The organism is Longispora albida DSM 44784 (assembly GCF_000379825.1).
GTDB lineage: Bacteria > Actinomycetota > Actinomycetes > Mycobacteriales > Micromonosporaceae > Longispora > Longispora albida.
The window spans coordinates 1-57,671 of the sequence record NZ_KB903835.1; the positions used below are offsets into that span (position 1 = coordinate 1).

General features: G+C 66.6%; 43 protein-coding genes, 2 tRNA genes and 1 pseudogene (1 of these 46 running past the window's edge). 19 read left to right on the forward strand and 27 right to left on the reverse strand.

Features of this window, described 5'->3' with window-relative positions:
• Nucleotides 1-1,923: S8 family peptidase (locus A3G1_RS36370; protein WP_157641317.1), on the reverse strand; the 1,923-nt coding region annotated here is incomplete at its 3' end.
• A gap of 438 nt (nucleotides 1,924-2,361) precedes the next feature.
• Between A3G1_RS36370 and A3G1_RS40745 the strand changes: the two genes are divergently transcribed.
• The 3 genes from A3G1_RS40745 (at nucleotide 2,362) to A3G1_RS0123230 (ending at nucleotide 4,455) form a co-directional block, all read left to right on the forward strand.
• Nucleotides 2,362-2,458, forward strand: a tRNA-OTHER gene (locus A3G1_RS40745).
• A gap of 436 nt (nucleotides 2,459-2,894) precedes the next feature.
• A complete protein-coding gene (locus A3G1_RS40750) occupies nucleotides 2,895-3,695 on the forward strand; it encodes a hypothetical protein (RefSeq protein WP_157641318.1) in 801 nt (266 codons plus the stop codon).
• Nucleotides 3,696-4,188: 493 nt separating this feature from the next.
• The gene (locus tag A3G1_RS0123230) at nucleotides 4,189-4,455 is read left to right on the forward strand and encodes a hypothetical protein (protein ID WP_018351896.1); all 267 of its coding nucleotides are present in this window, start codon (nucleotides 4,189-4,191) and stop codon (nucleotides 4,453-4,455) included.
• Nucleotides 4,456-4,738: 283 nt separating this feature from the next.
• Here A3G1_RS0123230 and A3G1_RS0123235 read toward each other — a convergent pair whose 3' ends face one another.
• The 5 genes from A3G1_RS0123235 to A3G1_RS0123260 all read right to left on the reverse strand — a co-directional run bounded on the left by A3G1_RS0123235 (nucleotide 4,739) and on the right by A3G1_RS0123260 (nucleotide 10,215).
• Nucleotides 4,739-5,473, reverse strand: a complete 735-nt coding sequence (locus A3G1_RS0123235) for a hypothetical protein (RefSeq protein WP_157641319.1) — start codon at nucleotides 5,471-5,473, stop codon at nucleotides 4,739-4,741.
• A complete protein-coding gene (locus A3G1_RS0123240; protein WP_157641320.1) occupies nucleotides 5,470-7,656 on the reverse strand; it encodes a hypothetical protein in 2,187 nt (728 codons plus the stop codon). Before A3G1_RS0123240 ends, A3G1_RS0123235 begins: the two co-directional genes overlap by 4 nt.
• The gene (locus A3G1_RS38905; protein WP_018351900.1) at nucleotides 7,653-8,051 is read right to left on the reverse strand and encodes a hypothetical protein; all 399 of its coding nucleotides are present in this window, start codon (nucleotides 8,049-8,051) and stop codon (nucleotides 7,653-7,655) included. Before A3G1_RS38905 ends, A3G1_RS0123240 begins: the two co-directional genes overlap by 4 nt.
• 282 nt (nucleotides 8,052-8,333) lie before the next feature.
• Complete coding sequence (locus tag A3G1_RS40755; protein WP_157641321.1) at nucleotides 8,334-9,428, reverse strand: competence protein CoiA family protein; 1,095 nt, start codon at nucleotides 9,426-9,428, stop codon at nucleotides 8,334-8,336.
• A 550-nt stretch (nucleotides 9,429-9,978) separates the two neighbouring features.
• Nucleotides 9,979-10,215 carry a hypothetical protein gene (locus A3G1_RS0123260; RefSeq protein WP_157641322.1) on the reverse strand — a complete coding sequence of 79 codons (237 nt, stop codon included), beginning with the start codon at nucleotides 10,213-10,215 and terminating at the stop codon, nucleotides 9,979-9,981.
• Nucleotides 10,216-10,458: 243 nt separating this feature from the next.
• Here A3G1_RS0123260 and A3G1_RS39800 point away from each other — a divergent pair, with 243 nt between their 5' ends.
• The 4 genes from A3G1_RS39800 to A3G1_RS40765 all read left to right on the forward strand — a co-directional run bounded on the left by A3G1_RS39800 (nucleotide 10,459) and on the right by A3G1_RS40765 (nucleotide 15,191).
• Complete coding sequence (locus tag A3G1_RS39800) at nucleotides 10,459-11,907, forward strand: site-specific DNA-methyltransferase (protein WP_211216381.1); 1,449 nt, start codon at nucleotides 10,459-10,461, stop codon at nucleotides 11,905-11,907.
• Nucleotides 11,904-14,366, forward strand: coding sequence for a DEAD/DEAH box helicase (locus A3G1_RS0123275; protein ID WP_018351904.1), 2,463 nt, complete (start codon nucleotides 11,904-11,906; stop codon nucleotides 14,364-14,366). The genes A3G1_RS39800 and A3G1_RS0123275 overlap by 4 nt, the downstream gene beginning before the upstream one ends.
• Before the next feature lie 30 nt (nucleotides 14,367-14,396).
• Nucleotides 14,397-14,543, forward strand: a complete 147-nt coding sequence (locus A3G1_RS40760; protein ID WP_018351905.1) for a hypothetical protein — start codon at nucleotides 14,397-14,399, stop codon at nucleotides 14,541-14,543.
• A gap of 504 nt (nucleotides 14,544-15,047) precedes the next feature.
• On the forward strand, nucleotides 15,048-15,191 hold the full coding sequence (locus A3G1_RS40765) for a hypothetical protein (RefSeq protein ID WP_018351906.1): 144 nt from the start codon (nucleotides 15,048-15,050) through the stop codon (nucleotides 15,189-15,191).
• Between the two features lie 85 nt (nucleotides 15,192-15,276).
• On the opposite strand, the gene A3G1_RS0123290 is transcribed toward A3G1_RS40765, so the two are convergent.
• A complete protein-coding gene (locus A3G1_RS0123290; protein WP_157641323.1) occupies nucleotides 15,277-15,666 on the reverse strand; it encodes a hypothetical protein in 390 nt (129 codons plus the stop codon).
• Between the two features lie 667 nt (nucleotides 15,667-16,333).
• Between A3G1_RS0123290 and A3G1_RS0123295 the strand changes: the two genes are divergently transcribed.
• The 3 genes from A3G1_RS0123295 to A3G1_RS0123305 are packed head-to-tail and all read left to right on the forward strand — an operon-like array spanning nucleotide 16,334 to nucleotide 19,022.
• Nucleotides 16,334-16,888 carry an RNA polymerase sigma factor gene (locus A3G1_RS0123295; RefSeq protein WP_157641324.1) on the forward strand — a complete coding sequence of 185 codons (555 nt, stop codon included), beginning with the start codon at nucleotides 16,334-16,336 and terminating at the stop codon, nucleotides 16,886-16,888.
• The gene (locus tag A3G1_RS0123300; protein WP_018351909.1) at nucleotides 16,885-18,084 is read left to right on the forward strand and encodes a hypothetical protein; all 1,200 of its coding nucleotides are present in this window, start codon (nucleotides 16,885-16,887) and stop codon (nucleotides 18,082-18,084) included. Before A3G1_RS0123295 ends, A3G1_RS0123300 begins: the two co-directional genes overlap by 4 nt.
• A complete protein-coding gene (locus tag A3G1_RS0123305; RefSeq protein WP_169437606.1) occupies nucleotides 18,081-19,022 on the forward strand; it encodes a hypothetical protein in 942 nt (313 codons plus the stop codon). Before A3G1_RS0123300 ends, A3G1_RS0123305 begins: the two co-directional genes overlap by 4 nt.
• Nucleotides 19,023-19,188: 166 nt before the next feature.
• Here A3G1_RS0123305 and A3G1_RS0123310 read toward each other — a convergent pair whose 3' ends face one another.
• From A3G1_RS0123310 to A3G1_RS42130, 3 genes are all read right to left on the reverse strand, one after another.
• Nucleotides 19,189-19,683: a hypothetical protein gene (locus A3G1_RS0123310; protein WP_018351911.1), complete on the reverse strand. Its 495-nt coding sequence runs from the start codon at nucleotides 19,681-19,683 to the stop codon at nucleotides 19,189-19,191.
• Nucleotides 19,683-20,573 carry a hypothetical protein gene (locus tag A3G1_RS0123315; RefSeq protein WP_157641325.1) on the reverse strand — a complete coding sequence of 297 codons (891 nt, stop codon included), beginning with the start codon at nucleotides 20,571-20,573 and terminating at the stop codon, nucleotides 19,683-19,685. Before A3G1_RS0123315 ends, A3G1_RS0123310 begins: the two co-directional genes overlap by 1 nt.
• A gap of 68 nt (nucleotides 20,574-20,641) precedes the next feature.
• Nucleotides 20,642-26,971, reverse strand: a complete 6,330-nt coding sequence (locus tag A3G1_RS42130; RefSeq protein WP_157641326.1) for an RHS repeat domain-containing protein — start codon at nucleotides 26,969-26,971, stop codon at nucleotides 20,642-20,644.
• A 438-nt stretch (nucleotides 26,972-27,409) separates the two neighbouring features.
• On the opposite strand from A3G1_RS42130, the gene A3G1_RS0123325 reads away from it, so the two are divergent.
• A complete protein-coding gene (locus A3G1_RS0123325; protein ID WP_157641327.1) occupies nucleotides 27,410-30,628 on the forward strand; it encodes an FG-GAP repeat domain-containing protein in 3,219 nt (1,072 codons plus the stop codon).
• Between the two features lie 80 nt (nucleotides 30,629-30,708).
• On the opposite strand, the pseudogene A3G1_RS41885 reads toward A3G1_RS0123325, so the two are convergent.
• Nucleotides 30,709-31,042: pseudogene (locus A3G1_RS41885) on the reverse strand (transposase); the annotation flags it as partial.
• Nucleotides 31,043-31,606: 564 nt separating this feature from the next.
• Between A3G1_RS41885 and A3G1_RS38920 the strand changes: the two are divergent.
• Nucleotides 31,607-32,083 (forward strand): hypothetical protein, encoded by a 477-nt coding sequence (locus A3G1_RS38920; protein ID WP_157641329.1) that lies wholly within the window; start codon nucleotides 31,607-31,609, stop codon nucleotides 32,081-32,083.
• On the opposite strand, the gene A3G1_RS0123345 is transcribed toward A3G1_RS38920, so the two are convergent.
• From A3G1_RS0123345 to A3G1_RS36395, 5 genes are all read right to left on the reverse strand, one after another.
• Entirely contained in the window at nucleotides 32,066-33,115 is a 1,050-nt protein-coding gene (locus tag A3G1_RS0123345) for a hypothetical protein (RefSeq protein ID WP_018351917.1), read from the reverse strand. The two genes, A3G1_RS38920 and A3G1_RS0123345, sit on opposite strands and share 18 nt — an antisense overlap.
• Nucleotides 33,116-33,259: 144 nt before the next feature.
• Nucleotides 33,260-34,312, reverse strand: coding sequence for an ImmA/IrrE family metallo-endopeptidase (locus A3G1_RS0123350; RefSeq protein ID WP_157641330.1), 1,053 nt, complete (start codon nucleotides 34,310-34,312; stop codon nucleotides 33,260-33,262).
• Between the two features lie 287 nt (nucleotides 34,313-34,599).
• The gene (locus A3G1_RS40775; protein ID WP_157641331.1) at nucleotides 34,600-34,890 is read right to left on the reverse strand and encodes a hypothetical protein; all 291 of its coding nucleotides are present in this window, start codon (nucleotides 34,888-34,890) and stop codon (nucleotides 34,600-34,602) included.
• A 121-nt stretch (nucleotides 34,891-35,011) separates the two neighbouring features.
• The gene (locus tag A3G1_RS0123355; protein WP_018351919.1) at nucleotides 35,012-36,073 is read right to left on the reverse strand and encodes a hypothetical protein; all 1,062 of its coding nucleotides are present in this window, start codon (nucleotides 36,071-36,073) and stop codon (nucleotides 35,012-35,014) included.
• Nucleotides 36,070-36,618 carry an RNA polymerase sigma factor gene (locus A3G1_RS36395; RefSeq protein WP_157641332.1) on the reverse strand — a complete coding sequence of 183 codons (549 nt, stop codon included), beginning with the start codon at nucleotides 36,616-36,618 and terminating at the stop codon, nucleotides 36,070-36,072. The genes A3G1_RS0123355 and A3G1_RS36395 overlap by 4 nt, the downstream gene beginning before the upstream one ends.
• A 595-nt stretch (nucleotides 36,619-37,213) precedes the next feature.
• Between A3G1_RS36395 and A3G1_RS36400 the strand changes: the two genes are divergently transcribed.
• Nucleotides 37,214-37,753, forward strand: coding sequence for an RNA polymerase sigma factor (locus A3G1_RS36400; RefSeq protein ID WP_018351921.1), 540 nt, complete (start codon nucleotides 37,214-37,216; stop codon nucleotides 37,751-37,753).
• Nucleotides 37,750-38,697 carry a CU044_5270 family protein gene (locus A3G1_RS38925; RefSeq protein ID WP_018351922.1) on the forward strand — a complete coding sequence of 316 codons (948 nt, stop codon included), beginning with the start codon at nucleotides 37,750-37,752 and terminating at the stop codon, nucleotides 38,695-38,697. Before A3G1_RS36400 ends, A3G1_RS38925 begins: the two co-directional genes overlap by 4 nt.
• A 78-nt stretch (nucleotides 38,698-38,775) precedes the next feature.
• Here A3G1_RS38925 and A3G1_RS38930 read toward each other — a convergent pair whose 3' ends face one another.
• A complete protein-coding gene (locus A3G1_RS38930) occupies nucleotides 38,776-39,267 on the reverse strand; it encodes a hypothetical protein (protein WP_018351923.1) in 492 nt (163 codons plus the stop codon).
• A 352-nt stretch (nucleotides 39,268-39,619) separates the two neighbouring features.
• Between A3G1_RS38930 and A3G1_RS36410 the strand changes: the two genes are divergently transcribed.
• Both A3G1_RS36410 and A3G1_RS40780 read left to right on the forward strand, forming a co-directional pair.
• A complete protein-coding gene (locus A3G1_RS36410) occupies nucleotides 39,620-41,422 on the forward strand; it encodes a tyrosine-type recombinase/integrase (RefSeq protein ID WP_083937066.1) in 1,803 nt (600 codons plus the stop codon).
• 19 nt (nucleotides 41,423-41,441) lie between these two features.
• A tRNA-Lys gene (locus A3G1_RS40780) sits at nucleotides 41,442-41,507 on the forward strand.
• 327 nt (nucleotides 41,508-41,834) lie between these two features.
• Here the strand turns inward: A3G1_RS40780 and A3G1_RS39810 are convergent.
• The 7 genes from A3G1_RS39810 to A3G1_RS36420 form a co-directional block, all read right to left on the reverse strand.
• Complete coding sequence (locus A3G1_RS39810) at nucleotides 41,835-42,761, reverse strand: abortive infection family protein (RefSeq protein WP_157641334.1); 927 nt, start codon at nucleotides 42,759-42,761, stop codon at nucleotides 41,835-41,837.
• A gap of 98 nt (nucleotides 42,762-42,859) precedes the next feature.
• Nucleotides 42,860-44,140: a hypothetical protein gene (locus tag A3G1_RS40785; RefSeq protein WP_157641335.1), complete on the reverse strand. Its 1,281-nt coding sequence runs from the start codon at nucleotides 44,138-44,140 to the stop codon at nucleotides 42,860-42,862.
• Between the two features lie 719 nt (nucleotides 44,141-44,859).
• The gene (locus A3G1_RS40790; RefSeq protein WP_157641336.1) at nucleotides 44,860-45,141 is read right to left on the reverse strand and encodes a hypothetical protein; all 282 of its coding nucleotides are present in this window, start codon (nucleotides 45,139-45,141) and stop codon (nucleotides 44,860-44,862) included.
• Nucleotides 45,142-45,389: 248 nt separating this feature from the next.
• Nucleotides 45,390-47,042 (reverse strand): hypothetical protein, encoded by a 1,653-nt coding sequence (locus A3G1_RS0123400; RefSeq protein WP_018351929.1) that lies wholly within the window; start codon nucleotides 47,040-47,042, stop codon nucleotides 45,390-45,392.
• Between the two features lie 1,533 nt (nucleotides 47,043-48,575).
• On the reverse strand, nucleotides 48,576-49,592 hold the full coding sequence (locus A3G1_RS0123405) for a hypothetical protein (protein ID WP_018351930.1): 1,017 nt from the start codon (nucleotides 49,590-49,592) through the stop codon (nucleotides 48,576-48,578).
• A gap of 575 nt (nucleotides 49,593-50,167) precedes the next feature.
• Nucleotides 50,168-51,610, reverse strand: coding sequence for a hypothetical protein (locus A3G1_RS0123410; RefSeq protein WP_157641337.1), 1,443 nt, complete (start codon nucleotides 51,608-51,610; stop codon nucleotides 50,168-50,170).
• 45 nt (nucleotides 51,611-51,655) lie between these two features.
• Nucleotides 51,656-52,348 (reverse strand): HAD family hydrolase, encoded by a 693-nt coding sequence (locus A3G1_RS36420; RefSeq protein WP_018351932.1) that lies wholly within the window; start codon nucleotides 52,346-52,348, stop codon nucleotides 51,656-51,658.
• A 220-nt stretch (nucleotides 52,349-52,568) separates the two neighbouring features.
• Here A3G1_RS36420 and A3G1_RS40145 point away from each other — a divergent pair, with 220 nt between their 5' ends.
• Nucleotides 52,569-53,216 (forward strand): hypothetical protein, encoded by a 648-nt coding sequence (locus A3G1_RS40145; RefSeq protein ID WP_018351933.1) that lies wholly within the window; start codon nucleotides 52,569-52,571, stop codon nucleotides 53,214-53,216.
• Nucleotides 53,217-53,410: 194 nt separating this feature from the next.
• Here A3G1_RS40145 and A3G1_RS0123425 read toward each other — a convergent pair whose 3' ends face one another.
• The gene (locus A3G1_RS0123425; RefSeq protein WP_018351934.1) at nucleotides 53,411-54,265 is read right to left on the reverse strand and encodes a GNAT family N-acetyltransferase; all 855 of its coding nucleotides are present in this window, start codon (nucleotides 54,263-54,265) and stop codon (nucleotides 53,411-53,413) included.
• Nucleotides 54,266-54,472: 207 nt separating this feature from the next.
• Between A3G1_RS0123425 and A3G1_RS0123430 the strand changes: the two genes are divergently transcribed.
• Complete coding sequence (locus A3G1_RS0123430) at nucleotides 54,473-55,393, forward strand: endonuclease/exonuclease/phosphatase family protein (RefSeq protein WP_018351935.1); 921 nt, start codon at nucleotides 54,473-54,475, stop codon at nucleotides 55,391-55,393.
• Nucleotides 55,390-56,199: a hypothetical protein gene (locus A3G1_RS0123435; protein WP_157641338.1), complete on the forward strand. Its 810-nt coding sequence runs from the start codon at nucleotides 55,390-55,392 to the stop codon at nucleotides 56,197-56,199. The genes A3G1_RS0123430 and A3G1_RS0123435 overlap by 4 nt, the downstream gene beginning before the upstream one ends.
• Here A3G1_RS0123435 and A3G1_RS0123440 read toward each other — a convergent pair.
• Together A3G1_RS0123440 and A3G1_RS0123445 are read right to left on the reverse strand one after the other, a co-directional pair.
• Nucleotides 56,092-56,739, reverse strand: a complete 648-nt coding sequence (locus A3G1_RS0123440) for a Type 1 glutamine amidotransferase-like domain-containing protein (RefSeq protein WP_018351937.1) — start codon at nucleotides 56,737-56,739, stop codon at nucleotides 56,092-56,094. The genes A3G1_RS0123435 and A3G1_RS0123440 overlap by 108 nt on opposite strands.
• Nucleotides 56,740-56,837: 98 nt before the next feature.
• Nucleotides 56,838-57,671 carry the 3' end of a DUF1963 domain-containing protein gene (locus A3G1_RS0123445; RefSeq protein ID WP_018351938.1) on the reverse strand. The gene runs 1,197 nt beyond the window's last position, so 834 of the gene's 2,031 nt are visible here — the last part of the coding sequence; its start codon lies beyond the right edge, outside the window; the stop codon is at nucleotides 56,838-56,840.

Sequence of the window (57,671 nt, forward strand, 5' to 3'; positions counted from 1 at the left end):
GGTGTCGCTGTCCCATGTGGCGACGTCGGCGAAGCGGGCTCCGCCGAAGCCGGTGCCGATGAGGACCCGGCTGGCCCCGTAGGCGTAGAGGTTGCCGTTGAGGGGGCCGCCTTCGATCCGGTAGATGACGTCGCCGCTGCCGTCGCGGTCCCAGTCGGCTACGCCGGCGAAGGTCGCGCCGCCGAAGCCGGTGCCGGCGCGCTGGGGGCCGCTGGCGTTGTACACCATGAGGTCGCCGGCGTTGGGGCCGCCGTCGAGCCGGTAGTACACGTTGGTGGCACCGTCGCCGCGTACGGCGAGGCCTGCGAAGGTCGCGCCGCCGAAGCCGCTGCCGGCGAGCCTGGCGCCGTCNTTGCCGTAGGCGTAGAGCTTGCCGGCNTTNNNGCCGCCGTTGATGCGGTAGATGACGTCGCTGTGGCCGTCGCGGTCCCAGTCGGAGATGCCCACCATGGTGGAGCCGCCGAATCCGGTACCGATCCGCACGCGCGGGGCAGACCGCAGGCCGGTGGTGCCGGTGCCGGGGTAGCTCCACATCACGCCGTACTCGTCNACCGCGACGAGNTCGGCCTTGCCGTCCTTGTCCCAGTCAGCGATACCNGCGAAGTCACAGGCCGTGCACTCCGGAGAGTTCTGGAGCAGCAGGTTCGGCGACCCGTCACCAGCGGCCGTCACCCGGCCAGCCACCGCACCAGCCTTGAGGGCGTCAGCCGTGGCGGCGGGAGTAAGCCCGTAACGAGCGCGCAGCTGGGAGGCCACGCCGGCGACGTGCGGGGACGCCATCGACGTTCCACCGCGCGTGCTGTAGTAGTTGAAGGTCTCCCGTTCGCCGGGATTCGCGGGTGAGGCGGAGACCGTCGTGTGGCCCGGCGCGAAGATGTCCACGCAGGATCCGTAGTTCGAGGCACCCGTGATTTTGCCGTACCGGTCGGTGTAGGTCGCCCGCATGTCAGAGCTGTTCGTGGCGCCGACAGTGATAGCTTCCGGAACCCGGGCCGGCGACTGCGTGCACGCGTCGACGCCGGCGTTGCCAGCAGACACCACGTACGTCTTACCGGAAGCGATCGACCGCTTCACAGCCTCGTCGACGGCCACGTCGCCGTTCCGGAAACCGAGGCTCATGTTGACGACCGCGTTCGCGGCGCCGTTCTGAGTCACCCAGTCGATCCCGGCGACCACCTGCGCGCTGGTACCCCCGCCGGCGCAGTCCAGGACCCGCACCGCGGCGATGTTCGCCTTCTTGTTCACGCCAACGCGCGCACCGGCGACGGTGCCAGCCACGTGGGTACCGTGGCCGGAGCAGTCGACGCCCCAGCCGCCGTCAGCGCTGAAGTCCGCCACAGTGCTCGCGCGGCCCCCGAACTCCGAGTGGCCGGGCAGCACACCGCTGTCGATGACGTAGACGGTGGGATTCGCGTCGATGGGCGAGGCCGGGTAGTGGTATGCCCCGTCGATCGGCTGGTCCGGCTGGTCGATCCGGTCGAGGCCCCACGGCAGAGGCCAGTAGCCCTCGAACGGGTCGATGCTCACGTCGTCCGCCGCGGCCTGAGCCTTGACCGGAACGCTGACTGGCTGGGTTGCCTCATCGGCAAACGCGACCTGGTTCTGCTGGACGTAGGCCACCGCCGGGTCGGCGGCGAGCTTGCGTGCCTCAGACTCGGACATGTCGGCGGCGTACCCCTTGATGGCGCTGCCGTAGACGTGCTTGACCTCGCCACCGTGCCGGTCCGAGAGGCTGTCGGCGGAGGCCGACACCGCGTCCTTGCTCTTGCTCTTGTCCTTGAGCACCACGACGTAGCTGCCCGGGATCGCTCCCGGCTTGCCAGCTCCGACGATCTGGCCGGCCGGCTCCGCACCGGCCGCACCCGCGACCGCGAACGTCAAGCCGATACCCATTGCCGCACCCGCACCCACGATTCTGGGCATGCGTGATCTGCGCACGAAAACCTGTTCCTCCCCGTTACAACCGCAGGAACGCTGACCACGCCCCGCGATACTCGCCCAGGAAACCTAGTGAGGCCCTGCTCCAGGCGGCATCCGCCAAATGGCCATCAGCCGCGCTTTACCGCGTAAGCCGTGGCGAAAAGCACACTGAAACCGCCGCTCAGCGGATGCCCCGATTCCGGCTTCTGGACAGGAAACAGGCGGAATGACGACGAAGAATGCCTCCGTGGCGTATGCCGGGTTCAGGCCGCGGGGGTGATTCCGAGGGACGCGATGAGTTCCCTGACCCGGGTCCTGATCTCGTCGTGGATGATGCGGTCTGAGCGGGAACGGACACCACTGGGCAAAGGGGCGCGGCAAGCGGCTCGTGGGCGGCACCGGAACCGCCCAGACGGGCTGATCAGGTACCCTGTCAGCCTGAGGGCTGCTAGCTCAATGGTAGAGCAGTGGACTTTTAAGAACCCGGTCAAATCCTCCATAGCGCTGCGTGAGATTCCACAGTGCCCACATAGCCCTGGGTAGTTTCCACTCCCCGGGCGTGCTGGGCGAGGGGACATTCCGGACGGGATTCCACCGGCAGCGTTAGATTCCACAGACCGCGCTGGACTGCGGATGACCATTCGATGACCATCGCCTGCTCCTGAGCGCAGACAGTGCGAGCCATGTGGATACGAAGACTCTGGTCAAATCTTCCATAGCTCTGGGTTAGATTCCATGGCGCCCGCGTAGTCCTGGGTAGCTTCCATTCCTTGGACGTGCCGAGCGAGGGGATATTCCGGACGAGATTCCACGGGCAACGCTCGATTCCATAGGGCGCGCTGGACCCTGCCCGTGCAGCAGCCCGAACGCCGCTATCCAGGTCGTGGCAGCCTCAACCAGGCCAGCCCCGGATTCGCCGTCGGTGCTCCGTTGGGTACTCGGCTGCGGGGCTGTCGATCTGCGATCATCGGCGGATGATCGACGGACTGGCCGCGCTGTGGCCACGAGTGGGTTCGGTGGAGATCAGCGTGGCGCATCCGCGGTCCGGAGCGGAACCCCTGGTCGTGACAGACCCCGCTGAGCTCGGCAGGCTGGCCCAGCTGCTCGCCGTCCGGCGGGAAGCGGACGCCTTCGCCTGTATGTGCTGGGGTGAGCGCGCTTTTGAACTGCTCGACGCCGACCGCCGGCACCTGGCTCTGCTGCGCCAGCATGAGCCCGACGGCCTGGACTGGGCAGGCTGGGGTGGTCAGCTACGCCTGGCGGATGGTCCTGGCCTGCTGGCCTACCTAGAGGAACTCGGCAACGCCCAGGTCTTGCGCTGGATCGACCTAGCTCCCGCGCCGCTGCGACCGCTGGCGAGGACGTGCGCGGACCGCGACACGCAGCTCGGCGCGGACATCACCGATCCGAGTCCGAACAGACAGGAACTGACCATCGCGATCGAGGCACTCCGAGCGCTCGGCAAGGCTGGGCCCGTGCTGCTGGCGTGGTATGACCAGTCCGTCCCGCGCGCGGAGGAGGGCGTGCTGCCACATCGCCTGTTACCGGCGCTCCTGTTAGGCGAGCTGACTGGCGAGGAGTGGTGGCCGGTCATCGCCACCGGCCGCCAGATCGATCCGCTCGTGCGCTATTTCAGCGGCCCGACGTTCGCTGCCCGGCACCCAAGGAAGCGTCGGCTGCCGCTGGCGCTGCGGCAACGCCTCCTGAGGTATGCGCGGTCCGCCCGGCCAGAGCAACTCCGGGCCATCGAGCGGCGGGTGCTTACGGCGCCGTGAGTTCCGGTCCCGGGTCTGGACTACCTCGGCCGTGCTGGAACGCCCGGTCCGGCCGGAGTACCTGACGGCCGTGCCCGGCGATTGTGGTTGTGCACCGCCCTTCTCGTGAGGGCCTTCCTGGCCGGGGATGCAGTCGAACGGCTCGACACCGTAGTGCGAACGAAACGCCACCCAGCGCTGCGACTCGATGCGGCGCGGCCCGAACAGAACCTGACGGACCGCAGGTTTCAAGCTGTCGTAACGGATGTGCCGCGTCGGGACCCCGCCGAGCGCGCGGAACCGCGGCGACATAGCCTTCCATGAACGCCTCCTGCCCCTACGAGGCGAACACCCTTCTCCGCGCTAAAGGATCATCAATGGCGCTGCTGGCGGGATCCGCGATAGAGAGCCAGCCCGGTAGCGCGTCGCTGTCGTCCGCTCGTTCAGTGCCAATGCCATTCGTTCGTCTAGTAACACTTGCGCTGCCCTATGGTTTGCAGTGCAGTCTGGATCCATGGAAGATGAGGACTTCGCGGCAGTGGCGCAGCGCATCCGAGAGCACCAAGGCGAGCAGTTCCTTGCGCAATCGGGCCTGCCTATGACGTACACGGTTGAGGGCGACCGCATCAAGGTCGACCGGGCCAAGCCCTGGTTGTCGATGGACGGGGCGAGGGAGATCTGGGCGATGGGATCGGCGGCCAGGCTTCCTGATGTCGACCAGCGGATCACCGGCCGCGCATACCTGTTCGCGATCTTACGGGACCGCCGTATCGCGTCGTGACGCGCTTCATCCAAGGGCCCCGACACCGGGCTCCCGTTGCCGCTCTCATTGCTGGAGCCGTTCGGCTTACTGTGTCTTCAGGTCGATGTGTCGCAAGCTGTCTTCGAGTGCGGCAGCATCGCCGCCCCATTGCGACGTGTTCGGGCAATACGCCAGCGATCGGGATGCCGTTGTGCGGGGCGCGAAGCGTCCGCCACCAGCGACGATGAAAAGCGGCGACCGCCGCGCGGGTACTCGCCGTGCCAGCGGGCGTGGCGGGCACGGCGTGTCTGTGGCTGGCTGCCTAATGGGCAGAGTGGGCTGCTGTGGTGAGAACGTCGAGGTGCTGGATCAGGGTTTCATGATCGCCGATCTGGGTGAGGATGCCGCGCAGAGTCTGCAGGTCCTCCTGCCGGGCTGCGGCGTCACTCGTGAGCCAGGTGGTGATGGCGTGGGCTGCCTGATGGCGCGGGTCATGCTGGTTTGCTGGGGCCACGCGTTCCGTGTGGAGCTGATCGATTGCGGTTTGCAGCATGTCGCCCCGGGTTTCGGCGGTCAATGCTGGGAAGTTTGTGGCGGCCCAGATGAGCGCTGCTGGCCGATGGGCGAGAGTGGTATTGCATAGCGCCTGGATTCGTGCGTGCTCAAGCTCTGCTGTGATCTGCTGTTTTCGATGCAGGGCGGATCTGTGTTCCTGGAGCTGGAGGCTTTGCGGGCTTGTGCTGAGCTGCAGGGTGGAGCTTGTTTCTATTGTGCCGACCCCCTGCAGGTGGAGTTGCTGGCTGGCGATGGCGACCTGGATCTCGTCTGCAACGGGTTGTATCTGGTCGACCGGGTAGGCAACGCTGATGTTGTCGGCCTGCTGGTGAAGATGGATGCGGAGGAAGGGCTCGGCGCGTTCAGGTGTGAGGCCTGCGCGCCATCGGACGACGAACTGGGCGTTGAACACTGCTCCGGGCAGGTTGGACTGCAGCGTGGTGGAGAATCTGAGTTTTCGTTGCCGTAGCCCGGGTTTCCTCCAGGGGAGCCGCAGGGTCACGCTGCTGCCTTGCTTTCTTGCGCGGTGGCGCGGTTGTACATCGCCATGAGCAGAGCTCCGCGGGCAGGCGATGGGTTGCCCTGCGTAACGAACTTCTTGAACGGCTCACCGTCCAGCCCTGCCTGGATCACGGATGCCAGGACGGTGATGACGAGGTCGGTGTCGAGGTGCCCGGCATCTGCGCTCGATAGCCACCTGTGCACGGTCCGCATCGCGAGCGGGTGGCTGTCGTCTGCCCGCAGAAGCTCAGCCCATGCCTCGCAGAGGGCCTTCTGGCGTTCAGGGAGGCGGGTGATCGCATGTATGGCGGTCTGCCTACCGTGACTGATCGCCGGTTCCGCCAGGGCCAGGAGCGCGAAGTTTCCGGGCCGGGAGTTTTCCTCACCGGCCCAGCCGACCACGATGGCTGCGACCTCATCGCCAAGTGCTTCATCTGCGGCGAGGCTGCGCAATGCCTTGGCTGCGGCCTCGCGGGCAGGGATCACTTCATGTCCGATCAGGAGCTTCAGCCGGTGCATTGCTGCTTTCTGGCTGTGCCTTGCCAGTGGCCCGGCGCAGACGTCGGCGATCCCGGTGAGAACGTGCGGGGTTTTGCCTTTCGCCCATTCGTAGAGCCTGCGGCGTACGGCAGAGCCTGTTTCAGGACTGGTGGCGAGCCGCCCGAGGATATCCACGGCCAGGTCCCGCTGGCGAGTCTTGCCGTCGAGCCAGGACTGGGCGATCTCGAGGATTTCCAGCGCCCCCTGATCGGTCGCTAGCTGGACGAGTACCTCCGCGACGCGGTCTTCGTAGCCCTGGGCGGCGCCGTTGTCGGTGGTGATGGCCTCCATCCAGGCACGGAGCTTCTTACGAAGCCGGGGGCGTTCCTTCCACACGCGGTCGATGACCGCGCGGTCCACGCCGGGGCGTTTGCCGGTGATGGTGATCGCGCCGCCGATGCTGTCACCGTCGATCCACTCCAACATCTCGCTGAGCTCGGGTCCGATGAGCAGATCCTGGTCGGACAGCTTGTAATCGATCATGCGCAGGAACGTGTCGGCAGCCTCGATGATCACCTCCTCCGGGGCGCCGTCGAGAACTGCGGTTGCGATCAGCATCGACCGCTTACGGGCGATTCCCGCCTGGTATGCGCGGCTTCCTGTGCCGCCGGCGGAGGTGGCGTCCGATGTGCTGGCGAGTTTGCTGCCGAGATAGGTCTTCCAGTGCGCGAATGCCTCCGTGATCGTCTGTACAGCACCTGACGTGAAAGGAGCATGCTTGGTGATCAGCTCTGCCAGTTCCACCGCCCGGCGCGGCGACCCGCCTGCCAGCTTGCTGGCAAGGTCCTCGAATGCTGGCTCGGCTTCCGCCCAGCCGCGGTGCTCGGCGAAACCAGCCAGATGCGCGAGCATCACTTCGCTGGTGCCTGGGGGTTTCACAGGGACAGTGATCTCGTAGGTGTCACGTGCGCATGACCGCCACAGTGACTCGGTCACCAGGATGACCATGCGCGCGCCGTAGCCGGCGAGCTCGCGGCTGTATGCGGCAAGGCTTCGGCCAAAGGATTCAGGAAGTTCAGCGGTCTCGTCAGTGAGGTCTAGAAGGTACCGGCCGCCCGAGGCGCGGGGCAGCACATCTGTGCGTGGTGCCGGAGCCCAGTCCGTCAGGCATTCGTGTACCTGGTGGCCTTCTGCGGACAGCAACTGCAGCGCGCTGGTTCGCCGGCCCGTGCCTGGCCGGCCAGTCAAGACCACGACGGCGTGCAGAGGGCTGTCGAGTACCGTCTCCGCATCCTTGATGCCTTCTGGGCGTACGAACATCCCGTCCGGCAGACGTGGCTGTGACACCTCGACGAGAGGAAGCCAGCGCAGGTCCTGCTTGAAGAAATTGGCATCGCGCCCGCCCTGCACGACGAGGCCACCAGCCTCCGCGGCAGCCGCTTGCACGTTTATAGGCCCGCCGGAACCGAATCCGGGCCAGGCCGGAGGTCGCGGAGCCTGCTCTGGGCTGACCGCCAGGGCCGGTTCTGCGTGCATGGCGCCCAGGGCCGGAGCAGCAGTCTCGGGCGATCTGACCTCCTCTCGCGGCATGGGAGAGAAGGGGTTCGCTTCACTCTCCTGGCCGAACACAGCAGCGGCGCCGGCCGGCTCAGCCCCCAGAGAAAGCTGCGGTTCAGAAAAGCTCGTCTCGTTCCCCTCGCTCACCGCGCATCCATCCCGTTCACGTCCCTGCCTGCCTGGATAACGGTGCCGCCCCGGCTGGCTACACCATGCTGGTAGACCGGGCGGACCGCAGCGTCCGGTGTAGTGCGGCGGATCTCCTCCGCTAGCACTGCGAACTCCGCAGCGAAAACCGGATCGGACCGCAACCGGTCCCTGAACTGGCCCCGCAGCTCAGCCTCCACCACTTCCCGCTTCCCGGCAGAACTCACCAGCGTGGCACGCGACTCCTCCAGCTGCAGAACGTTCTCCTGCTCCCGCTGGGCATCGCCACCACCAAGCAGCACCGCCAGCCGTGACCGCACCTGCCCCCACGCATCAGTAGCCATGACGGCGACAACGGCCGCCGCCCCGCTCTGCGCCAACGCTCCCAAATCCATGCACGACCCCTTCAACGCATAAAAATGGCCTGTCCAGCCATAGGCGAGAATAAGATCACGGATCAGCTGATTGCATGGTCTAGTCAAGTTTCTGACGGGTGGGCAAAGGGGAATAACGCGGCCAGCCATCCTTCGGCTGGCGTTTGCAGGGGACTGGTGTCGTCGTCGGCTGGATACTGACCAGGATCGTCGCGTCGCCGACTGGTCCAGATTCCGGCGTTGTTGACAACTGGCCCGGTGCCCAGCCGGGAGAATCCTGCGAAGACCTGGGCAGCGAGACGCTCACCGCACCTCGTCAGGCCGTACTGGTCTTCGCCGGTCCATGCCGCACTGCTGGTGGCGGCCGAAGTACCGCCAGTAGATTCCCAGCTCCTCTTCGCATAGATCGCAGTACGCCGGAGGTAGCTCCGGGCGGGTGACTGCGGTGGACCGTCGTGATGGGCCGGCCCCGCTCGCTGCGGGCGTGGGGGCTTCGGGGAAGCCGTCCGGCTGGGCTTCCCGGTTCTTGCGGCGCCGCCAGTTGTTTTGCTGCTGGCGGATGCCTCGTGTGTGCTGCTGGATCGCTGCTGCGCGGGCCTGGGCTTGCTGGTGTTCTGCGGCTAGGAGGCTGGTGAGCTGTTCTGGCAGGCGAAGCCCTGAGGGTTGCAGGTCTGCTTCGGCGAGCGGGAACCATTCTATGTCGATAGGGTCTCCCGGACACGGTGGTGCGTGGCGGGCGAAGTGGCCGGTACCGGAGCGCGTACCCGCCTGGTCGTGGGGCCGGGCTACGGGGAATCCGATCCTGGATCCGCTCGTGTCGAGGTAGGCGGTCTGCACGCCTTCTGCGAGGAGAACTCCCGGAGGGCCGACGCCTTCGGGGAGAAGCCAGACGTCGGTGATGCCCGCGGCCTGGTAGTCGCGATGCCGGTTGATCCAGTCGGTGTCGACGACGGGCCTGGACTGCAGCTCCAGTGCAAGGCGTGCGCCGCCGGCGAAGACCACGGCGACGTCGGAGCGGCGTTTGCTGTCTGGTGTGGGGGACTCGGTGCTGGCGGATTGCACGCAGGGCAGGGTGCGTGCCCATCGGGCGAGGAGGTGTTTGCCCTCGAAGTGCCAGATTGTTTCGGCTGCGTGGCCGCGGGCCGGGCCGTGGCCGGGTGGGTGGGCGAAGTGCGGGCGTCTTTTCCCGCCGAGCCGTGACCGCACGACGAGAGGCACCAGGGTGCCGGCCGGTACGCCATCGCCGTGATGGCAGTACAGGCAGACAAGTGTCTCGTTACCGCGCCCGTCGCTGCGGCGGCGGTGGCCTTTGGCCCGCCAGGTGTCGGCGTTGGCGGAGTCTATGTGCACTTCCTCGCCTGTGGACAGATCGAGGCCGAGCACTGTGGTTGCGCGCATGGGAAGACCCGGGTTTCTGACAGGCTCGCGGCGTGTGGTGATGGCGTCATCGCCAGACGCCGGGAGCGGCTGGAGGACTGGAGCCACCAGGAGATGTCAGAAGTTGGGGATGCGGTCCCTGCACGCGCCGTCGCGCCTTCGCCGCCAGGCACCTGCCTGGCCGACGGCGATCTTCACCGAATTTTTAACGTGTTGTGTGCATTAGCGGTTAGGCATATGTGGCTCTGGGTGAAGAATACCGGTTTCAGCATGGCGGGCCAAGAGCTGAGTATCGGCGCATCTCCACGACCCGAAGGCAGGTGTGACGGCAGGCTGCCCGCCGGGCGCACGGGCTGCCCGGCATGCGGGCTGCCTGCCTGAGGCCGTCATTTCGCGGGTGTCCAGAACTGCCAGCCTGGTGGTGAAGGCGGCCATGAGGGGCGGGGTCGCCAGCCGAGTGGGGGAAGGGCGCTCCCCGGTTCGGTAACCGGCTGACTCGGCCAGGTTCTGCGGCCGGTGGTCGTATTGCTGGCATTGGCGGATCAAGGCAGGTGAGCCTGCGTAGCTATATCTATCCCTCGTCTACGAAGACGTCGCCGTCGACCACCACGGCGCCCACCGCCAGGTCTTCTGCCTCGGCGCCGTGGACGCAGACAGGAGCCTTTACCAGGTTCGAGCCCCGCTCGACGAGGACGAGCCCGGCCCGGTTGCCGTGATCACCGAGACCGAGCCAGCGATGCTGGCTACCCAGCCCGGGCTGGCAGCCCTGCACGATCCGGGCCGATCCTGGCGGTGACCTGTATTGCATTCCGAGATCTTGAGTCGACGCGCCGGAAGGCCGCCTCGGCGCTCTGACTGTCGGACCTCGTCGGTATCGTTACGGTCGGCGTTGGACGCTGTGGAGCGGAGCGGATGCATGAGTGGTCGTCTCACCCTGTCCTGGGTCAACAAAGACCAGGCGTTGCTGCCTGACGGCGATGGCGGTTACGAGTGGGTCGAGCGGAGCGACCCGAGGGTGACTGAGGTACACCTCCTCCACCATGGTGACCGTGTGGGCGAGTTTGTTGACGGACTTGATGATAACCTGCTCATCCAAGGTGACAGCTATCATGCTTTGCACTCCTTGGTGCGCATCCCCGAGTACGCCAAGCGATACCGGGGGAAAGTCAAGTTGGTCTATATTGACCCCCCGTTCAACACGGGCCAAGCGTTCGAGCATTACGACGATGCCCTTGAACATTCGATTTGGCTTGGCATGATGCGGGAGCGATTGCTCCTCATTCGGGAACTGCTCTCCCCTGACGGATCGGTATGGGTCCATTTGGACGATGCCGAGGCGGCCTACTGCCGGGTATTGATGGATGAGATATTCGGTCGGTCAAACTTCATCGCCACGGCAATTTGGAAGCGTCGCAACGATCCACGGAACACTGCTACACATATTTCAGCTGATCACGATTTCATCCTGTGCTACGCCAAGAATATCTCATTCAGTCAGTTCAACCACCTCCCCCGCACCGATGCGATGGATTCCGCCTACACCAACACCGACAACGATCCACGCGGACCGTGGCGCAGAGGAGACCTGGCGGCTCGCAACTACTACTCAAAGGGTCTGTACCCCGTCACGACGCCCAGCGGGCGTGTTATCGATGGCCCGCCCTCTGGTAGCTACTGGCGAGTGTCGGCTGAAGAGTTGAGCCGCCTGAATGCGGAAGGGCGGATTTACTGGGGGCCGAATGGCGACAGCCGCCCTTACCTCAAGCGCTACTTGACGGAGGTTAAAGGGGGCCGTGTCCCCTCCTCGGTGTGGCACCCTGAAGAAGTTGGGTTCGTTCGTAACGGGAAAGAGGAAGTGCGCGCCCTGGTGGGCGACGTATTCGCAACGCCGAAGCCTGAGCGACTCATGCACCGAGTGTTGCAAATTGCTACCAAGCCGGGCGACATAGTCGTCGACTGCTTTGGCGGGTCTGGGACAACTGCTGCGGTCGCGCACAAGATGGGACGCAGGTGGGTTACGGTCGAACTGTCGGCAGAGACGATAGCCGCATTCACCAAACCGCGCTTGGGAAAGGTGGTTGCAGGCGCGGACGCAGGCGGGATCACAACAGAGTCTGAGTGGTCCGGGGGCGGAGGGTTCCGCGTGCTAACAGTCGGTCCTTCGCTCTTCGAACGTGTCGGGAGCCGGGTGCTGCTCGCAGATTGGGCCAAGGGTGCTGAGTTCGCCCAGGCCGTGGCGGCACAGCTCGGGTTCCTCTATGAGCCAGATGGGCCTTTCGCGGGGCTCAAAGGACGTACTCGGCTGGCTGTGGTGGATGGGACCGCGGACGATGTGGTCGTCCAGTCGATCGTGTCGTATCTCGAAGACAACGAGCGGGTGATGGTGGTCGCGAAAGCGGTCGCTCCGGGCACAGAGCAAGTGTTGCGCCAATTGAGCATGGGTTCGCAGTTGCTGAAGGCTCCGGGTGACCTTGTGCGCCGTGGGAAGGTCGTGCGATGAGTTGGCTGCCGTTCGACGCCGCGCTGGTCGAGGAGATCAGTGCCCGGATGGACCTGCGCGCGCCCAACGCCGCAGCGCTGCGCGTCGCCGCCCAGGAGATTGAGCCCGGTGATGGGCGTGAGGTCGTCTGTGACTTGGCAACCGGGGTGGGCAAGACTTATCTAGCGGCAGCGCTGGTGGACTATCTGGCTGCGCAAGGCGTGCGGAACATCCTAATCGTCACGCCGGGCACGACTATCCAGGACAAGACGGTCGACAACTTCACGCAAGGCCATCCGAAGTTCGTGCCGGGCGCGGAGTATCAACCGCTGCTGATCACCTCGGAGAACTTCTCGCGCGGCCAGGTCGGGGACGCGCTGCACGATGACACGGTGGTCAAGCTGTTCGTATTCAACGTCCAGCAGTTGATCAAGCCCACCGTGAACACCTCCCGCAAGGTGCGGGCGACTGATGAGTTCATTGGCCAAGGGCTGTACGACCACCTGCGGGACACCGACGATCTGGTCGTCATCGCCGACGAGCACCACGTCTACAAGTCCAGCGCCAAGGCGTTCGGCAACGCGGTGCGCGAGCTGGGGCCGCGCGCCCTCGTGGGGCTGACGGCCACCCCCGACGATACGGACCTGGACAAGGTGCGCTACCGCTACACGCTGGCGGAGGCGATCGCAGACGGCTTGGTGAAGATCCCGGTCATCGTGTACCGGGAGGACGGCATCAAGGATGTTCGGACACAGCTCGCCGACGCCTGCCACCTGCGCGACCGCAAGGAGGCGGTGTGGAGGTCCTGGGCGGAGCACAACGGCCGAGCCTCGGTCACCCCAGTGCTGTTCGTGGTGTGCCAGTCCATCGCCGACGCCGAGCGGGTCGCGGAGACATTGACCGGGGACGGCTACCTGCCCGGCGATGGGCAGGTCCTGCTAATCACCTCTCAATCCAGCGACAAGGCCCTGGCCGACCTCGCCGCCGTGGAAAACCCCAGCTCGCCCGTTCGGGCCGTCGTCTCGGTGGACAAGCTGAAGGAAGGCTGGGACGTCAAGAATATTGGCGTCATCGTGGGCTTTCGCGCGTTGGCCTCCCAGACCCTCACCGAGCAGATCCTTGGGCGCGGCCTGCGCCTGCCGTTTGGCGAGCGTGTCGGCGTCCCCGCCATCGACCAGGTCGACTTGGTCGCCCACGACTCCTACCGCCAGCTTCTCGCCCAGAAGAACGCCCTGCTCCAACAGGTCGTCCCACCCGCGCCTGAGTCGACCTCTACCGCTACGCCTGCGGGCTCGCAGGGGCCGCTGCCGTTCGGCGCGAAGCCTGAACCGGATGTCTCCGGAGTCCAGGAGGTCGAGAGCCAGGGCAGCCTGCATTTGGTCGGCCCGGCCCGCGAGATCAACGGGCAGACCATCGACGGCTCCGAGCTTCTGCTACTCACCTCGCTCGACGCCGCCGCTGCGCAACACGAGCGTGACCGGCAAGCCGCCAGCAAGATCCTCTATAAGGTTGACGGGGCTCCGTCGATACGGTTCCCCCGCCGGGAACGCGAGGTCATGCCGGTGCATTTCTCCCTCAGCTATGTGGAGAACGCCGCCGCCCAAGCGGAGGGGGCGGGGTACGCCAGCGAGTTCCCTGTGCATCTGACCCGCAAGGCGCTGATCGCCCAGCGGGGAATTGACGGTGAGGTCGTCGTCCGCGAGCAGCGGGTTAAGGAGGAGGACGCCACCCAACGCTATGTGGCCGTGGCCGACGTGCGCCAGGATTTGGAGGACCGCATCCTCAACCTCGGGCTGGTGGAGCAGTCCCTCCCCGAACTCAACGGGGCGCGCCGCATCGCCGAGCAGTTCCTCCTCGGAGCTCAGGTCACCGCCGACGATGAAGACAAGGCCACCCTGTGGAGCGAGCGGCGGGCTGAGCAGGCGGTCAAGGCCATTGCCGAGCTGATCCAATCCAGCTACAACAACCGCCGCCTGCAACCCCAGTGGGCGCTGCGCCCGGTTGAGGTTCCCCTCCGCAAGCCCATGCCCAGCGATGTGGGCAGCCGGTGGGAGGACTTCATTAAACACCGCTGGTACGGAGACTGGGAACGCTCCATCCAGCAGGTCGCAAGCTTCGACGCCAAGACCACCGAGTGGGCCATCGCGAGCCTGATCGACTCGTCCCGGAAGGTCCATTGGTGGCTGCGCGTCTACGAGCCCGGCGAAGTGTGGATCGAGCGAGACAACAGCAAGAAGTATTTTCCCGACTTCATCGTCCTAGACGCCGACGGCGTGTACTGGGTAGTGGAGGGCAAGTCCGACCGCGACGCCCACGACGTCGATGTGATCGACAAGAAGCGCAACGCGGAGGAATGGGCGCGGTTCGTCCGTGACCACCAGAAATACGGCGTCTGGCGTTACGTCTTCGCCACTGAGACCCACATCAAGCAGTCCAAGAGCTGGGAAGAGCTCCTGGCTAAGACCAAGCCGGAGTTATAGCCCGGCGCACTTCAGCGGGAGGCTATCATCGTGCTGCCTCTCGCCACCGTCACCGAACTGCAAGCCCGCTACCACCCGTTGACCGACGCGGAACGGGCGTCGGTACTGCTCGCCGACGCCACGGCCGAGACGGCGGCCGACGAGGAGTACGCCACGCTGTTCCTCGGCGAGGCGTGAGGCCGTTTCCTCACGCCGTACAGGAACACCGGACCCGTCTCAAGGGAGCCGTAGTGTCGGTCGGATATTCGGCTGGTCCCGCGTGCCGGCTTGCTGGCGCGTGCTTTTGCGGTGGGTACTTGATGTGGTCGAGTGTGAGTCATGGATCGACGTTCCCCGCTTAACGACCGGCAGCGGACTGTTCTCCAGCTAGTCGGTGATGCGGCGCACCAGGCTAGCGATTGCTCTGCTCAGAAGCGATGAGTCCGTCGCTTCCGCAACTTGAGACCCAGCCCGTCGGCAGTTATCCACAGGCAACGGGCGGTCTGTGGATAACTGTCGGCTTGTGCGATGGCTGCGGCTGGTGGTGGCACTGGCACCTTGGCTGAGCTGGCAGCCGCACGACTATCGGATAGCTTGGAAGCATGCTCTCCTGAGAACACCTCATCGGCCGGGGCGGCGAGGCCTGACAGTGGATGCCGGCCGTGAGAGCGTTGGTCCTTTCCGGGCCGCAGGATGAGGGCGATGGACGCCGCTCCGACGCACATGACGGCTCCTGCCAGGAACATGGCTGCTGTTCCTGGCAGGTCGAGCAGCCAGCACAGGCCTGCGACGGCGGCGATCAGCGCCGACATCGCGAACATGATCATGGCGGCTGAGGCGGCGTAGACGACTGGGCTATCGGCTGGCCCGCCGGCTTTCATGCTGCGGCGGGACAGTTCTACTCGGACGTCACCGCCGGGAAGGTTGTCTGTCATGAGGCGGCCCGCCGCGCGGCCAAGCGTGACACCTCGTCGCGGGACATGCCGGTGGCAGAGGCGATGTCAGCAAAGGTCGCGCTGCCGGACGCCACGGCGTCGCTGACAAGCGTGTGCAAGCTGGCATGGGTGCAAGTTGTCCCGGGCTCCTGGCACAGCGCACCCAGGAGCAGGGGCCATTCGGCGGGGGCGAGGTGGAGCTCGGCCCAGGTCTGGCCGGCGCTGAGGATTCTGCGTGTCACTGACCAGCCGCGCTCGCCGAATATGGCATCCAGCTCGAGAAAGCTGATGGGGCTCTCTAGCCGTATCCGGTATCTGGCGATCCTGAGTGGCTCCCCGCCGGAGGCCCGCCAGAGATCGGCATCGACCAGGCTGGCCGAGCGCAAGACCGCCACCCGGTAGAGAGGGCGTGGTGTGGGAGGCCCGGAGAGGCCGCGGAGGGCGTCGGTGTAGGAGACCCCGAGAGTGCTGGCCCGGCGCCGGGCACGCTGCTTGGCGCCTCTGGACGTGGTCACGCAAGAGTCCTATTCCCGGCTGAGGCTGCCCACGCCTGCTCAGCCGTCAAGGACTACGCAAGGGATGCAAGGGTCCAGTGGCTGCTCGGTGCGTGGCGCGATTCCCCCGGTTGTGCGTGCGGGTACAACCTCCCGCCGATCGGCCCGAAGTCCGTGGGTGCTTCCAGCCCGGCTCAGGCCAGCGCCGTGGCCTTCGCCGGATAAGGTACCCCAGCGGGGCACAAAGCTCCACTTGCGACACCAGCGGCGTGTCACTGCGGGTGGCTGCGCACCGCGCCCGGGCAGGTGGCAGGGAGCTGTGCGCCGTCCAGCATCTATGTGATCTGGGTCACATGAGTCCCCCGAGGTGGGGTTACTGGAGGACTTGAGTACTGGCGGGCAGCAAGGAAACGCGTCCGGTTGGGCTCGATCCGGACCCGGGTACGGCCGCCGTCGTAGCGTGCAGGTTCTCCCGGGGCGCGGGCTGCGACGGGGGCTTCGCGTATCTCCTCGAGACTTTGACGACGGGATGGCCATAGTGGCGGGTGGGAGCGGGCACGTGGAGGAAGCCGATCCGCGTGAGGAGTTCTATGGGGAGCACCATCGCCGCCTGGCGGTCTTCATCCGCGGGCGGGTTGCCGATGCGGGGATAGCGGAGCAGATCGAGCAGGAGACCTGGGCTCAGGTGATCCGCCAGTGGGACACCCTCCGGATGCCGGAGGTGGTTCTGCTGACGGTCGCGTGGCGTCGCATCGCGGACTGGTACGCCAGCAAAGGCCGCAGCGACCTGACTCCCGGGGACGACGTGGTGCGGTCAGCAGCCGAGCGGGCGCATTGGCGGATCCAGCACGGCGATGCCAGCGACCCGGGAATCTTCGTCCCGTCACGTGTGGACCTGCAGCGTGCGGTGGCAGAGCTGCCGCCCCGGCAGCGGCAAGTGCTCACTCTCATCGGTGTTGACCGCCTGACCCGGAGTCAAGCCGCCGGGCTGCTCGGTGTTGGCGAGGAAACCATCAAGACGGTTTATGCCCAGGCCAGGGCCGCTATGCGGAGCAACCCGGCGCTGGCGGGGTACGAACTGCAGCGGGCGCCAGCCCAGGAGGTGACCCGATGACCGCAGACCAGGAAGACGGATACGGCATGGACGCTCTGGACATGCAGCTGCTCGCACTCGGCGAGGCCGCTCTCCCGGACGGGCCCGGCAGCCGGCTCAAGACCTTCGCCGAGATGATGGCCGCGATCGGCGACCTGCCCGCAGGCGGTGATGACAGTGAGCCAGAAGATGACGCCAATCATCACACCGGCAAGGGCGAGTTTGCCCGCGATGCCTTCGAGCTCGGGCTTGGGCTGTTCGAGCATGGCGATCTTGACCGGGCGGAGCAATGGCTCCAGCGCGCTCTGCGCCATGGCCACGGCCCTGCGGGTGACAAGCTCGCCGATCTCGTGGAGCTGCGCACAGTCTTCGCTGACATCCAGCTCAGCTTCCCGCTGTCATGGCCGGAAGCAGAAATCGGCGAGATTGCCATTCATCACGCCTGCCAGACTGCCGGGCCTGTCGCAGAGGCACAGCAGTCAGCGAAGCTGATCATCGATGAGGCCCACCGGCGCGCGGAGTCGATCGTGGCGCTGGCCGAGCTGCGGACCCAGGCAAACCCCGCTGGCGAGCACGGCGCTGGAGGAGGCACATCTCCGGGAGACAGGCCGGCGAAGAGCCGGTACGACCTATTTTTTCCTGGCATGGCAGATGCGGAAGACCTGCGGCAGCGGGAACCCTGGGCGGTCGAAGCGAAAAGCTACTTCGCGGCCCAAGCCGGTAGCGGGAAATCTCTTCTGGCTTTGCAGGTGATTCGGCATGCGATTTCGTCCGGTCAGCGCATTGTTGTCATCAGCCCTACCGTGAGCGGCGCGAGGTGGTGGGCGCAGATGCTCCATCAGGACTGGACGAAGGAGCCCGGTACAGCCCCCGTAAGGGCGAGGGACAGGAGCACCGACTGGCTCCTGCCACTGTTTGAGCGTGCGGGTAAGGATGCCGGTGAACTGCGGAACGCGGCCTGGCGGGACTGGAACCTTGCCCGCGACTACTTCCGGCGGCACCTGCGGGACCCGGAGGCCGATGCGCTGCGCCTGGCGATAAGGGACCTCGCGCGGCGCTTTGCATGCTGCGGGCCCGGTGACGCCCCGGTGAACCTGCCGGCCGCCGGCCCGGGTGCCGTGGCGTGTGATGTGTGGCTGGAGCAATCCGGCGGGCTCATGATCCCATCCGATGTTCATCGTGACCTCGTGATTACAGGACTGGCGGGAGGACGATGATGACGACCGGTCCCGGGCTGGCTGCCAAGCGCATCAGCGCTCAGGCGTATGAAGCTCTCGCCGAAGCCCTGACGGCGATCTGCTGGAACAAGGCGCCCTTCGAGCGTCATGTCCGCATGGCGTTGCATGAGCATCCGGAACTCCTCGCGTGCCTGGACTTCAGCCTCGTCAAACGGCAAGTGGCCTCGGCGGTGGTGGAACTGCTTGCACAGGACTCCCGCTACCACCAGACCACCCTGACAATGATGGCCGAGCTGGCCGAGATGACAGTGTTCCCGAACCTCGCCTGCCAGCAAGACTCCGAGCAGCTCACCGCCCGGGCCCGCAGCGCCATCGAAGCCCTGAGCGTGATCACCCGGCAGTACAGGGCCGATCTCGGCGCCCAGACGCGCATCCAGGCACAGCGGGAAGCCGACCAGGTACAGCAGGCAGCCCAGCGGCGCTTCGACGGCGATATCGGTGCCATCAAGACAGACTTCCTGGCACTCACCACATCCGGTGACCGGCAAGGCCGCGGGCGCAAGTTTGAGTCAGTTCTCTACCGGCTGCTGGACCTGCACGACATGCAACCCCACATCGCCTACAACCTGCCCGCCGAGCAGATCGACGGCTCCTTCACCTTCGACACCGACGGCTTCCTCCTCGAGGCAAAATGGTGCCAGGAACGCATCGAACGCGAGCAAGCCGACGTGTTCGCCGCGAAAATCCAGCGCAAAGGCCGCAACACACTCGGCCTGTTCGCCAGCGTCAGCGGCTTCACCAAAGGCTTCCTCGACATCCCCCACGCCCACGGCTGCCCGTTCATCACACTAGACGGAGACGACCTATTCCTGATCCTCGACGGACGAGCCCGCCTCGACGACGCCCTGCACCGCAAACGCCGCCACCTCAACGACACAGGACAGTGCCACCTGGCTGTCCGGTCATTTGCCACCTGATCCGCTTCGCTGCGGGTAGGGCGTGCAGCCCTGCCTTCAGCGGGTTTCTGGCGGGAGTTATAAAGGGCCGCTGCGGTGCTGTTCCTGGGGAGGATTGCTGTTTCCGCAGCGGCCCTGGGTGATTATGCATGGGCTGGCATCACGTGCCAAGACCCTCGTGTGCTGGTCAGCTCGCTGGTTCGGTGATGCCTAGGGCGATGAGGAGTTCGCTGAAGATGTCTTCTGCGAATGTTCCGTGTGCTTCCAGGAGTTCGCAGATGGCTTCGTGATCGGGGTCGAGTCCCGATGCTGAGGCCCATGCGCTGGCCATGTCGGCGATCTGCGTGATGGTGTGCGGGAGCGGAGGTGCCCCGAAGGACAGCGCAGTGTCCGGATGGATGTAGGTATTCCAGCTGTTAGCGCTCCCGGGCATGGCCGCTGAGACCATCGCGCAGTCGCTGTCCAGGAACGTGGCGGCGATGACCGGGCCGTCTGTTTCTGCGGCAAGCGCTTCTGCTGTCTTGTCCATGTCGTCGGGGAATGCGCCTGCGATGCTGCATCGCTGCCATCCGCCTGGTACGCCTGCGACGTCGAGGATTTCGCTGCCGTACTGGCTGAGGGCCGCAGCGTCGGTGAGGGGCCGTGCAGACTTGGCGGTGATGATGTGGCCGGTGTATCCCATCAGGCTGAGATCTCCGCCGCGTCACGCAAAATGATCTTCTCTGCGGGTTCGTGCGGGGCTGGCGGCCGGGGTGTGCCTGGGCGGAGGGCCGGGGCGAGTGTTGTGAATACCTTCGTGCCTGCGGTCATGTCGTAGTCCGCGTAGGACGGCGTGGCTTGCAGCCAGTAGCCGCCGGCCTGTAGCGGCTCGGCCGTGCTGAACGCGCCGCTAGCCTGAAGGGCCTCCAGTCCGCCGAGGCGGTCGCCGGCTTCCTGTGGGCAGACCGTCACCCAGGCGTATCCGCGGAGGGTGGAGCGGCTCCGCGCGATGGGCAGCTGCTCTGTGACCTTGAACCGGTACTCCAGGGCTGACTGGTTTGAGTACCCGGACCAGTAGGAGACCTCGGCATACGTCGGGCCGTGCTCGTCCGCGAATCGGCGGGCGTGGGTGAGCAGAGCCTGCTGCCAGGCGGGGTCTTCCAGGAGAGCTGGGTCGAACAGGAACGCCAGGTGCAGCCAGCCCTCATCGTGTTCATCGATGTCGTACTGGATGGTCATTTTTGGCCGGCCTCCGTTGGGAGTGCCGAACTGGTCGATGGTGCACAACCCGAGGGTGCCGCTGGCGGGCACTTTCTTCGCCAGGCCGCCGAGGAACTTCTGCCACGTGGCCTCGGAGTACTCCTTGCCCGTGTTGCGGACTCCTCGTGCGGTGCGCGTGGTGGAGGCGACGTAGGCCCAGATGTCCCCGGGTTCGCCGATGGGCTGGCGGGACTTGAAGCTGCCCTCCGGCAGCGGCCCTGCTTCCAAGAGCCGCTGCCGGAGGTCGCCCCCGAGGGTCTCGAACGTGCCGGTCAGCCACTCCCGGAGGAGCGCGGCAGTGTCGCTGTCAGATGACGGCCGTTGCACGCTCATGATGAGCTTCATCTGCCAGTGCTGCACGCCCGGTACCTCGTTTCTGTCGTCGGATTTAGAAGGTTAGATCAGGCTCCGGCCAGCCAGACGATACCCACTCCGAGCACGATGACGGGCAGGCACAGGACAGCTCCCGTGACCATCGCCCCGTTCTTCACCGGAGCGGGGACGCGCAGGTCCTGCAGGTCTGGAGCGTCATCCTGCTGCACGCCGCGGGATACTTGCGGCGTCTTCGGCGTCTCGGGCTTGGTGGTGTTGCGCACGCCGGGGTGCGGGATCGTTGTTGGCGTTGCCGTAGCAGTCGGTGTAGGCGCCGGCTTGGCCGTACCCTGATTCTTGTCAATTCGATACACTTCGACACCTGGTTCAGCTGACGACCAGACCGTCACAGTCTCATCCGGTTTGAGCGCCCGTGGCCCGCTGCTGGGATTGTCGAACGCCGGTCCCGCCATGACGATCTTATCTTTGTGCTCTGGGTCGTTGGCTATCTGAAGCTGAAGGTTCGCGATATAGCGCTTGAGCTGCGCGGGTGCCGACTTCTCCGCTTCTCCTCCGAAGTGCTTGATCTCCCAGACGTAGATGACCCCGGGGTCGCAGTTCCAGCAGATGATGTCTGCGTAGCCGTCCTCCCCGTTGCCCTTGGCGGACCCGCCAATGATGCGGTTGCGCGTCCGGTCGCGGGTGACGTCCGGCGGGATGAGGATCGTTTCCTCCCCACGGCTGGCCCGGTTCCATCTCATGTAGATGTCGATGATCCGCAAGCTGATGGCGGTTTCGTGGGCGTCCCCGAACTTCTTATACCACTTCTCGTCGCCGGCTTCGTCGTCGGCAGCGGGGATGTCCATTTCGGGGTCGTCGGTGTAGGCGCGGCGGCCGTCGGGGTCAGATGTGCTGGCGGGGCTGTTGTTGGCGTAGGAGTAGCCGTTCATCTGCTGCGGGTCGCCAACGTCGATGACGGGGTCGACGGACATGAACTTGCCTGTGGCGGGGTCGTATTCGCGGGCTCCGAGGGTGATGAGGCCGCTGGGGTTCTGGACGCCGCCGACGAAGCCGCGTTCTCCTGGCCAGCCGGTGACCGTGGTGCCGCGGGATGCGCCGAAGGGCAGTTCGCGGCGGCGGAGGAGTTCAAGGTCGGTGGCGTTGAACGCGAGGCGCCCGGTGCCGTGGTGGTCGGCTGTGAGCCAGGTGAGGCCGGTGACGGTGCGGACGGCGATGATCCGCCCGGCGTGGGTGTAGTAGCGGGTGGCGACTGGGCTGGCTGAGGTGACGGTGGTGTCGAGGCGCAGTTCGGTGACGCCAAGGTAGAGGGTGGTACTGGTGGCGTCTTTGCGTAGCAGCCGTTCGCCGTCGGCGTTGTAGATCATGGTGCTGGTCTTGCCTGCGGCGGTGAGGGTTTTGAGCTGGCCTTCGGGTGCCCAGGTCAGGGTCTGGGTCTGGCCCTGCTGGGTTCGGGTGGTGGTGTTGCCGGTGAGGCCGTATCCGAAGGTGTCGGTGCTGTTCCCGGCCGGCCCTGCGTGGGCGATGGAGGTGACGGCATGGGGCCGCACGGCGCTGGGGCCGGGTGCGGGGTACGTGTAGGTGTGGGTGGTGTTGGTGTCGCCGTTGGCGTGGTCGGTCTGCTTGGTGCGGTTACCGGCCGCGTCGTAGGTCCATGACTGCCAGTACGGTGCGGGCCCGCCGATGGTGCTGGTGTTCATCGTCGCCGGCACCGTGGCGCAGCTGCTGTTGATGTCGGCAGGGGTCCACGCTTCGGTCATGCGGCGCAGGTAGTCGTAGGCGAAGCACTGCGCGTCATAGGGCGCGTTGGGCTGGCCGGTGACCGGGTTGGTGGGCGTGTCCTTGATCTTGGTGAGGTTTCCTGCCGGGTCCCAGGTGTAGTAGGTGTCGGCCTGGACCGCCCCTGTCTTCTCACGTTTGGTGTAGGAGTTGGACAGGCGGCGGGTGCCGAGCTCGTAGTCGTAGACCTGCCACAGGCGCTTGCCGCTGGCGCCCAGGACGTACTGGGTGAGGTCTCCGAGGGAGTTGTAGTAGCTGGCGGAGGCGTAGGTGACGGTGGTGTTCTCGGCCAGGGTGCCGGTGAGCTTGGCGGCCTGGGCGAAGCCGTCGTAGCCGTAGGTGAGGGTTTCGGCTTGCAGGCCGCCGGCGGCGGGCATGGATGTGGTCGCGATGCTGCCGTCGGTGTTGTAGGTGATGCCGGAGGTGTAGGTACCGGCGAGGTTGCCTTCGGCGGCGGGGATGGTCACCGAGTATCCGGACGGCCGGTACATCGGGTCGTAGCCGGTGGTGGCGGTGATGTAGGCGCTGCCGTTTTCCCAGCGGGTGGCCGAGGTCAGCATGCCCTTGGCGAGGGTGTCGTACTTCCACTCGGCGTAGAGCTGCCCGGTGATGGTGTCCTTGCGGGATTCGGTCTTGCGGCCGAGCCGGTCGTAGACGTAGGCGATCGTGAAGCCGCGTGCGTCCTTGGTGGTGGCGACGTCACCGGCCGGCGTGTAGGTGAAGAACGCGTCGCCCTTGTCGGGGTCGGTGGTCCTCGTCTTACGCCCGAGCAGGTCGTACTCGAAGCCCCACTTGTTCCCGAGGGTGTCGGTAACCGAGGTCATCCGCCCGGCCCGGTCGTAACCGTAGACCGTGGTGTCGTGCGCCCCGGCCGGTGTGGCGGCCTTGTACTGCCACAGCTCTGCCTGATTGCCCTGGGCGTTGACGATGCTGGTGGTGGCGGTACCGCCCTGCGGCGGGGTGATGTGCGTGCGCTCGCCGTCGTAGGCGGTGGTGGTGCGCCACTTCTCGATGTTCTGGACTTTGAAGATCGAAGCTGTGGGGCGGCTGGCACCGTCGTAGACGGTGACGTTCTGGTCGGGGACGTCGACGTCGTTGGCGGCGACGACGGTCGTGCCGGGGGCTGCGGCGTTGAAGTACTGGCCGTTGGTTTTCACGGTCAGGCCGCGGGTGTTGTAGAAGGTGTCGGTGATGACCCGCCCTTCCTGGGAGCCGGTGGCCGGTGCCTGGGTCTGGCGGATGCGCATCAGCCCGTCGTAGAGGGCGTATGCGGTGTGGTATCCGCCATCGTTGCGCAGTTTCTTGGTGGTCACTACGTTCGGCGCGTTTTTGGCGACGACGTACTCGAACTGGACGGACGCGGTCTGGGTTGCCTTGTCCCTGCCGGGTGCCCAGCCCTGCACGAGCCTGCCCAGCGCGTCGTAGGCCATGTCGGTGCGGCGGCTGTTGGCGTCCACAGTGGTGACGGTGGCACCCCAGGCGGGTTCGTACTCGGTGGTGCTTGCGTGCCCGAGGGGGTTGGTGACGACCTGCTTGGTCACCGGCCCGCCGGTCACGGGTGTGTAGGCGGTGGTGGTCGTCTCACCGCGTGCGTTCTTCAGCGTGATAACCCGGCCGTGCACGTCGTAGGTGCTCTGCGATGCGAGCACCCATACGCCGGTGCTGGCGAGTTCTTCGGCCTTCGTGATGTCACCCGACACTGGGGCCGCGCCCAGGGCCTGGGTGTCGTAGTAGGCGCGCTTGGAGGCCAGGACGTCGCCGGTGGTGCGTGGGGTGCTGCAGATACCGGCTGTGGTTTCGACGATGGAGGGCATGCCGATCAGCCAGCGGCTGGTGTTCTCCGCCGTGTAGGTGTAGCGCACGCACTTGTCATCGGCGGTGGTGGACTCGTCGCCGATGTCGTTGACGAGCAGCGGCAGGCCGCGCACGCTGTCGAAGGTGGTTTCGCTGCGCACGCGCCGGGTCTGCCCGCCCGACAGCGGGGTCTTGGTGAGGGTGACCGCGTTGTCGGACCGGTAGGAGCTGGTGGTGCCCCACGAGCGGGTCCGCGTACCGGTCGCCGTCGCCACCGGCGTGCTGATGACCCGGGAAAGAACAGCTCCGCCGGGGCCGTTGTAGGTGGTCTGCTCGCGGACGGTGCCGGAGTACTGAGGCAGGTCGTCGACGGTGCCCCCGTCGCTGTCGGTGACGGTGGCGGTCTTGGTACCACCTGCGGCGAGCTTGTCGCCGTGCATGCCCCGGTAGAACACCGACTCGGTGTAGGTCTGCCCGTCATCGTTGGCCGCGCCCTTGCGGACGGCGACCTTGGCGTAGCCGCGCCACTGCGACCAGGTCTTCTTGTCAGCCGGGGTGAGCCCGTCGGCGTCGTCGAACCGCCACGCCGGGGTGCCGATGTACTCGTACTCGGACACGACGTGCTGGACGCCGGTGATGTTGTCCTGCGACTCGTCAACGCGGGTGACGAGGTACTTGTGGAACCAGTCGAGACGCTCAGCGCCGCCGTCGGGTGTCCACCGCACGGGCATGCAGCGACGGGTGTTGCCGTCCGGCGAGGACGGAAGGCTCGTGGGGGTGCAGTCCTGGCCGGTGTAGGAAACGGTGAGGACGCCACCTGCCTCGGATCGCATGGAGGTGATCCGCCACCAGTTCATCGTGGGGTAGGCGGAGTCGGTGACGACGCGGTTGCTGAGCTGGGTACCGGTGAAGGTGACATCCGGGAGGGTGATGCTGCCGCCGACGTGGCCGGTGTGGGAGATCTTCTCCAGCCACAGCCCGGCCCGGGTTCCATCACCCGGGCTGGGGAAGGAGTGGGTCAGGGTCCAGGAGTCGACGTCGCGGTACCCGCCGCCTGCCGCTGCGACCTGGGTGGTGATTTTCGCCAGGCGCTTGGTGGTCCAGAACGTCGGCGATGTCTGCGTGCACGACGCGGCGTCGCAGTTCTGGTCGACGGGGGTGTCGGGCATGTTCTCGGGGTGCTGGAAGTCGCACACGCTGCCCGGGATGCACCGCTCGGCAGGGGTGAACGTGATCCTGGCCGGGGCAGTGGTGGTGTGCTCGCTGCCCTTGCGGTGGCCGTACTCGATGCGGTCGAGGGTGGCGCCGCGCTGGTAGGCGGTGGCGTTGCTGGTGGTCAGGTCCCGGCCGTACTTGTTGGCCTCAGGGGTGTAGTACATCGCCATCGAGTTGTCGTGGCGATCGGTGACGTGGTCGAGGTTCCACCGCCACGCCTGCTGGCACCAGCCGGAGGCGAACGTCGCGTTGTAGCAGGGCTCGCCCGGGTGGTTGCCGTACACCGGGACGGTGAGCACCGACTGGGTGAGGGGCTTGCCCGCAGTCCAGCCCGGGAGCTTGTTCAGCCCGAAGTGGTACTGGGTGCCGTCGCGGGTCGTGACCCTCCAGTACTCGCCGTTGTCGTCGCCGTTGGCAAGACTCGTGTCGGTGAGGCGCTCGATACGGGAACCGTCGTCGTTGCGGGGCCGCCACACGCCGTCATCACCCTGGACGAGCTCGACGGCGCTGCCGTTGAGGTACAGGGTCGCGTTGTCGGTGGCCCAGCACAGGTCCCCGGTCTTACGGCTTGCGTTGCTCGGCGCCTGGCCGTTCTCCGCGGCCTGGTCGGTGCCGCAGGGCTTGTACTTGCGCTCGATGTACCCGGGCCAGTACTCGAAGCCCTCACCGGCCCACGACGGCTGGCTGTTCGTGGCGGCGGTGCGGCCGTCCACGGAGCCGGAGTTGTAGGACAGGCCCACGCTGGGCGCCAGCCCGCCTGCGGCGGGAGGGGTGCGCAGCGGGTAGGACCAGGTGAAGTCCCCGGACATCCCGCCGGCTTTCCACGTCGCCGACGGCGCAAGGGACGTGGCGGCGAAGCTGCCGGAGCTTCCCTGGGATCCTGCGGCAGCGGCGTACAGCATCCCGCCCTGCTGCGCGGCGATACCAGTCGCACCGCTCGGCGGGGCTGTGGTGAGGTCGGCGGTGAGCTTTCCTGCCTGGATGTCGTTGCGGGCCGCGACCGGCGTGCCCTGGCATGCGGGTGCTTCCGGGGTTGTCAGCGCACACTCGGGCAGTGCGATGAACGTCAGCCGCGACGCCCAGTCTGCGCCGTAGGCGTTGCGGAAGCCGGAGTAGTCCAGCTCCACCGCAGCCTTGCCGCCGCGCTGCGCGCCGGTCTCGCTGAGGCGCAGCAGCAGCCCGCTGCGGCCTGCCTTGCCCGCCTGCTGGCGGTCCAGGACCTCCACCCGCACCCTGCGGCCCGAAGATCCAGCGGCATCCCCCGTCAGGCCCTGCGTGCCAGCGGCCAGGCTGACCGAGACGGGCAGGTCACCAGCCTTGACGCGTGGCTGCACAGGGCCGGCCGGCTGCGCGGAGGCGGCACCCAGGTCCGCTTCCGCCGCACCGGCGCGCGGCCACGTGACGGCCGGGGTGGTCTTGATGGCCTTCTTCGATGCCGGGTCCTCGCCCGGTGCCTGGGCTTTGAGCGCGATGACCGGAACAGACCGGTCCTTCCTGAGCGCGGGCGCTCCCAGATCCTCGAGGGGCGCACCCAGTGCTGGGGACGCGGTCAGCGACACGGCGAGCACGATCCCCAGGGTGGCCGCGGCAGGCGCGGTCCTTGATCTCAGCACAGTGAAGACACCTCCCTGAAATGTGTTGAGGGGACCCGCCCGCGCAGTCTGCCCATGTGCGCCCCAGGCCCCCGATCACATAGGACAGACCGGCCAGCACGCTACCCGTACCACTCTCGCACCCGGCAAGACCCAGGGCGGCACTGTGATTCGTTCGTGATCCGGGACGCAAAACCCGGCCGCGATCCGATGCATGTCCTGCGAGCTAAGGTTTTGCCGTTCGTCCAGCATGGAGCCGCAGGCCAGCGGCTCGGCGGGCGTTTTCACCGCTGGCGCCGATGGCCGGGCGGCGTTATTCAGCGAGGCAGGCGAGTTTATGAGTTCTTCATCACCGTCCCTCCAATCTGGAACGGAGGGTATTGCGCCCCTGGCAGCCGGTGGCATACCGTGCGGCGGCTCCCCGCATCGAGTCCGGGGGAAAACGAGGGAGGAGCGCAGATGAGCGCACAGAAACCCAGCAGGACCAGGCAGAACTTAGCAAGGCTCCTGGCGTCGGCAGGACTCGCCAGTGTCCTCGCCGCGCCAGGCCTCAGCAGCCCGGCGGCAGCCGGGGACACCGCACCGGCCGCCGCGTCGCCACGCGATACGGCCATGGCGCACGCCCGGCGCACCGGCCAGCGAGCCGAGATCACCGACCAGGGCGACGAGCGCACCACCATCTTCGCCAACCCCGACGGCACCTACACCGCCGAGCAGCGCCTGACGCCGTCCCGCGTACGCCGCAACGGCACCTGGACGCCGATCGACCTGAACCTGCGCAAGCGAACCGACGGAACCATCGCACCCGCCGCCTCCACAGTGGATGTCCGCCTCGCAGGCAGCACCTCGGGAACCACCCAGAGCGCCGCCGCCGGCAGCGCGCCCGCGCCGACGGCGTTCATGACGCTTGCCGACGGCGACCGGTCCCTGCAGATGAGCTGGCCCGGCACACTGCCCGCGCCCGTCATCGGCGGTGACGTCGCGACCTACGCCGAGATCCTGCCCGGCATCGACCTCAAGGTCCGCACCACCGCCACCGGTGTCGCGAAACTGTTCGTGGTCAAAAACCGCGACGCAGCAGCCCGCGTCGCCGCCATCCCGCTCGGGCTGCAGACCCGCAACCTCACCGTCACCGCCGGTGAGTCCGGCAGCCTCACCGCGAGCGCCGCGGACGGCAAGCCCGTGTTCTCCTCCGGCACGTCCTGGTCGTGGGACTCCAGTACCCGCACCGTGCCTGGTGACCGCAGCGGTGAGGCACCGGCCAGCATCTGGTCCCCGGCCCGCGGAGCGAAAACCACACCTGTCGGCGTGGCACTCACCGGCAGCACGCTCACCCTCACACCCGAACCGGGCCTGCTCACCGCCGCTGACACCGTGTATCCCGTCTACATCGACCCGACCTGGAACGGGAACGGGAACATGGCATGGACCATGGTCAACGGCAAGTCCGACAAGACCGGGGCCTCCTACTGGAACGGATCCGGCTCGCCCGGCAGCGACGGCCTCATCCAGATCGGCGCCGACGACTACGGCAACAAGTTCCGCTCCTTCATCCAGCACGACACCACCTGGTTCTCCGGCAAGAACGTCCTGGAAGCCAACTGGTACATCACCATGACCCACGCCTGGTCCTGGGCCTGCGACGAACCATCCGCCCCGTACGCGCTGTGGCTCGCCAACCGCATCGACCCCGGCATGAACTGGAACAACAGCTCCAGCACCTGGTCCAGCCAGATCGAAGGCGACACCCGCACCCACGGCAACAACCTTCCCGGATCATCCGCGAGCTGCCCGAACAACATCCGGGTCCGCTTCAACGTCACCAATGCCGCCCAGACATCGGCGAACAGCGGCTGGTCCAGCCTCGTCTTCGGGCTGCGCACCATCGAAAGCACCAAGGACGGCTGGCGGCGGTTCGGGGAATCCGCCGACGGCGGCCCGTACCTGTCCGTCCGGTACAACATCCCGCCCGCCGTGCCCGCGTCGCTGGCCATGTACCCGTACAAGCCATGCGGCAGCACCAGCGACCCAGCCCTGCTCACCACTCCCACGCCCGTGTTCACCGCCTGGCTGTCAGACCCCGACGGAGACGGCGTCAGCGCGGCACTCGAGTTCAGTGACCTGTGGGGCAACCTGATCTACACCCACGCCTCACCCATCGTCAGCGGAGCAGGCGGTGGTGCGAGCATCACCTGGGCACCCATCCCCGCAGGAAAACTCGCCGAAGGCGTCACCTACACCTACCGGGCACGAGCAGGCGACGGCTACGTCTGGGGCGGATACACCGGAAGCTGCGCCCTGCTCATCGACACCACACCACCCTCAGCCCCGCCGATCATCGACGTCAGCGCCTTCGGCGAGATCGGCCTGCCAGCCGGCACGATCGGGGAGGTGATCTTCAAGCCCAACGGAAGCACCGACAACGCCCGCTACCGCTACGGCTTCGACAAGACCGCGCTCACGATGTCAGTGCCCGCTCGGGCAAATGGTGAGGTCACGGTCCCGATCACCCTGTACAACACCGACATCACCACCCTCTACGTCCAGCCCGAAGACCGGGCCGGCAACAAGGGCGGCGAAGCAACCATCGCCAGCCAGAAAATCCAGGCCCTCACCAACGAAGACCCGCCACCTGCCAAGACACCCTCCGACGTCAACGGTGACGGCCGCGGCGACATCACCGCCCTGCACGCCAACCCCATAACCGGTGCAAGCGACGTCGTCACCTGGATCGCCAAGCCCTCCGGCGGCGTCTACGACCCGGTCACCGTCTGGACCCCCGGCATCGACCCCGCATACGCGCCAGGCAAGGTCAAGCACATCACCGGCGACTTCAATGGCGACGGCCGCACCGACACCGCCCTCTTCCGCGCCGAACCCGGCGCTTACGGCCGTATCACCCTCCACAACCTCGCCTCCAACGGCACCTTCCTCACCACGCCCGCTGCTGCAGCCTGGGACAGCGGGAACAACGGCTGGTGGCTCGACCGCATGAAAATCGGCGCCGGCGACCTCACCGGCGACGGCAAAGACGACATCGCCATCACCTACCGCTACGACAACAACGGCTACAAAGTCTTCGTCCTGACCGCCAGCTCCGGCGGCACCTTCACCATCGGCGAGTGGAAGGACAACGGCACCGCCGCCGACTGGAACTACCTCACCCAGTCACTCGCCGACTACAACGGCGACGGCAAAACAGACCTCATCCACTCCTACGACTACGGCAACTGCGCCACCAAGATCTGGCTCAGCACGTCCACCGGCACCACCTTCAACGCCTGGAGCACCGTCATCGACAAACCCGCAGGCTACTGGTGCATGGCCGCCGTCAAGCAAGCCACCGGCGACGTCACCGGCGACGGCAAAACAGACCTGATCCACATCTACGACTACGGCAACGGCCGCGTCGCCGCCTGGGCCTTCGCAGGTGGCAACTACGCCAGCCACAGCATCATCTGGGACTCCGGCACCGGCGAGACCACCTGGCCGAACTGGAAACCGGCCATCATCAACGCCAACGGCACAGGCAAAGCCGAGATCTTCCACGCCTACAACACCTCAGGCGCCACCGACATTTACCAGGCCCTCATCAGCCCGGCTGTCCCAGGCCCGGAAACCTTCCACCTCAGCACACCCGCCAGGTACCTCAATTGGAACAACATCACCATTGCGTAAGCAGAGCGAGCCGCCCGCAGGCACATGCCTGCGGGCGGCTCAGCTACGCCTTAGAGGGCGTTTGATTTACACCTTTTGCGTTAGTAGGTGTCTTGCCAGGTGGGTGTGGATTCGTCTGTTATCCGTTTGCTGGTGTTGTCGATCATCGCAATGTGGGTCATTGCTTCGGAGCTCGTCGGGAGGGTCTCGTAGTCGCGGGCGAGCCGGCGGTGGAGCATGAGCCAGCCCAGGGTGCGTTCGATCACCCCGTCGCTTGATCACGGAGAAACCTCGGGTTTCGGGTTCCCGGGTGATGACCTCGGGGTCGATGCCGAGGGCGGCGGCGTGTTCGACGAACTTGTTCTTGAAGCCCTGGTCGACCCAGGTCTTGGTGATCGTGGGGTGGAGGTTTTTGGCCTGGTCGAGGACTTGAACTACTTCGCTGTCCGGTCCGGGCGGCGAACCGCCGGAGTTCAAACCAGTCCATGATCAGGTGCGGGTGTTCAAGGTCCTGAGCACCGTGATGGCCGCTCCTTGGTCGGGGAAGTACGGTGAGGCGGTGTGCGTGGCTGTTGTCTGCGCGGATCGGAGCGGCAGGGCTGGATCGGGCTATGCCCGATCGACTCCCTGATTCAGGACGATTTTGCGCATTTGGTCTAATGGTCGCGTCAACTTGAACTCACCTTCGAACAAATCTCCGAAGGGGTACCTGTCCGCGCTAGAGCGATGGTAGAAAGACAAGCGATCAAGAAGCTCCGGGTGAACGGCCCCAGCGGGCGCGGGAAGCCCTGGCTGGCTGCAGGTCGGAATACGACAGGATCAGGTGATCATGTGACAGGTTCACCGACCAGTGCCTTCGCCGAAGCGACCGTGCCGAGGTGGCACCCCAGATCCCTCGCCGACTTCCTGGCATCCGAGTCCGTGTGGACGCCAATCCGCATGTGGGGAGCCCGGGCCTTCGCAGGACATCGCCTCGACACCGCCGAGCATCATCGCCGGATGCGGGCCGGGCTGGGATCCATTGAAAGCACTGATGTTCTGGACCTGCTGTTTTCCCTGCCTGCGGGACTTCCCGTGCCTGTCGCGTCGCTGTCCAGGCATCAGCGGAGGATACTTGCCCGGCTGCCGGCCGGGGTGCTGGACTTCGATGGTTGCAATGTCGTCAGGCGGGTGCAGAACCCTGTCCGGGTGGATCTCGTCGTTGTTCCTGCCCTGAACTGGCGGACAGGGCTGCATGCCGCTGGCCGTTACGCCCCGTTCAGCGCCCGGGCGATGTGGCTTCCGGGGCTGCCGGGCGATCACGATGAGCTGTTCTGCGAGGCGGAGCGGTTCGGTATCGGGGTACTGGCTGGCTTCCGGGGACGGCCGGAGGTGCTGGTGCCTCCGGCGCCGTATGTCCGCCAACGGTTCACACCCGCCGGCTGGCTGTTCGCTGAGAAGCTCTACTCGCAGGTCGCCTCAGTGGCTGGCCGGTAGTAGCTCCGCCAGTTTCGCCATCCGTTTGAGGGTCTCGCCTGGCTGGAATGCGCCCGGTTGCTGGATGCGCTCGTTTTCGGCCGGGTAGGCCTTCGCGGCACGCTGGACCTGATCGATCAGCCAGGCTTGCCGCTGGGCGAGGGTCATCGGCCGCATCTGTGCCCAGAAGAGGCTCCAGGCGGCCACGTTGTGCTCGAGCGCCTCGGCCCTGATTTCTGGATCGCTGCTGTCGAAGCGGTCTAGGCGGTGTCCTTTGCAGACGGCGCAGCCGCAGCTTAGCGGTTCGGCGTTCGCCCACCGGCGGGCCAGGGTGTCGCCCCTGAAGTAGCCCCACAGTTCCGGGACCAGTACCGACGGCCTGCCGCTTCCGTTGCCGTGCTGGGTCGCCTCGTCTGGAGGCGGGGCGTGGCGCAGTGTGGTCGACGCCCCGACCCCGGTGAACATGGCGCCGTGGGCCATGCAGTCGAAACCGGTGATCATGTCGGTGCGCCACACTCCGAGCTGCGGTACCTCGCGGCACACCCGCCGCAGATTGCCGACGATGTCGGCGTAGCGGTCAGTCGGGTTGTACTGGCCGCCGAGGACCAGCGCGATCGGGACCCCGGTCGGCTGAAGGATCGCGATCAGCTGGTCGACGGCGTCCTTGCGCAGGAAGGCGACATCGACGGGGAAAAGCGCAGCCACATCGCGCCGCCCGATCTCACGGATCATGTTGCGGGCGGCCTTCAGCGCGGGCGTGTCACCGCCGGTGATGTAGCCAGTCGGAGTCGCCGCCACCGTGACCCCCCGGGCGCGCAGGTCGTCATAGAAGCCCAGCGTGAACAGCGCGCCGTCCGGTTCGGGCGGGTATTGCAGTGGCGCCTGGCGGGAAGCCAGATGCCGGGTGTACGCGGCGATGTCGGCGACGACGGGCACGGGACATTTGGCGCGGAGTTCGCCTGCACGCTTACCCGCCTCCGGCCCGCACAGAGAGAGGCCTGTGGTCATGGGGTCGAGGTTCTCCGGGATGACCGGGTGGTACTTGGCCGACATCAGGTGAAACACCCTGCCGGACAACGCAGTGGCACCTGCCGGAGAAGCCGCAGTCTTGATCTCCTGCCCGGGCTGTCGCTGCGGCGGGAGCGGGGAGCTGTGCGTCATTCATCCACCTCATAGGAAGGTGTGCCCTTGCGGGCGCTACTGTGACGACGTTGCGAGGTACAACTGCTCGAACTCCGCCGGGAACAGCCCCGCGGTAGCGGCGAGCTGCTCGACGGTCATGCCCCGGACATGGATGAGATCCGAGACAACATTAGCGACTGTGGATGGAAATTCCGGCCTGATGTGCACCGGCTCCTGGAGCTTGTAGCCCAGTGTGCTCATCTCAATGACCAGGTTGCGGTACTGCCAGTCGCTGAGGACACCCAGATCACGGGCACGGCGCGTCAGCGCCGCCATCGAAACGCCCCAGACCAGCTTCAGTTTCTCCAGCGTGGCCAGGTCCAGCCCGCCGCGCAGCGAGTTCCTGATTCCCGCAGCCGGCATCAGGAACTCGGAGGCGAACTGGTCGGCCTCCTTCTCCTGAACCGGCGTTGCTCCCGGCTTCTCGTGCATGAGCACATGTCCCAGCTCGTGGGAGAGGCTGAAACGCATGCGATCGGCGGGCGCGGAGTCGTTGACGACGAAAAAGGGGAAGGCACCCTCCGGCCACAAGCTCACCGCATCCAGCTCGCGCGTGCCGAGATCCCGGCGCAGGACGACACCGCCGGCGTCTTCAACCACTGCCGTCAGGTCCGCAAGCGGCCCGTCGCCGAGCCCCAGCTTTTCCCGCAGAATCCCGGCGATGTCGGCGGGCGAGTCCTCAGCCGAGGCCGGAAGGCGGAAGAGGCCGAGCTCGCGGGTGCCTGAGGTACGCAGCACGCGATCGACCTGCCGGCGCTGGTAGGACAGGTTGGCGTGGATCACCCGGAGCGCAGGAGCGCCCAGCGACGCCTTTTTGCGATGGTGAATGAGACCAACGGCGCTCTCGGGGTCTGGTGGCTCGCATAGCGTGGGAACCGGATAGCCCAGGACCTGCGAGAACGCTTCCAAACGAGCACCGGCGACAGCGACCTTGCCGCTCTCCGCCCGGCTTACGTAGCCCTGGGAAACTGGCTCGCCCAGAGTGTCGGACATCGCCCTGGCCACATCAGCTTGCTGTAGCTTCCGGGTCTCGCGGGCTTGGGCGAGCATCGGGCCGTTCGCTTCCACGTGCTCGCCTCCTTCTCAAGTCCTGATGCCAGCGAGGTCACACTATCACCCTCCGGGTGCCAAGCAAATGGGATACCTCAAATTTCTACCCCAAAATATTCCGCGCGTACGCCTCTGCGCCTGGTTGCCAGAGCATCGTCTCGCCGTCTAGAGCGCAGTCGCGATGGGCGGCCGGCTGCAGCTCCGGCTCGTGGCGGGCCGGCGCAAGCCGGATGGTCCCGCAGGAAGGCGGGGGTTCCCTGCCTCCCCCAGCCTTCTGCGCCGACGTCACGGCTGGTCTTCCGGGGCTACACGAGGCGATCGAGTGCCGCTGTAGTTGCGATGGCCGCTGTGATTCCGGCGGGGATGCCGATGAGGTAGGCGAGTACGGGGGTGGTGGTGCCGAGGGCTGTGACGCTGGTGCTGAACCCGGTGATGAGCCCTACCAGGACGGCTATGGCGTGGATGACGAGACTGCGCGGGGTGAACAGCTTGCTTGCGGGGCGGGAGGCTGCCGTGGTGCGGGGGCGACGTCTGCTGTTCGCAGTACGGGAGTTGGGTGACTGGGTGCGGGGCTGTGTCGGGTCGTGCGGGTGCACAGGTTCTCCTTGTTCGCGGGTCATGGTGCGCGTTCGGTTGTGGCGGTTATGAGTTCCGGGTACAGGCTTGCGCCATGCCTGGTGATCGGGCTCGGGTCCTGCCAGGCTGCGGCGTTCCTGGTCAGGGATTGTCTGGCGGGCTGGCTGGCCCGCCGGCCGCGACCAGTTCGCGGAGGAAATCGAAGAGGATGCCGCTGGAGACCCGCGCGGGTGTGGGTGTCGGGTCGGGGTTCCTGCCGGCCCAGTCCATGAGCCTGCGGATGGGCGCGGGGCTATCTGGTTCGGAACCGGTGAGTGCTTGTGGCGTGGATTGCTGAATGGCGGGTATGCCGAAGCACAGCAGCGCGACGGTGGTGGTGGGAAATGACTGGGTGAGTGAGGCCACCCGCACGCATTGGGATCTGATCTCGTCGGATTCGTCGACCAGGACAGCGTTCCACAGCACGACCTGCGTGCTTGCGGTGTCGTCGTCTGGGCAGGGCTGTGCCAGAGCCAGAGGGTACGGGGTTCTGGACAGATAGCCGTGTGCGCGGCGTGTATGGGCGCTGCTGTCGTAGGCGGCGACGATGACTTCGGCTGCCTCACGTTCGGCTGCACGCCGCAGCTCGCGGGCTTGCTGGTGGGCAATGGCCACGATGGACATAGCCTTTTCCCGGGCTGCTGCGAGTTCCGCCCGGGCTTCCTGCCGGGCGCGGGAAATTTCAGTCAGCGCGGTGCGGCCGGGGTCGCTGATACCAGGGAGGCTGGCGCCTCTGGTTGTGTGTCCGGGCCACTGGCCGGTGATTTCCGGCCTCGGGCCGGGGACGGTGCTGTGCGGTTCGCTTGCCACGTCGGCGCACGGCTGGGGTGCTGTAGTTGGCGGGGCCGGGGCGAGGAACGGAATCGAGGTCAGCCGAGCGAGCGGCACCTCCGCTGCGGCGTATCCGCGGCTGAGGGCTTCCTGCAGCCATTGGGCGGCTTCGGCCTGCCGACCGGTTTGCGCGTAGAGCACGCCGAGTTCGTAGGCGGCTTGCCGAAGAAGCGCCGCTTCGATCTGGTTGTGCAGGCCGAGCATTTGTGCGGGGTCGGTGGCCGCGTGTTCGTAGCTAGCGAGGAGGGCCGTGTAGGCGTCGTCGGTCTCTTCGCCGGTGACAGGCTGCCGGGCCTGCCCCAATCGCCTGAGTTCGTCTTCGATGCTCATCATTTACCTCCGGTAGTCGCCGGGTATCCCGCCAGGGCGGGGGCGTCTCGCAGCGCGTTCTTGGCCGCTGTGAGCCTGCTTTTGACCGTCTCCTCAGAGACACCGAGGATGTGCGCGACTTCCGCCCGGGGCATGTCCAGGTAGTAACGCAGCACCATCACGGTGCTCTGCTGCGGTGGCAGGGCCGCCAGAGCGGAGGCGAGATCCCGGCGGCAGTCGGCGGCTGCCATGTCACCGGGATCGGGAGTCAGCATCATCCGCTGGCTGGTGTCGGCAGTCACTTCCACGGGCTTGACACGTTCCTTTGGCGGGCGCCGCCCCCAGTCGACGATGGCGTCGGTGACCATCAGGTGCAGGACCGCCTCTGGGCGGGTGACCTCCGACGACCGGTAGTAGACGAGGAACTTCATCCAGACCTTCTGCGCGAGATCCTTGGCGAGTTCGCGGTCCGAGGTCGCGAACGCGAGCTTGTGCAGTGTCCAGGGGTAGTTGAGCCGGTGGAACGACTGCATCCAGTTGTCCTCAGCCGCTCGGGGAGTTCTGTTCACAGGGCCATCTCCTGAGGTGCGGGGGACACGCCGGCAACCGCACGCCGCGGGGCCCCACCCCGGGCCTGCGACACGGGCACTGGCTCGGCGGCTAGGTTCCCCGGGTGGGCTGTGCCGCACTGCACCTCGCCTCGCGTCATCGGTTTTGCGCGCACGTGGTTGTTCCTCCTGGTCGTCGGGCGGGCGGTACCAGCAACAACAAAAGCCGTGAATGATCATGAAAGCGGGTGAACCGGCTTCAAGATTTTCTTCGCACACCCGTTTCGCCGTGTGTGCGGCAGAGCCAGTGCTGGTGTCTGTCCGTTATGTATTCCCGTATAAGCCGTTGAGGGTTCACGCGATCCAGAAATTTCTCGCGGCCCGGCGCAGTGGCCCACCTGGCGGAGGCGGGAGAGGTTGTCGGCTGGGGGCTCAGCCCGGGCCGGCTGGGGATGTCTCCTGAAGCCATGATGGACAGAGCTTGATGGTGTGTGCGGAAAGATCTTGGCTTCCGCGCGAACCTTCCTGGCGTCAGTCGGCAATAACAAGTGACAGGAACGGCTGAAAGCTGAATTGATCGGGATATGGATCATGGCGGGAGGAGTCAGCAGTAGCTGTGGTAGCTGAGCTGGCGATGCCGGGTGCGGGGGACCCGGAGGACGTGCACGATGTTGGGACGCTGTATGCCAAGCATGGCCGCGGGATGGTCAAATTCGCTTACCACCATGTGGGCGACGCCGCGGAGGATGCTGTGCATGAGGCGTTTGTGATCGCCATGAAGAAGCGTGGAAGCTATGACCCGGCCCGGGCGCAGGTCAGGTCGTGGCTCATGGGCATCCTGGTGAAGGTCCTCCTGAAGAAGAGGTCCGAAGCCAAGCGGTATCTGCTGCTTCTGGAAGCACAAGAACGTGAGCTCCATGTGCAAGCGCCTGTCCCCGATGAAGCGGACAGGCACGCGACGAGACTCACGATGATCGCGGCGATGCGGCTGCTGTCGCCCGATGATCGTGTTGCTCTTTTTCTTATTGACTGGGACGGCATGACCTACGAGGAGGCCGCGGAGACTTTGCGAGTGCCCGCGGGAACCATCAAGTCCCGCGTGAACAGGGCACGCAAGAAAGCATCCGGGAGCCTCCATGATCAGGAGGAGGCATGAGATCAGACGACATCCGGGCCATGGCAGGCGACCTGTTTGACCCGCCGGGCCCGCCGTCGGAGGAACTGCGAGATCGCATCATGCGCTCCGCCGCGCGGATGGAAGCCCGGCGGCGCAGGCGGCTGTGGCAGCGTCCGGTCCTCGGGCTGGCCACGCTGGCAACAGCCGTCACTGGAATGTTCTTGCTGCAGGAAACGCGGGTGCCCGAGCCAGAAGGTGCCAGCCACCAGGCCACCGAGCTCTTGCGCAAGGCCGCGCACACCGCCGAAAACGAACCAGAGATCACCGTGCTGGCGAACCAGTTCGTGTTCACAGAGACATCGGCGCGGTACCCCGTGGCGCCCGGCTCTGCGAACAGTTCTAGCTACGAGATCGTCACGGTATACGCATGGCGGTCGGCGGACGGTACCCGAGACGGGCTCACCCGCCAGGAAGGCGGCACATCGGCCGGCAGCGCCCTGGTCCCAGGGTGCAGCAGCGGGACCGTACAGCCGGTCGGCCCGGACGGAAAGCCTATCCCCGGAAAGCGGACCCCTTGCACACCTGACCCGGCCTACCAGCCGGGACTGCCACAGACACCCGGGGAGATGCGCAACTATCTGTACCGGCAGGGCGGCGGCTCAGCGCAGGGCGCCTTCGGTGCGATCGGAGCGCTCCTCAAAGATCGTTACCTTCCGCCGAAGATCCGGGCGGTGCTGTTCAAAGCCGCCACTACCATCCCCGGCGTTGACGTCGCCTACGGCATCACCGACGCAGCAGGCAGGCCGGGCATCGCTATCGCCCGCACCGAGGATGGAACACGCCAGGAACTGGTCTTCGCCCCGGACACCTTCACCTTCCGGGGCTGGCAGGTCAGATCAGCTATCGGGGAAGTCGACATGAACGCGCGGCCCTACGCCATCATCCGCACCGCAGTCACCAGCGTGGCAGGGACGCTGCCGTGACAATGCACCGGCTGGACGCCGCCATTGTCCCTGGCGGCGTCCAGCCGGTCCTCGCGATGCTACCGGCGATCACTGGGGTTACGGGTAGTACTGGTTGGGGCTGTAGGCGGTCATGAGGTATGTGCCGGCGGAGTTGTAGAAGTCCACGGCTGTCCACGCGACTCCGGACCCGGGGGTGTAGTGGGTGACGGTGGGGTAGTGGCCGAGGGTGTAGGTCCGGCTGGAGTACTTGTAGTAGTAGGTGTAGTTAACGGCGACGTAGACGTACGCGGTGCCGCCGTAGCCGATGTTGCTCCAGGCGTTGACGTAGAGGTCGCCGTTGAGCTGGCGTTTGCTGCCCCAGTAGCTGATGCAGGTACCGGCTCCGTAGGTGTTCGCGCAGCCGCCCCCGGATGCGGAGAGCGACTGCACGGCCCCATTGCGCTGGCCGAGTGGTGCGGCAGGGGCCGCGGGGTCGTACCTGGTGGGGGGCTCCGCGCCGATGCCGGGCGCGGCCAGTGCCGTGCCTGGAACGGTGAGTACGCCGATGGCCAGCGCGATGGCGGCGAGCAGCCGGGCGATTCGTGCCATGACACCTCCAGTGACGAGCGTTTTGTGGCGCCAAGCGGTGACGGGCGTTCTGTGCTGCCGGGCGGGGCCGGATGCGCCCCGCATCCATAGATATAGATATATCCCGATGGATGGCCTGGGCTTGCAGTGATGCCGCCCATCCGACTCGACCCTTGTGCTGGACGCGACGTGCACCTGCGCCATTCCTGGCTGATGGGCAGCGTTCGATCATGACGCCGACAGCCATGGGCCGCTGAGGTCGTGGAAGCCCATGGGGTGACAAGGTGAATCTGGGTTTTTGTGGTTCTCGGCGGGACGGGTCGGCAAGTTAAGCCGTTTCAGGTTGTTTTCGTGCAATCTGGGATTGACCAATATGGTATATACTCAACTCGATCTAAGTGTTGTGATCATGATGAGTCCTTGGCCGCATGGCAAGAAGCGTGATCTCACTGGACTGTCCAAGACCTGCAGTTGCAGGGACGAGCGGGGTCATAGGCTTAATACCCGGTGCCCGCTGCTGCACACCGCCAGCGGAGGATGGAATCCGCACCATGGCTGGTGGCGGTATGTGCTGACTCTGCCCCGGGATGAGGACGGGCGGCCTAGGCAGTGGCATCGCTCGCTGCCGGGGAAGTCACGCGCAGAGGCTGCGGAAGAACGTGAACGTGCCCGCGAGCTGCTGGATCTGGCGGGCGCCGATGTACGGTTGCGTAGGGAGATCGGCGGGCTGCTGCGGCGGCTGGAGCCTTCTGAGCCGCTGCCTTCGGAGGGCGAGCTGAGGGGGCTGCTGCGCTCGGGGTTGCCGGCGGGTTCCCGCCTCACGGTTGGTGAGTACCTGACCTGGTGGATCGCGCGGCGGATGGGTAACGAGAACACCCTCAGGGCCTACCGCAGTCACATCTACATGCATCTGATCCCGCAGCTCGGCTCGATCCCGCTCCGGGAACTGCGGGCCTGGCAGGTGGAGGACATGTTCACCCGCCTGGCATCCAGGCACCGGGCGTACATGGCCCGCCGGGCCGAGCTGGGAGCCTCACCGCAGCCGCGGGCGGCTGGGCCTATCACGATGAAACGGATTCAGGCGACGCTGCGCAAGGCGCTCAACGACGCGATGCGCAGGTACAGCCTGATCAGCATGAACCCGGCTGCTTTCCTGGAGATGCCGCCGACCGTGCGGAAGCGGCCCAGGGTCTGGACGGATCAGCGCGTGCTGACCTGGCGCAGGACGGGAGCCAAGCCGAGCCCGGTCATGGTGTGGACCCTGGCGCAGGCCGGGCGGTTCCTCGACGACACCGAGGTCCATGATCCTGACCTGTACGCGCTGTATGTGCTGGTGTTCCTGTCGGGGCTGCGGCGGGGGGAGTCCATCGGCGTGGCCGACGACGAGGTCGATCTCGGCCAGAAAGAGGTCACGATAACCCATGAGATCACCGGGTACGGCGCGCGGATGGTGTACCGGGAGGTCAAGACCGAGGAAGGAGACCGGACCGTCGCCATCAGCGACATGGCTGCCGCCGCCCTCGCCGCCTACCGGCAGCGCCGCGACCGCCTGAAGCGAGCCGCAGGTGCCGCGTGGCCTGAGACGGTCACTCTGCGCACTCCGGCCACCGGCGGCGGGTACGTGACGTGCGAGGTGGACCTGTTCTTCCGCCGGCCCGACGGCCGGGCGTGGAATCCCGAGGTCGTCAGCTCGCACATGCGCCGCGACGTCGAGCACGCTGGTCTGCCGCCCGCCACCCTCCGCGATGGCCGCCACGCTGCGGCCAGCTATACCAAGCGCGCTGGCGGCGACCTGCTCGACATCAAGGACCTTCTCGGTCACTCGACCATCCTCATGGGCGGAAACGTCTATACCTCCCCGTTCCCGGAGGTAGCCCATGAACTCGCCGAGCGGACCGCCCAGCTAGTGCCCCGTGAGCGAGACAAGACCGCGCCTGGTGGAATCGCGGCGGAAAAAGCGCGACCGGTGGAAGATGACCACAGGTTGACCACAGGGACAAAAAACGTCGGCACAGGCTATGTTTCCGCAGGTCAGAGCGCCGCAGGCGAGCGGAGACCAGCGGACTTTGCGTCCTCAGGTGTCCCCGCGGCGGCGAAGGCCAGAAACGGCTACCAGTGGGCAAAGGGGCACGGCAAGCGGCTCGTGGGCGGCACCGGAACCGCCCAGAGGGGCTGATCAGGTACCCTGTCAGCCGAGGGCTGCTAGCTCAATGGTAGAGCAGTGGACTTTTAATCCATTGGTCAAATCTTCCATAGCGCTGCGTCAGATTCCACAGTACCCGCATAACCCTGGGTAGTTTCCACTCCCCTGGCTCGCTGGGCGAGGGGACATTCCGGACGGGATTCCACCGGCAGCGTTCGATTCCACAGACCGCGCTGGACTGCGGATGACCAAACGATGACCACGCCGCCTTGGATTATCCTCAAAGTCCGTTGCCCTGGTGTTATTCCTCGATCTGGTCTGAGTTGCAGTTGGTCGGGGAGCGCTGAGCTGAATTGCTCGCAACTGTGCAAGCAGCCGTGTGTCCGGTGGATCCGGTTGGGCGGGCCTAGCATTCGTTGATACATAGCTCCAATGCCCCGAGCTTCTACGTGGGTGGCGTTGCTGCTGGAGATCGAGTGGCGCGCCAGGGTGCGTCGGGGTCGCCGAGTGTTTCGAGCATGAGGTTGCACCAGGTGGTCGCTGCTCCAGCTGCCAGGCGTGCATGACGTGGGCGGATCCAGGCTGGGACTGACTCGCGGCCGTGCCCGATGCCGACTTGGTTCCGCAGTTCAGTGACGCCTTGTGTAAGGCGGGCGAGCGATCCGAGGATTGTCTTCAGCGCTTTTGCTTCGTCGGTCGCTTCGGTTACCCCTGCGGCGTGGAGGTTGAGGGCTTGCTGGGCTTGTGCGACCAGGGTGGGAAGGTCCGCCTTGGAGTTGTATGGCATTCCGCGTTCGCGAAGCACTAGTTTCGCTGTGCTTTCCACGAGGTCTTTCGCCACGCTGACGGCGAGGCGAGGGTCGGCATCGACGTTGGCCAGCAGCCGTTTCAGGTGGTCGTTGATCACTGTCGGGTCGTCGAGCGCGCTGAGGGCCGGCGTGACGACGGTTCCGGTGTCTGCCCGCTCCTGGAGAAAGAGGATCCGGGCGAGCGCAGAGTCGAATGCCTCGCCGACCATCTGCCGCCGGGCTGCCCAGGAGCCGTGGCCGTCATGTGCGATCCAGTAGGAGCGAAACGATGTGAAGTCGTGCCACGGAAGTTTGACCGATACACCGATACGTGCGCATACCGCGAGCGTCGCGCGGACCGCGAGCCGCATGTTGTGATCATCGAGGCGCTGGCCGCCATCGGTGCCGTAGGCCATGAATTCCCTGTGCAGGAGGACTACGAGCGCCTCAGAGACCTCAAGATCGCTATGGGCCGGATCTGGCGCGCGGCGCAGCCTTTCGAGTAGGTCAACCTTCAGTTGTTCCTGCTGCTGGCCCCATGCCCCCGCGAAGTCGTTAGGCTCGAAAAGGTCATCTGCCCGCATTGCGCTCCTCCCGCTTCTCGTCCCACCCATCATGCCTGGAGGGTAGTTCTGCGCAGGTGATTGGCTGTCGGACGCCCCGGCGTACTTGATGCTGCGGTTCAGGTCAGTGGCAGTGCCGGGGTGCTATCGGTAATTGATCGTCGCGGTCGACGATGCCTGGCACGTCCTTCAGGTGCACCTGCACCACGGTGCTGGATGTTGGTCTTGGTGGGCCTGCCCGTGGTGCCGCAGAGCATGCATCGGCTTAGCCAGGGTTCTTTCGCTCCCCTGTATTCAGTGAGGGGTTCCCACGCGCCGGCGCGCATGATGATGGCGGCGCTGGCCGCAGGTGTCCGGTATCGATCCGCCAGCTTCTGCCGATTGCAGAACTCGCATCCGGTCCTGCGGAAGAACGCGTTGCCCGGCAGCGGGGACGACGATTTGCCGCAGTTCAAACACCGGCACCGGACGGCGTCGGAGTTGACTTTGTAGTCTTCCAGTGGTTCCAGCGCTAATGCCCGGAAGCGGGCTTCAGCAGTTTCGGGCGGCAGGCGTCTGTCTTCACCGGACCGTGTCTGAGCACAGGTCTTGCACGCGCCCTGGCCGCTGCTGACGTTGGCTAGTCTCGGGTCAGTTCTGCTGCCGCAGTACATGCACCGTGACTTCCAGGGTGTTCCAGCGTTGCTGGGGTATCCGGCGAGGGGTTCGGCGAGCGCAGACCTCATGATGGCAACGGCTCTCAGTACGGGGACGCGCCGGGATTCGCTGATCTCGTCCTGGCGGCAGGCTGGGCAGGCTGCCCGGCCTTCCCGCAGGTGCGCCAGCCGCCGGGGGTGCGCCTTTCCGCAGATCAGGCAGCGCATTCGCCACTTGGAGCCAGTGCCTTCGGGGTAGTTCTCCAGAGCCTGGGCTCCTGAGTGCATGACTTCGATCTGGGCTCGGCTGTTTCGGATGCGCCGCCGCCTGGCGATCGTTGCACGGAGGGTGGGCGTCACTTCGTCCTCGATCTGGCGGGCGAACCGCTTGACCAGTGCCCAGGTTTGCTCAGCCGAACACAACTTGAGATCGAAGGTTTCCGTCTCTCCGTTCTGGGGCATTGATCCTGCCGGAAGGAACTGAGGAACCCCCTGTACGACTCGCAGTTCGTGCTCAATCATGCGTTCGACGCGCTGGGCTTGCGCTCCGACCTCGAACGTCCAGGACTCATAGAGCGACCAGTTTTCCCGCTCGTGTTGCGCGACGCGGTAGTAGGAGCCGTTGTCCAGTCCGGCGATGCCGTACTTCCCTGCGGACCGCGTTTCGTCGATGACGATGTATATCTCGGCCGGTCGGTCTGGTTTGAACCCGTGTTCGGCGCAGTACGCGCAGATCCCATTACCCTGGTTCAGGTGCGAGAGCATCTTGGGCGCAGCGTTCCCGCACACCAGGCAGCGCATCCGCCAGCCCCGCATAGTCTGCCCGGTCCACGGCACAAGGGGCTGCTGAGCGCGCAGCAGTGCACGGGCGACGGCGACATCGGCCGGAAGCCGGGAGTGACGCCCGGCTGCGGTAGCGACTCGACAATGGGAACAGCTATCAACATTGCCCGATACAAGTGCGCGCATCGCAGCAGATCGTCGGCCGCAGCCCAAGCATCGGACATAGCCGCTCTGGCTGGGCACGTACTCGGAGAGAGGTTCGTTCAATGTCAGGCGTACACGAGCAGCGGCGGTTTGCGGCGGCAGGGACAACCTCTGGCTGGCAGCCTTGCGAATGCACTTCGTGCAGCCGACAGGCTTCACCGGACCATTTGTGATCTTGGAGGGGGCTGGATGTCCAGCGATCATGCACCGGGAGGGCCACTCGCTGCCGCCCAGACCGGGGTCACGAGCCGCTGGAATCTGCCCGCCAGCCAGCAGCCGTGCCATCCGGGCCGCTGCGGGCAGCCTGCGCTTCTGCCCGCGGAGTACCCCGGCGCACCGAGTACATCCGGCACGGCCATTTCTCGGGCGTGTCGGCTTGCCGCAGGTCAGGCACCGGCCATGCCAGACACGGTGCGGGCGAGGGTGAGCAGTGAGAGGCTCAACGCCCCGGGACCTGACAGCGGCCTCTGCCCGAACCGGTGACGCCGACGTCCGGCTCACCCTGATGCACCCGACCGGCCGGTGCGTGCGAGCATCCACTGAGCAATGTGGCCGGCGGGCTCGTCTCCCGGCACGGCCTTCCAATCCTCGAACGCCTCGCTCGCAGCCGCATCACGGCCCGCGAGAGCATGGACGATGGCGGCCAGAGTCAGATTCTGCTCAGCATCGCCGCCCCGATAGTCCGCCATCCGGCGAAGCTGATCCCACAGCTCCTCGTCAGATGAGCTTTCGAGTGAACCGGTGATACGGTTCCAGGCGTCTTCTGGCTGTTCGTCCATGTGCCTTCCTCAAGTCGAACGGCTCGGTCAATGCTGGTGTAGTCGCTCAGAACTGCGGTTGCTGCAGCCAGACATCGAGGCAGCCAATATATTCGCCCTGAACGAACGGTCTTCAGGATTCGGGGCCGTCTCTTCCGCTTTTGACTGCCACACGGCGGCGACCTGCTTGGCTGCGACCACACTGTCGGAACGTTGACAACCGGATAGGCGTGGACGGAAGCAGTGTCATGCCGCTCGTCGAGAACAGTTCACCACAGCGACCCGAGCCACCTGAAGATCCTCGCCAGCGGCGCGTCGGAGTCGGGGGAGACTGTCAGTAACGCGGCTGCGGAGACCGCGAGGGACGCGACGGCAATCCAGATCGCAACGCGTCCAACGCGGTACGCGTCCAAGGAGGCGCCTAAAGAGACTGTGGTGGACAGAATCTCGCGGTAGTCGCGGTCGGCGGTCTGAAGCCGATCGAGGTGTTGGCCCTGCCGCTTTGCCATGTCCATGTTCCAGTCGACCGCCTCAAATGGCTTGTGGCCGTGTTCGGCCGTCCTGCGTGCCTGCGCCGCGGACTCATCCAGGGTGAACTGGCAGTCGCCCTCATCGCGCCAGGTTCTTGCATTGAAGGCCTGGACGTCCCGGGCGATGCTGCTGAGGTCGATGCTGAGCGTCAGCAGGTCCTCGCGCAGCCGGCGGATGTCCTTGCCTTTGAACTTGCCGTGGCGAACGCGGGCTTGGTCGCGGATGGCGGCATACCGGCGCTCCATCAGTTCCAGGAGCTCGGTGATGGCCAGCTGAACGAAGAAGTTGCGCGTTCGTTTGCCGGCCAGGCTAGCGATGGCTTGGGCTGAGTCCTGCCCGTAGGCGCTCAACGAGCCGGCCTGCGTCACCACGCTGGCAGTATTGCCCCACAGGCTCCAGGTGCGCTCGCCATTCATTGCAGGACAGAGGCCCACCTCGACCTGCTCGAGAACCAGTCCCGGAAGCTCGGGACAAGTTCCGGGGAAGGTCTCATATCTTGTCAGGCCCAAGGCTCTGAAGGCGTTCCGGTCAGGGTGGGGCACCGGCGTGCTCGCGTCGGTCGGGTCGAACCGGTCCGTCAGCAGCAGGTCCATCAGCGGCTGCGCCTGGCCCAGGCTAGCGAAGGCTCCGGGGCAGGTCCGCGCCATCCAGTGCCGCGCCAGATCGTGGACACGGCGCCGGGCCTGTTGGGTAGTCCGGAAGCCCGACCACATTCTGTCCTCGGCGATCGTCTGCCCGTCGACGCGGACAAGTCGCGGTTCGTGAGCCGAATGCCAGACCTCATCGAGCTTGCGCGACGCCGTGTCCGTGAGCTGGACGTGGGCCAACATCGCGGTGAGTCCCACGTCGACTTGGACGGCGACGAGGCTGATCATCGCAAACTCGTCCGGGAGGGTGGTCCGTTGGCCGTCGGTATGCGTGATCGTGCTGTTCTCGTTCACGATCTCGGCGACGGGCCACCACCGCCAGCCCCCGCCAGCGCGGGCGCTCTCCAGCAGTTCCCGGTTGGATTGAAGGCGCAGATACTGGACACGGAAGCGGTCCCAGGATGAGGTTCCCATCATCGCCTTGAGGCGTGCGAACTCGCTCGGCGGGAACAACTCAGCCATCCAGAGGCCCGGTACACGCACATGCTCGTCGGCCGGAACTCCTATGTCACCGAACAGGTCGTCACGGTTCTGCGCGAGGTGCCGCTGGTGTTCGGTGAACTGGTTCAGGAAATGAAGCGCGTAGGTCAGCTTTCCTTTGAGGGATTCCGGGAGGCGTCGGCCAAGCCGGGACCATCTCAGAGCGTGGAGGGCTCTGTACGGCGGGTCGTACCACCGTGCTCCCTTGCCGCTCTCGTGGCTGGTGTTCTTGCTCGTCGGCGGAACCTCGCCGTCTGCCTTCATCGGGCTCCTCCCTTGCACTGCGGCGCGCTCAGGCGCGACAGCCCGAGGCAGTGGCCTCGACTGCCATTGTCACAGCCCTAGATAGGCCATATGCAGGTAGTTTGCTAGTCATAGCCCACTGTCAGCCCTAATGACGGTGCTGGAATGTCGGCGGTCATGCATTTCCCCAGGTGGTTGTTCGTCGTCCCCGTTTCACGGTTGGGGATTCTGAACAGCTGAGGGCGACTGGATTATGGTCCGTGGCGGGGCAGTAGGGTCGCCGGGTAGCTACTCCTGACGTCGTCGTCGCCCTGCGGGCCAAGATCGGCCACGGCTCGTTTCCGCTACCCGGAGTGACCGCGGTGGTGTTCGACGACCAGGGTCGGGTGCTGCTCGGGCGGCGCTCCGCCTTACCCCGCTTGCCGGTGACCGTCAGCTAGGAGGTGTAGTCCATGTCCGAGCTGCGTGCATCACCCGGCCATAGGTGTGCTGGCACGCTTCTTCTTCGGAGTCGAAGTAAACCTCGGGGCGCCAGGCGCCACGCTCTTGGATGCCCTGCACCCATCGGCCGTCCTCGCCACGCTTGAGGATGAGGAAAGCATCGCCTGGCCCCACGTAAAGGGCCTCGCCGCGGATTTCGTACGCCGATTCTGGAATCCCGGCTTCTCCGAGGGCAGACGCCAGTTCGCTCAACATCATGATCAATAAATAGCACGACCGGCATTGACCGGGTCGCCGTATGCGACCCGCTCGGTGCGGCACCTGAACGGTCACCGCGCCACGCCCGATGCCTGCCTAGCGCCCTCGACCCTGTCGCCGAGCCGCGGTGCGCAGCCCGGCGTCCCGGTAACCCTGGGTGAGTAAATTCCGCTGTGGCTGACGGCCGACTCGCGGCACGACCTGGCTGCCGGCACCCTGGCCATCACGGAGCCCCAGCCGTCGTCCTCATGCCCACGATGGACAGGAAGTCACTATCCCCATGGTCAAGATCATGAACCGTGTGCTGGGGAATTGCATGAACGCCGACAGCTGGAATCGCCGAAAACCACCGGAGACGGTTCGGACGGCGACCCAGAACCCTGCTGGTTCCGCCAGCGGGCCATGGCTCGACGCCGCAGCACACCCGTCAGCACCGGCTGGGCCGGTCCTGACGCCGCCCGAAGAGCCTGCCAGCGTAGAACAGAGCGGCACGCCGCCGGAGCGTGCTGGGTCGAGCTTGCGCAGGGCGCCGGGCCTCAACCCAGCGCCTGCCGGCCTGGAGCAGCCGCCGCGCAGGCGGTCGCCAAGCAGGAGGCGCCGGGTGCCGCCGACGCTGCTGGGACGGGCTGGCGGGCCGCAGGGCGATCACCGGAATGCTCCGGAATGCTGATGATGGCCGCGAAGTCCATTGGTCTGGGTTCACGCGCTGCGCTCTGACCTGCAAGAACGTGCCTGGTTCCGGCAGCCGAGGCTGGTGCGGTCATCGTGTGGTCAATTTGTATCGCGGAGCCTGCAGCCCGTTTGATTCCATGCAGTGCCGTAGCGGCGGTTTGCGCCTGCCGATGTGCGCGCCGGCTATCGGTCGCCGAGCTGTTCGGCTCGCCGTCGTAGTGCCCCGAGCATCGCGGGAAGTGCGGGCTGCGCGAAGGCACTTTCGATGATCCGGAACTCCATGGGCGGTGGTGGCTTGTGCGGGTCGAAGCCGACGACGGTTCCGTTGGGGCGGCGCTTTACGGGGTTCAGTACTTCAAGTAGCCCGGCGTCCTCGAGGAGTATGTGGGAACGGTAGGCGTCGGCTCCGAGTCCGTAGTATCGCACGCGGTCTCGGCCCCGGATCGAGATGAGCTTGCGGTCGGGCCACCTCGTCGGGCTGTCACGGTGTGCTTGAAGCATGCACAGGAAAGCGATCTCTGACGGTTCGAGGACGTGGATCCAGCCCGAGGTGAAGAAGGCCACGTCGAGCGCGAAAAGCCCGAACCATCCAGGTGCCGGGACTCGGTAAGGGACGGGATCACCGACGGGCCGCGGGGCCTCGTGAAGAAGCTGAAACTGCTGGTATCTGTCGCGCTGGATTCCCGGTTCCGGGAGTGCGATGAGCTCCAGGCTGGCGAGTGTTCCCAGAGCTTCGCGGATCTGCCGTAAGCGGCGGTCGGTCCGGCTCACCGCACGCACCGCTGCCGGTGCATGCTCGGCTGTCGGCGTCAGGATGAGATCCGTCCAAGCGGCATCGTCGACATGAGCTCTTGATCTGGGGGCCAGGGGCCGCTGGTTGACTCCCTGCCGTGTTCCGGCACGCCCATGGGCGCACTGGGCTTCGAACAGCGCTGTGAGGATGAACTGCTGCGCCACGCCCTTGGACCGGATGAGCTGTGCTGCGGGTGGACGCAGGTGGCGGGGCGGCAGGTTGCGATCGGAGTACTGGTCTGCGGGGAGGGGCGTCTTGAGCCTGGAGAATGTCCGGGCCACGTAGATCGAGGAGGGCTTGGTTCCTTCGTCACAGACCCGCAGGAGTGCGTCGCGGGTCCGGGCATCCTGCTCGTGCAGGCCGGACAGCATCTGGATCCGGCCGCGTACGCGGTCTTCACGCCTCATGTGCGCCCTTTCGGTCGCGACGGATCAACCTGTCAATCCCTGGTCATGGCCACCCCGCAACGGCCTTTGCTGTTTATTGGCAGGTTAATCCGCCGCTTTCGCAGCGCCAGCCCAAGTGGACTCCGGCTGGGCATCGGCCGCACAGTGAATGGACATCCGGCAATTGTGCAAGACCAGCCTTCCGGGCTGAGTCGCATGGATGACACATACCTGATGCCCTAATAGGACGCTTTGTGGAGGCTCGCTGTGCCCCGGAGTCACAAGGCTCGATCTCGACGAACCGCGCGGAGACGGGCTCCCAAACAGGCATCTGGCCGCACGGTCCTGGCGGGCACGTGCGCTGTGGCCGGCCTCATCGCAGCGTCGGCTGCGGTCATGCTTGCCATATCCGGTCAATCGCTGGAGGTGGTCGCCACCGTCGGAGGCGTTGCCGTTGCGGCATTCACGAGCGCCCAGAAGGTCTGGGCTACCGAGCCATGAACCTCGGTCTGATCAAGGCGAGAACACCGTATCGGCGGGGTACTTATCGTCTGGTGGGCCTTGTTGGCGCAGATCCTGCAGTGCCCTACTCGGAGCTAGATGCCGGTGACGAGCTTGCTGTAGGCGAGGGCTTTGCCCATAGGGTCGGTGACCACACCGGGTTCTTCGAACAGCCAGGCCAGCAGGGCGCCCGCGGCGTGCAGCATGGCGGCCGGGTCGCCGGTGATCGCTTCCCCGTACCACATGCTGCTTTCTGGCCGGGCCGGGTCGAGCACGACTGCATCGGCGTCGGCGGGCATCCGGTCGGCGCGTTGCTGGAGGCGGTCGTAGTCGAGGAGGCGCAGGGCTTCGGCCGGCGGGTTCATGGGCAGCAGGTAGGCGCGGGCGCCGGTGAACCACAGCTTCTGGTCGATGTGGTGGCCGGATTCGGCGAGCCAGCCTGCGGCTTCGGCGAGCAGGTACGCCAGGATCGGGTGCTGCCAGGCCGGCTGGATGGTTTTCAGCGCGAGTTGGGCGAACTCGGCGTGGCGGGACACCTGGTAGGGGTAGAGCTCCTCGTGCAGCAGCTCGGACAGTTCCAGGATCTTGGCGTGGGTGACCTCCTGCCCGGGGCGGGGCCCTGGCAGGGTGACGCTGGGGGGAAGAGCGCGCAGGTCCATGGCCAGGTGCAGGTAGACGATCAGCCATTGCGCCGCGGCCCGCAGGATCGCCGGGTCGCTGATGGCGGCCGGGCCGTCTGCCGGGCGGCCGGACGCCGACTGCACCAGCAGGGCGACCTCGTCGAGAAGGGCATCGCCTGCAGGCAGGCCGGGGTGGTCGCGCAGGTGGCGTTTGGCGGCGTCCAGCAGGTCGCGTTCCAGCAGCGTCGGCGGATCCTGCGGGCCACCGGCCACGTCCTGGGGCGCTCCGGCGGTAGCGAGCAGGTCGCGGGCGTCCTGGTCGGAGATGTCAGTGATGTCCTCGAGGTCACGGGAGGCCAGTGCCGTGTACTCGGCCATGGTCACCGGGTCGAGCAGCCGCCTGCGGACGGCCTCGGCGGGAACGGGCGCCCGGGCCGCGACGACGGCGGTGAACAAGGCGGTCACCAGGACCTGCACCGGGTCGGGGACGCTGTTGGCAAGCACCGGGTCGAAAGGGCCGCTGGTGGTGGGCATGCCGCCGAGCAGGCGGGTCAGGCCCGCGCGCTGGGCGCGCGGGGCGAGTTTGGCCAGCTTGCGGGAGGCGTGCACGACCTGTCCCCAGGTGACGCGCTGCTCGCTGGCGGCTTCCACGGCCGAGAGCATCAGGTTGTAGCGGTGGCGCAAGACCTGCTTGGCGATCAGCCACGCCGGCACTCCGAGTCCGCCGGGCACCTGGATGGCGGCGTGCTCGGCTTCCAGCCGCGCGAAGAGCGCGGCGATGGTGGCGGCGTCGCGGTCGAAGAACGCCAGCGCCAGCCGGTAGGACAGCGCCTCGGCCCGCGCGTACCGGCGCGGCAGCATCTTCCGCAGCCCGGCGAGTCCTTCGTCGCGCCTGGCGCGCGCTTCATCCTGATCCATGCCGGCCACCCTAGCCACCGCACCCGGAAAGTGGTGGCACGTCCGTCATGACCCCTGCCTTAGCGGTGCGGCATCGAGCTTAGCGAGGGCGTCGGTGAGGGTGAGGGCCGCCGCGTCGGCGATCAGGTCGGCCGCGCTCAAGTCGGTATGCGCCGACACGGTCGGCGTCGGGTACGCGATCGCGAGCATCCCAGCCCGATGCGCGGCCTCCACCCCGTGGGAGGAGTCCTCGACCGCCACCGCCTCGCCCGGCTCCAGGTCAAGAAGCTTCAGCGCCTGCAGATACAAGTCCGGGGCAGGCTTGCGCGCGAACCCCTTCTCGAGCACGACCACCGCGTCCAGGAACACGTCGAGCCCGAGCCGCGCCAGGTGCTTGCCCGCGCGGCCCGTGTCGTCATTCGTCGCAACCCCGAGCCGCAGGCCGAGCCTGTGGGCCTCGGTGATCCACTCGCGGATGCCGGGCCGGGCGGGCAGGTCCGCGCACAGCTCGGTGTACCGGGCGAGCCGGGACGCGAGGATCGCCTCCTGATCCACCGGCGAGCCAACCAGCGCTTCGAGGCGGTGGATCATCCGGATCTGCCTCTCCCATGACCACGAGTGCCAGAACTCCGCGTAGACCTGCGGCGTAACGGGCACTCCCGCCCGGGCGAACTCCTCACGCCAGGCGATCTGATCAACGCCCTCGGAATCGATGATCAGCCCATCAAGATCAAAAATGATGCCCCGGACGGCACACATCCCCGCACTCCCCGCTCGAATCCTGCCGATCACCACGACCGACGCCAAGTAAGCCAAACAGTGAGCATCCGAGCAATGCACAGTCGGGTTGCCGACCGAGCCCCGCAAACGGCCCAGATTCTGTACCGGCGGGTACTGGAGGCCCCTGAAGTTCAGCCGCCGCGTACCGTGGTCGCGCTCATGCGCTGGCGGGCTCCGGGATGTGGGCCACAATAGGCCGATGGTGATCAACGATTCCGATACCGAGGCCCCGCGGGTGCTGGTGCCGGCATCGCCGACGATCGTGGCACGGGAGGATTCGGTGACGGCCGCCGTCCGCCACCTCGCCGATCTGCAGGTGCGCCACCCGGACTGGGCGCTGCGGTTGCACGGCGCCGCCGGCCGGTGGGAGATCGCGCGCGTCGGCACCCTCCGCGCGCCGGGACGGCCCGGCAAGCCACCGCGCCGGAAGGCCACCGCCGAGGGTCCGGCACGCCCGCCCGCGCCGGCGGCCGAACCTGGGACCGAGCTGCGTCCGGTCGGGATCCTCGCCGCCGGCGAGGTACGAGGCCGGGCCGTGCTGCCCGGGCTGACCGTCGCTGCCGGCCCTGAGCCGGGCGGTGAGTTCGTGTGGCTGCACCAGGGCGAGACCTACACGCTCGTCCGCCGCGGCAGCTGGTGGTGGCTGCACGCCGCAGGTCGCGGCCGGCGCCGCCCGTGCCGGCTGGCCACCACCACGGGCGTGCCCGCGACCACCATGCCCGTCACTGGCGGGGCCGTCCGGCTGGCGCCAGACGCCGAGTACCACATCACCCGCGCCCAGGCCCGACACCAGGCACCGGCCTGGTGGCTGTGGCAACGCGTCGTCCCGCCTCACAGCGCGCCATAGCCCGGTCACCGCCCGATCGAAGGATGCACGCCGTCGCTCCACCGGCGCCCGCCGAACCCGGCCAGGAGGCTCCGGAAGCCTTGCCTTCCTGCATCCAGAGATGGTCGCTGCGACCCGGCTGACGGTCTCGGCCGTCGATGCGTGGCTGGCTGGCGCCGCCCGCGGATACCTCACCACTACCGCTCCGGCGGAGCCTAAGCCTGCCTTACAAAGGCATAGAGGCGGTCTACCTCGGTGAAGCCCGCCCGGTCATACATGGCGTTCGCCGCGGCGCGCGAGCGTTGCGGGCCGTCGGCGGGCGCGTCATCGTCGACGTACAAGATCGCCTCGTGTGCGCCCTGCTCGGCCAGTAGTTCCAGCGCGGAGCCCAGCAGCTTCAGTCCGAGCCCCTCACCGCGTGCTTGCGGCTGGACGCTGATCCACCACAGCACACCGACACCGGCGACCGGGTCGCCGATCGTGGCCTCGGCGACGGTCTCGCCGCCGCGGTCGATCCTGAGCACGAGCCCGTCCTGGTCGACGGCGGCCTCAGACCGGTAGCCGGTCACCGGCAGGTCGGCGGGGAGGTCGCGGCGCATGTACCGCCACAGATCCGAGCCGGTGAACCCCCGCTCAAGGAGGGCCGCGTGCGTGGCGGGGCGATGGCGCACCGGCAGCGCCTCCAGGCCCAGGCTCAGCGCCGTGGCGAAGGAGAATGCCTCCACCGTCGCGCAACCTTCCAGCTCCGCCAGCGCGTGATCGAGCAGCAGCCCCACCCGCGCCGGATCCTCCCGGGCATGCAGCCACAGCACGACGCCCGCGTTGTCGCGCTCCCGGCGTGCGAACGCGACCACCCCGACCGGCCGCCCGTCTGCGCCGTGCAGCACCCGGGTCCGCAGGTCCGAAAGCTCCGCCCACCACGCCCCGTCGATCGGACTCGACCCGGACACGGCCAGGCGGAGCATCTCGGCCGTGCACTCCGGCTGGCCGGGAAGACGGTCGGTGTTGATGAGTTCCAGGACCCTGCCGGCATCCGCCTCGGTGAACTCCGGCAAGACCGTCACCGACATGCCTGACATCCTCCTCGCCCTGGCAGCCAGGCGCAGACCCCGCGGATGGAGATTCCGGCCCCCGGCTCCGCATCCGCCGATCCTAATCCGCTTCGTCACGATCATGGTGCCGCGGCCCAAGTCCTTGAACCAGGACAGAGCGGTGCTTGTGCCGCACCTGCCGCACTGCCAGACTGGGCCGTGCAGTCCTGACTCACCGGGGGCACGGTGCCTGAGACCTTCACCTTCGCGACGTACAACCTGTACAACTACCTCCGCCAGCACCCGCGCGAGCACCCCGACGAGACGGCCCGCTACGACGCCGTGGCCGCCGTGATTCGTGACCTCGACGCCGACATCGTCGCCGTGCAGGAGGTCTGCCACCCCGCCGGACTGGAGATCCTCGCCAAGGCCACCGGCATGACCGGCGTCTACCAGCCAGCGTGGGCCGACGAGGACGACGCCGAGGCCGACCGGTGGGCGTTCACACCGGGCCAGCACGGCTTCGGGCTCGGCCTGCTGTGGCGCACATGCGACTGGATCGTCCCCGACCCGCGCTCCTTCCGCGTGTACGGCCCCGGCGAGATGTGGCACGGCCTGGCCGCCCTCACCCTCACCATCCGCGGCGAGCGGATCTCCGTCGCCTCCTACCACGCGCCGCCGTTCGGCCAGAACCGCCGCGAAGACGAAGCCGAACGCCTCGTCGCGATCCTGACCCGCGCCCTCGGCGGCGCCGCCCTCCTCGGCGGCGACATGAACACCACCCCCGCCACCCGCGCTCCCGGCGGCGCCGGCTGGTACGACCCCGACCCCTACCAGGGTGTCGAGTGGTACAGCGACATGATCTACCAGTGCGACTGGACACCCACCCCCGACGGGCAGCGCGCCGGGACCGCCAACCGCAGGGCCGCTGACATCCTGCTCGGCGGAGGACTCCACGACACCGCAGCACTCGCCGAAGCACCATGGGCTCCGACGACCGGGCATCACCCAGACGACGACTACGCCCAGCGCGGGCTATGGCGACGCATCGACCTTATCCACGCCACCGACGCCCTTACTGGCCGAGTGACCGGCCACCGCGTCCGCGACAACCAGGCCGCCCGCGAGGCCAGCGACCATTTGCCGGTCACGGTGACGATCACGTGAAGTCGCTATCCCGCCTGACTGCGGGCTCGGCCGCAGCCCCGCTGGCACGGCCGGGCGGCTGGCCGCCGTCCTGGGAGTGCCACTGCACCCCGCGGCGGCGCGGCATTCATTTGGTGTGGTTTGCCTGTGTCGAGGAGTCAGAAGAACTCGAGGGACGGCTCCGGAAGAGGTTCCCGGACGGATCGCCTTCGGCGATCTGCCGGTTCCCGTGCGTCGATGGCCGTGAGCTGAAGATGGCGATCGGGCTGCGTGTGCGGATGCTGATCGTGTCGGGGCACGGCTTCTGGGATGCCCTGGGCGTGCACGGGAAAAACCACCTGGCTACGCGGATGCTGTGGCCGGATCTACCGAAGCGGCACGTCAAGGCGCCGGTAGTGGTGTTGGACATGTGCCACGGCGCTTGGGCATTCGAGCACCTCCGCCACGCGTTGCCGAAGGAATCGACCGTGGTGGCGTTCAGCGCGACGATCTACATGCGGCAGTGCGAGCACGTCATCGTGCAGCTGATCGAGCAGGTCACCGGCGATATCCCCGAGGGGAGTCTGGCCGCCTGCATGCACGCCGCCGCTGTGGCCATCGGTGCCGGCGAGCGCAGCCCCGGCGACTGGACGATCGTCCACACCATGAGCAACGCCGACGGTTCGATCACGCCGCCTCGCCGCCTCCTGGCTGAACGCCGCGACTACTACGTGGCGCGCTCAGAGACCGGGGACCTGGATCCAGCGTCCTCCGCCGACCACGTCGATGCGTCCTCCGCACACACGCACGGCGGTGTCGTCGTCGATCGCGTAGGTCTCCAGCCCTAGGCTGCGGGCGGGACCCGGGTCATACGCATCGAGGTCAGCGTGTGGGTGGATACCGAAGTCGAGAACGTCGAGCGGAGAGATCGCCTCTGACCCGTGGTGCTGAAATAGCGGGTCGCCGGTGCCGAACAGGCCGGTGAGGCGTTCGGTGAAGTGGGTGGACAGGATCATGGAGCCGGCGCTCGCCCCGACGTACACCACCCGGTCGAGGAGATCGCGCAGCGACCGGGCAAGCCGCCGGGAATGGATCACCTGGGCGAGGTGGTAGGCATTGCCGCCGGTCACGTACAGCACGTCGATGTCGGCCAGCTGCTCGAGCAGCATCGGCATGGGAAGGGCCGCCAGGTCGACGACGGTGAACCGCGCCCACCCCAGCTTGTGGACCCGCCGCAACTCGGCCACGACCCAGTCGTGATCACCAGGGGCCGCCAGCGCCGCCGTGATCACGAACGTGACACGCGCCTGGGCATACGGCTTGCCCAGCAGCTCCGCCAGCGTTGCCCGGAGTGCGGGATTGCGCAGTCCCGCCGAGGTCAGCAGCATCCGCGCCGTCGGGCTGGGCTCGGGTGGGTGCCCGGCTCCGGTCACGACGGGCCTGCGGTGAGCATGCTGTGCCTCCCTGAAGTCTGCGGGTCAGTTGCTCAGCTGGTGCTCAGTACGACGCGTGCCGCGTCGAATCGCCCACCGGCTAGGTCCGTGTGGCGGATGAGGAAGTTGAGAGTGCCGGCGTCCCACCAGCACATCCCGGCATCCGAGTGCGAGTCGCACACCAGCAGCGTGGTCCAGGAGCCGATCTCGGCGTCGATCTGGTCGCGGTGCTGGTGCCACCATTCCCAGTCGGCGAGCCTGCGTGCCCAGGTGGTGCTGCCCGGCGCCTTGCGTCGGAGTTCCCCGGGTGGGGTCAGGCGCTCGTCGGTGCGGCCGTGGGCGGCGAAGACCAGGTCGCTGATCATGTCGTGGCCACTGTCGTCGGGGTAGCCGCCGAGGAAGCTGACCTCACGGCCCGCGCCGGTGCCGTCGAGCCGGTTCACGACGGTGAGATAGGCATCCGTCTCGTCCTGGCCGAGAGCGAGCGCGTCGAAGGCGTCGCTGCCGTACGGCGGCAGCCGCAACGCGGAGCCGAAGGTCACCGCCCGCTCGGGCAGGACTTCGCCTTCCTCGTCGAGGAACACCGTCCCTTCCGGCGGGGCCGGTGCGCGGTGGAGCGGGCCGGTGTAGTGGCAGACCAGGCCGCCGGGGTCGCTGGCGGTGGCATTGTCGCCAGCGAAGAAGCTGAGCACCCCGTGGTCAGGCAGCGGAAGGCCCGGTACAGGCGGGACGGCAGCCAGGTCGAGCTGCAGCAGAAACGTGCGCAGCTGCCCGTCCACAGCAGGCCACGCCACGCCAGGCGGAAGGTCCGGGCAGCCACCGAACCGCGACGCCCCCGCGGACAGCGGCCCGCCTGGATCGGCCGTGCGGATCGTCACAGCGGGCCG

Excerpts from the sequence above, each read along its gene's own strand:
- A3G1_RS40750 (WP_157641318.1), top strand. The coding sequence starts at position 2,895 with ATGATCGACGGACTGGCCGCGCTGTGGCCACGAGTGGGTTCGGTGGAG.
- A3G1_RS0123230 (WP_018351896.1), top strand. The coding sequence starts at position 4,189 with ATGGAAGATGAGGACTTCGCGGCAGTGGCGCAGCGCATCCGAGAGCAC.
- A3G1_RS38905 (WP_018351900.1), bottom strand. The coding sequence starts at position 8,051 with ATGGATTTGGGAGCGTTGGCGCAGAGCGGGGCGGCGGCCGTTGTCGCC.
- A3G1_RS40755 (WP_157641321.1), bottom strand. The coding sequence starts at position 9,428 with ATGCGCGCAACCACAGTGCTCGGCCTCGATCTGTCCACAGGCGAGGAA.
- A3G1_RS0123260 (WP_157641322.1), bottom strand. The coding sequence starts at position 10,215 with ATGCAATACAGGTCACCGCCAGGATCGGCCCGGATCGTGCAGGGCTGC.
- A3G1_RS0123275 (WP_018351904.1), top strand. The coding sequence starts at position 11,904 with ATGAGTTGGCTGCCGTTCGACGCCGCGCTGGTCGAGGAGATCAGTGCC.
- A3G1_RS40765 (WP_018351906.1), top strand. The coding sequence starts at position 15,048 with ATGGACGCCGCTCCGACGCACATGACGGCTCCTGCCAGGAACATGGCT.
- A3G1_RS0123300 (WP_018351909.1), top strand. The coding sequence starts at position 16,885 with ATGACCGCAGACCAGGAAGACGGATACGGCATGGACGCTCTGGACATG.
- A3G1_RS0123305 (WP_169437606.1), top strand. The coding sequence starts at position 18,081 with ATGATGACGACCGGTCCCGGGCTGGCTGCCAAGCGCATCAGCGCTCAG.
- A3G1_RS0123310 (WP_018351911.1), bottom strand. The coding sequence starts at position 19,683 with ATGGGATACACCGGCCACATCATCACCGCCAAGTCTGCACGGCCCCTC.
- A3G1_RS0123315 (WP_157641325.1), bottom strand. The coding sequence starts at position 20,573 with ATGAGCGTGCAACGGCCGTCATCTGACAGCGACACTGCCGCGCTCCTC.
- A3G1_RS0123325 (WP_157641327.1), top strand. The coding sequence starts at position 27,410 with ATGAGCGCACAGAAACCCAGCAGGACCAGGCAGAACTTAGCAAGGCTC.
- A3G1_RS38920 (WP_157641329.1), top strand. The coding sequence starts at position 31,607 with ATGCGGGCCGGGCTGGGATCCATTGAAAGCACTGATGTTCTGGACCTG.
- A3G1_RS0123345 (WP_018351917.1), bottom strand. The coding sequence starts at position 33,115 with ATGTCGGCCAAGTACCACCCGGTCATCCCGGAGAACCTCGACCCCATG.
- A3G1_RS0123355 (WP_018351919.1), bottom strand. The coding sequence starts at position 36,073 with ATGATGAGCATCGAAGACGAACTCAGGCGATTGGGGCAGGCCCGGCAG.
- A3G1_RS38925 (WP_018351922.1), top strand. The coding sequence starts at position 37,750 with ATGAGATCAGACGACATCCGGGCCATGGCAGGCGACCTGTTTGACCCG.
- A3G1_RS38930 (WP_018351923.1), bottom strand. The coding sequence starts at position 39,267 with ATGGCACGAATCGCCCGGCTGCTCGCCGCCATCGCGCTGGCCATCGGC.
- A3G1_RS36410 (WP_083937066.1), top strand. The coding sequence starts at position 39,620 with ATGGTATATACTCAACTCGATCTAAGTGTTGTGATCATGATGAGTCCT.
- A3G1_RS39810 (WP_157641334.1), bottom strand. The coding sequence starts at position 42,761 with ATGCGGGCAGATGACCTTTTCGAGCCTAACGACTTCGCGGGGGCATGG.
- A3G1_RS40785 (WP_157641335.1), bottom strand. The coding sequence starts at position 44,140 with ATGCTCTCGCACCTGAACCAGGGTAATGGGATCTGCGCGTACTGCGCC.
- A3G1_RS40790 (WP_157641336.1), bottom strand. The coding sequence starts at position 45,141 with ATGGACGAACAGCCAGAAGACGCCTGGAACCGTATCACCGGTTCACTC.
- A3G1_RS0123400 (WP_018351929.1), bottom strand. The coding sequence starts at position 47,042 with ATGAAGGCAGACGGCGAGGTTCCGCCGACGAGCAAGAACACCAGCCAC.
- A3G1_RS0123405 (WP_018351930.1), bottom strand. The coding sequence starts at position 49,592 with ATGAGGCGTGAAGACCGCGTACGCGGCCGGATCCAGATGCTGTCCGGC.
- A3G1_RS0123410 (WP_157641337.1), bottom strand. The coding sequence starts at position 51,610 with ATGGATCAGGATGAAGCGCGCGCCAGGCGCGACGAAGGACTCGCCGGG.
- A3G1_RS36420 (WP_018351932.1), bottom strand. The coding sequence starts at position 52,348 with ATGTGTGCCGTCCGGGGCATCATTTTTGATCTTGATGGGCTGATCATC.
- A3G1_RS40145 (WP_018351933.1), top strand. The coding sequence starts at position 52,569 with ATGGTGATCAACGATTCCGATACCGAGGCCCCGCGGGTGCTGGTGCCG.
- A3G1_RS0123425 (WP_018351934.1), bottom strand. The coding sequence starts at position 54,265 with ATGTCGGTGACGGTCTTGCCGGAGTTCACCGAGGCGGATGCCGGCAGG.
- A3G1_RS0123440 (WP_018351937.1), bottom strand. The coding sequence starts at position 56,739 with ATGCTGCTGACCTCGGCGGGACTGCGCAATCCCGCACTCCGGGCAACG.